The 57,011-nt window shown below is 71.5% G+C and carries 47 protein-coding genes, 2 tRNA genes and 1 pseudogene (2 of these 50 running past the window's edge); 34 read left to right on the forward strand and 16 right to left on the reverse strand.

Annotated features, from left to right (window positions below):
• Window positions 1-624, reverse strand: the 5' portion of a protein-coding gene (locus tag AB0F88_RS18455; protein WP_362685587.1) for a hypothetical protein. It extends 843 nt beyond the left edge of the window; 624 of the gene's 1,467 nt are visible here — the first part of the coding sequence; it begins with the start codon at window positions 622-624; its stop codon lies off the left edge, out of view.
• A gap of 5 nt (window positions 625-629) precedes the next feature.
• Window positions 630-2,780, reverse strand: a complete 2,151-nt coding sequence (locus tag AB0F88_RS18460) for a protein kinase (RefSeq protein WP_362684822.1) — start codon at window positions 2,778-2,780, stop codon at window positions 630-632.
• Window positions 2,781-3,005: 225 nt separating this feature from the next.
• On the opposite strand from AB0F88_RS18460, the gene rsmA reads away from it, so the two are divergent.
• The 3 genes from rsmA (at window position 3,006) to AB0F88_RS18475 (ending at window position 6,740) form a co-directional block, all read left to right on the forward strand.
• Complete coding sequence (gene rsmA / locus AB0F88_RS18465; RefSeq protein WP_362684825.1) at window positions 3,006-3,890, forward strand: 16S rRNA (adenine(1518)-N(6)/adenine(1519)-N(6))-dimethyltransferase RsmA; 885 nt, start codon at window positions 3,006-3,008, stop codon at window positions 3,888-3,890.
• A gap of 90 nt (window positions 3,891-3,980) precedes the next feature.
• The gene (locus AB0F88_RS18470) at window positions 3,981-4,883 is read left to right on the forward strand and encodes a 4-(cytidine 5'-diphospho)-2-C-methyl-D-erythritol kinase (protein ID WP_362684828.1); all 903 of its coding nucleotides are present in this window, start codon (window positions 3,981-3,983) and stop codon (window positions 4,881-4,883) included.
• A 45-nt stretch (window positions 4,884-4,928) separates the two neighbouring features.
• Window positions 4,929-6,740 carry an ABC-F family ATP-binding cassette domain-containing protein gene (locus AB0F88_RS18475; protein ID WP_362684831.1) on the forward strand — a complete coding sequence of 604 codons (1,812 nt, stop codon included), beginning with the start codon at window positions 4,929-4,931 and terminating at the stop codon, window positions 6,738-6,740.
• 63 nt (window positions 6,741-6,803) lie between these two features.
• Here AB0F88_RS18475 and AB0F88_RS18480 read toward each other — a convergent pair whose 3' ends face one another.
• Window positions 6,804-7,400, reverse strand: a complete 597-nt coding sequence (locus AB0F88_RS18480) for a MarR family winged helix-turn-helix transcriptional regulator (protein ID WP_362684834.1) — start codon at window positions 7,398-7,400, stop codon at window positions 6,804-6,806.
• 56 nt (window positions 7,401-7,456) lie between these two features.
• On the opposite strand from AB0F88_RS18480, the gene AB0F88_RS18485 reads away from it, so the two are divergent.
• From AB0F88_RS18485 to AB0F88_RS18495, 3 genes are all read left to right on the forward strand, one after another.
• Entirely contained in the window at window positions 7,457-8,221 is a 765-nt protein-coding gene (locus AB0F88_RS18485; protein ID WP_362684837.1) for a trans-aconitate 2-methyltransferase, read from the forward strand.
• Window positions 8,222-8,380: 159 nt separating this feature from the next.
• Window positions 8,381-9,667 (forward strand): MFS transporter, encoded by a 1,287-nt coding sequence (locus AB0F88_RS18490; protein ID WP_362684840.1) that lies wholly within the window; start codon window positions 8,381-8,383, stop codon window positions 9,665-9,667.
• 113 nt (window positions 9,668-9,780) lie between these two features.
• Window positions 9,781-11,259 carry a CYTH and CHAD domain-containing protein gene (locus AB0F88_RS18495; RefSeq protein ID WP_362684843.1) on the forward strand — a complete coding sequence of 493 codons (1,479 nt, stop codon included), beginning with the start codon at window positions 9,781-9,783 and terminating at the stop codon, window positions 11,257-11,259.
• A 6-nt stretch (window positions 11,260-11,265) separates the two neighbouring features.
• On the opposite strand, the gene AB0F88_RS18500 is transcribed toward AB0F88_RS18495, so the two are convergent.
• The 4 genes and pseudogenes from AB0F88_RS18500 to AB0F88_RS18515 all read right to left on the reverse strand — a co-directional run bounded on the left by AB0F88_RS18500 (window position 11,266) and on the right by AB0F88_RS18515 (window position 16,436).
• A complete protein-coding gene (locus AB0F88_RS18500) occupies window positions 11,266-12,144 on the reverse strand; it encodes an NUDIX hydrolase (RefSeq protein ID WP_362684846.1) in 879 nt (292 codons plus the stop codon).
• A complete protein-coding gene (locus tag AB0F88_RS18505; RefSeq protein ID WP_362684849.1) occupies window positions 12,137-14,200 on the reverse strand; it encodes an RNA degradosome polyphosphate kinase in 2,064 nt (687 codons plus the stop codon). The genes AB0F88_RS18500 and AB0F88_RS18505 overlap by 8 nt, the downstream gene beginning before the upstream one ends.
• A gap of 665 nt (window positions 14,201-14,865) precedes the next feature.
• A pseudogene (locus AB0F88_RS18510) lies at window positions 14,866-15,453 on the reverse strand (TetR/AcrR family transcriptional regulator); the annotation flags it as partial.
• A gap of 41 nt (window positions 15,454-15,494) precedes the next feature.
• Window positions 15,495-16,436: a fatty acid desaturase gene (locus AB0F88_RS18515; RefSeq protein ID WP_362684852.1), complete on the reverse strand. Its 942-nt coding sequence runs from the start codon at window positions 16,434-16,436 to the stop codon at window positions 15,495-15,497.
• Window positions 16,437-16,772: 336 nt separating this feature from the next.
• On the opposite strand from AB0F88_RS18515, the gene AB0F88_RS18520 reads away from it, so the two are divergent.
• The 5 genes from AB0F88_RS18520 (at window position 16,773) to pth (ending at window position 20,974) form a co-directional block, all read left to right on the forward strand.
• Window positions 16,773-16,847 (forward strand) — tRNA-Gln (locus tag AB0F88_RS18520).
• 163 nt (window positions 16,848-17,010) lie between these two features.
• On the forward strand, window positions 17,011-18,462 hold the full coding sequence (glmU, locus tag AB0F88_RS18525) for a bifunctional UDP-N-acetylglucosamine diphosphorylase/glucosamine-1-phosphate N-acetyltransferase GlmU (protein ID WP_362684855.1): 1,452 nt from the start codon (window positions 17,011-17,013) through the stop codon (window positions 18,460-18,462).
• Between the two features lie 76 nt (window positions 18,463-18,538).
• Complete coding sequence (locus AB0F88_RS18530; RefSeq protein WP_362684858.1) at window positions 18,539-19,516, forward strand: ribose-phosphate diphosphokinase; 978 nt, start codon at window positions 18,539-18,541, stop codon at window positions 19,514-19,516.
• 186 nt (window positions 19,517-19,702) lie between these two features.
• Complete coding sequence (locus AB0F88_RS18535) at window positions 19,703-20,305, forward strand: 50S ribosomal protein L25/general stress protein Ctc (protein ID WP_362684861.1); 603 nt, start codon at window positions 19,703-19,705, stop codon at window positions 20,303-20,305.
• Between the two features lie 63 nt (window positions 20,306-20,368).
• On the forward strand, window positions 20,369-20,974 hold the full coding sequence (gene pth, locus AB0F88_RS18540) for an aminoacyl-tRNA hydrolase (protein WP_329086086.1): 606 nt from the start codon (window positions 20,369-20,371) through the stop codon (window positions 20,972-20,974).
• Between the two features lie 104 nt (window positions 20,975-21,078).
• Here the strand turns inward: pth and AB0F88_RS18545 are convergent, their stop codons facing one another.
• On the reverse strand, window positions 21,079-21,579 hold the full coding sequence (locus AB0F88_RS18545; protein ID WP_362685590.1) for an exonuclease: 501 nt from the start codon (window positions 21,577-21,579) through the stop codon (window positions 21,079-21,081).
• A 225-nt stretch (window positions 21,580-21,804) separates the two neighbouring features.
• Here AB0F88_RS18545 and AB0F88_RS18550 point away from each other — a divergent pair, with 225 nt between their 5' ends.
• The 7 genes from AB0F88_RS18550 (at window position 21,805) to AB0F88_RS18580 (ending at window position 29,994) form a co-directional block, all read left to right on the forward strand.
• A complete protein-coding gene (locus AB0F88_RS18550; protein WP_362685593.1) occupies window positions 21,805-23,190 on the forward strand; it encodes a sugar transferase in 1,386 nt (461 codons plus the stop codon).
• Window positions 23,190-23,957: a 3'(2'),5'-bisphosphate nucleotidase CysQ gene (locus AB0F88_RS18555; protein ID WP_362684864.1), complete on the forward strand. Its 768-nt coding sequence runs from the start codon at window positions 23,190-23,192 to the stop codon at window positions 23,955-23,957. Before AB0F88_RS18550 ends, AB0F88_RS18555 begins: the two co-directional genes overlap by 1 nt.
• Window positions 23,958-23,976: 19 nt before the next feature.
• On the forward strand, window positions 23,977-24,891 hold the full coding sequence (cysD, locus tag AB0F88_RS18560; protein WP_362684867.1) for a sulfate adenylyltransferase subunit CysD: 915 nt from the start codon (window positions 23,977-23,979) through the stop codon (window positions 24,889-24,891).
• A 121-nt stretch (window positions 24,892-25,012) separates the two neighbouring features.
• A complete protein-coding gene (gene cysN / locus AB0F88_RS18565; protein WP_362684870.1) occupies window positions 25,013-26,275 on the forward strand; it encodes a sulfate adenylyltransferase subunit CysN in 1,263 nt (420 codons plus the stop codon).
• Window positions 26,276-26,807: 532 nt separating this feature from the next.
• The gene (locus AB0F88_RS18570) at window positions 26,808-27,740 is read left to right on the forward strand and encodes a sulfotransferase (RefSeq protein ID WP_362684873.1); all 933 of its coding nucleotides are present in this window, start codon (window positions 26,808-26,810) and stop codon (window positions 27,738-27,740) included.
• Window positions 27,737-28,678 (forward strand): glycosyltransferase, encoded by a 942-nt coding sequence (locus tag AB0F88_RS18575; RefSeq protein ID WP_362684877.1) that lies wholly within the window; start codon window positions 27,737-27,739, stop codon window positions 28,676-28,678. Before AB0F88_RS18570 ends, AB0F88_RS18575 begins: the two co-directional genes overlap by 4 nt.
• Entirely contained in the window at window positions 28,678-29,994 is a 1,317-nt protein-coding gene (locus tag AB0F88_RS18580; protein ID WP_362684880.1) for a WecB/TagA/CpsF family glycosyltransferase, read from the forward strand. Before AB0F88_RS18575 ends, AB0F88_RS18580 begins: the two co-directional genes overlap by 1 nt.
• Window positions 29,995-30,091: 97 nt before the next feature.
• Here the strand turns inward: AB0F88_RS18580 and AB0F88_RS18585 are convergent, their stop codons facing one another.
• The 6 genes from AB0F88_RS18585 to AB0F88_RS18610 all read right to left on the reverse strand — a co-directional run bounded on the left by AB0F88_RS18585 (window position 30,092) and on the right by AB0F88_RS18610 (window position 37,279).
• On the reverse strand, window positions 30,092-31,033 hold the full coding sequence (locus AB0F88_RS18585) for a sulfotransferase (protein ID WP_362684883.1): 942 nt from the start codon (window positions 31,031-31,033) through the stop codon (window positions 30,092-30,094).
• 79 nt (window positions 31,034-31,112) lie between these two features.
• Window positions 31,113-32,420 (reverse strand): polysaccharide biosynthesis C-terminal domain-containing protein, encoded by a 1,308-nt coding sequence (locus AB0F88_RS18590; protein ID WP_362684886.1) that lies wholly within the window; start codon window positions 32,418-32,420, stop codon window positions 31,113-31,115.
• Complete coding sequence (locus AB0F88_RS18595; RefSeq protein ID WP_362684889.1) at window positions 32,408-33,265, reverse strand: sulfotransferase; 858 nt, start codon at window positions 33,263-33,265, stop codon at window positions 32,408-32,410. The genes AB0F88_RS18590 and AB0F88_RS18595 overlap by 13 nt, the downstream gene beginning before the upstream one ends.
• On the reverse strand, window positions 33,262-34,446 hold the full coding sequence (locus tag AB0F88_RS18600; RefSeq protein WP_362684892.1) for a hypothetical protein: 1,185 nt from the start codon (window positions 34,444-34,446) through the stop codon (window positions 33,262-33,264). The genes AB0F88_RS18595 and AB0F88_RS18600 overlap by 4 nt, the downstream gene beginning before the upstream one ends.
• Window positions 34,443-35,735, reverse strand: coding sequence for a hypothetical protein (locus tag AB0F88_RS18605; RefSeq protein ID WP_362684895.1), 1,293 nt, complete (start codon window positions 35,733-35,735; stop codon window positions 34,443-34,445). Before AB0F88_RS18605 ends, AB0F88_RS18600 begins: the two co-directional genes overlap by 4 nt.
• Complete coding sequence (locus AB0F88_RS18610; protein WP_362684898.1) at window positions 35,732-37,279, reverse strand: Wzz/FepE/Etk N-terminal domain-containing protein; 1,548 nt, start codon at window positions 37,277-37,279, stop codon at window positions 35,732-35,734. Before AB0F88_RS18610 ends, AB0F88_RS18605 begins: the two co-directional genes overlap by 4 nt.
• Before the next feature lie 282 nt (window positions 37,280-37,561).
• Here AB0F88_RS18610 and AB0F88_RS18615 point away from each other — a divergent pair, with 282 nt between their 5' ends.
• Window positions 37,562-38,707, forward strand: coding sequence for a hypothetical protein (locus AB0F88_RS18615; protein WP_362684901.1), 1,146 nt, complete (start codon window positions 37,562-37,564; stop codon window positions 38,705-38,707).
• 216 nt (window positions 38,708-38,923) lie between these two features.
• Here AB0F88_RS18615 and cysC read toward each other — a convergent pair whose 3' ends face one another.
• Window positions 38,924-40,153 (reverse strand): adenylyl-sulfate kinase, encoded by a 1,230-nt coding sequence (gene cysC, locus AB0F88_RS18620; RefSeq protein WP_362684904.1) that lies wholly within the window; start codon window positions 40,151-40,153, stop codon window positions 38,924-38,926.
• A gap of 118 nt (window positions 40,154-40,271) precedes the next feature.
• Entirely contained in the window at window positions 40,272-41,000 is a 729-nt protein-coding gene (locus AB0F88_RS18625; RefSeq protein ID WP_362684907.1) for a methyltransferase domain-containing protein, read from the reverse strand.
• 153 nt (window positions 41,001-41,153) lie between these two features.
• Between AB0F88_RS18625 and mfd the strand changes: the two genes are divergently transcribed.
• The 15 genes from mfd to AB0F88_RS18700 form a co-directional block, all read left to right on the forward strand.
• On the forward strand, window positions 41,154-44,696 hold the full coding sequence (mfd, locus tag AB0F88_RS18630) for a transcription-repair coupling factor (protein WP_362684910.1): 3,543 nt from the start codon (window positions 41,154-41,156) through the stop codon (window positions 44,694-44,696).
• A 27-nt stretch (window positions 44,697-44,723) separates the two neighbouring features.
• Entirely contained in the window at window positions 44,724-45,368 is a 645-nt protein-coding gene (locus AB0F88_RS18635) for a SurA N-terminal domain-containing protein (protein WP_362684913.1), read from the forward strand.
• Window positions 45,369-45,377: 9 nt separating this feature from the next.
• Window positions 45,378-46,322, forward strand: coding sequence for a MazG family protein (locus tag AB0F88_RS18640; RefSeq protein ID WP_362684916.1), 945 nt, complete (start codon window positions 45,378-45,380; stop codon window positions 46,320-46,322).
• Window positions 46,323-46,614: 292 nt separating this feature from the next.
• Window positions 46,615-47,892 carry a phosphopyruvate hydratase gene (gene eno, locus AB0F88_RS18645; RefSeq protein ID WP_350971782.1) on the forward strand — a complete coding sequence of 426 codons (1,278 nt, stop codon included), beginning with the start codon at window positions 46,615-46,617 and terminating at the stop codon, window positions 47,890-47,892.
• A gap of 228 nt (window positions 47,893-48,120) precedes the next feature.
• Complete coding sequence (locus tag AB0F88_RS18650; RefSeq protein WP_362684919.1) at window positions 48,121-48,531, forward strand: septum formation initiator family protein; 411 nt, start codon at window positions 48,121-48,123, stop codon at window positions 48,529-48,531.
• A gap of 40 nt (window positions 48,532-48,571) precedes the next feature.
• The gene (locus tag AB0F88_RS18655) at window positions 48,572-49,120 is read left to right on the forward strand and encodes a DUF501 domain-containing protein (protein WP_362684922.1); all 549 of its coding nucleotides are present in this window, start codon (window positions 48,572-48,574) and stop codon (window positions 49,118-49,120) included.
• Window positions 49,117-50,076, forward strand: a complete 960-nt coding sequence (locus tag AB0F88_RS18660; protein WP_362684925.1) for a Ppx/GppA phosphatase family protein — start codon at window positions 49,117-49,119, stop codon at window positions 50,074-50,076. The genes AB0F88_RS18655 and AB0F88_RS18660 overlap by 4 nt, the downstream gene beginning before the upstream one ends.
• A gap of 213 nt (window positions 50,077-50,289) precedes the next feature.
• Entirely contained in the window at window positions 50,290-51,390 is a 1,101-nt protein-coding gene (locus AB0F88_RS18665; protein WP_362684928.1) for a hypothetical protein, read from the forward strand.
• 201 nt (window positions 51,391-51,591) lie between these two features.
• Window positions 51,592-52,392, forward strand: coding sequence for a uracil-DNA glycosylase (locus AB0F88_RS18670; RefSeq protein WP_362684931.1), 801 nt, complete (start codon window positions 51,592-51,594; stop codon window positions 52,390-52,392).
• Between the two features lie 147 nt (window positions 52,393-52,539).
• Window positions 52,540-53,880 carry an NAD(P)/FAD-dependent oxidoreductase gene (locus tag AB0F88_RS18675; protein ID WP_362684934.1) on the forward strand — a complete coding sequence of 447 codons (1,341 nt, stop codon included), beginning with the start codon at window positions 52,540-52,542 and terminating at the stop codon, window positions 53,878-53,880.
• Window positions 53,881-54,082: 202 nt separating this feature from the next.
• Window positions 54,083-54,155, forward strand: a tRNA-Leu gene (locus AB0F88_RS18680).
• Window positions 54,156-54,501: 346 nt separating this feature from the next.
• The gene (locus AB0F88_RS18685; protein WP_362684937.1) at window positions 54,502-55,350 is read left to right on the forward strand and encodes a helix-turn-helix transcriptional regulator; all 849 of its coding nucleotides are present in this window, start codon (window positions 54,502-54,504) and stop codon (window positions 55,348-55,350) included.
• 76 nt (window positions 55,351-55,426) lie between these two features.
• The gene (locus AB0F88_RS18690) at window positions 55,427-55,810 is read left to right on the forward strand and encodes a helix-turn-helix domain-containing protein (RefSeq protein ID WP_362684940.1); all 384 of its coding nucleotides are present in this window, start codon (window positions 55,427-55,429) and stop codon (window positions 55,808-55,810) included.
• Window positions 55,811-55,957: 147 nt separating this feature from the next.
• A complete protein-coding gene (locus tag AB0F88_RS18695) occupies window positions 55,958-56,743 on the forward strand; it encodes a Bax inhibitor-1/YccA family protein (protein WP_362684943.1) in 786 nt (261 codons plus the stop codon).
• Between the two features lie 187 nt (window positions 56,744-56,930).
• On the forward strand, window positions 56,931-57,011 hold the beginning of the coding sequence (locus AB0F88_RS18700) for a DUF4287 domain-containing protein (protein ID WP_329093696.1). The gene runs 147 nt beyond the window's last position; only the first 81 of its 228 coding nucleotides appear in the window; its start codon is at window positions 56,931-56,933; its stop codon lies off the right edge, out of view.

The raw sequence follows: 57,011 nt of genomic DNA on the forward strand, positions 1-57,011 counted from the left end.
GAACAGGTGGACCGCGCCGGAGTCGGCCGTGCTCCCGGCGTTCTCGTGCGGGGCTCCGACCGCCACCAGCGTCCCGCCGGAGGCCAGGGACCAGCCGAAGTGGGCGTCGGCCTCCGGCTCGGCGGAGACCAGGCGGACCGTCCTGCCCCGGGGGCCGCCGTACACCACGTAGACCGCGCCGGCGTCCGTACGGCCCGCCACGTCCGCGTACGGGGCGCCGACGAGCAGGTCCGCGCAGCCGTCGCCGTCGACCTTGGCCAGCCGCACCGACCATCCGAAGGCGTCCCCCGCCTTCGTCTCGGGGACGGTCACGGCCTTCCCGCTCTCTCCCCGGCCGAACAGCACGTGGACGGCTCCCGCACCGGTCAGCCCGCCTGGGTTGGCGAAGGGGTCGCCGACCGCGGAGTCCTCCAGGCCGTCGCCGTCGAAGTCGCTCACACCTGCCCCGGTGCAGTCGGCGGGCGAGGCGGGCGAGGCGGGCGAGGTCGGCGAAGCGGCCGAAGCGGCCGAAGCGGCCGAAGCGGTGCCTGATCCGGCCGCGAGGGGCCTGGCGGGCGCGGTGAGCGCCTCGGCGGCCCCGGTGGCGGGGAGCGCGATCGCGGCCGTCGCCGCGAGGGAGAGCATCAGCCTCAAGACAGTCTCACCTCGATGGTCCTGCCTTCCTTGATCATCACGCCGGTCAGCTTGGCGGGCTTGCGGGCCGGGGGAAGATCGAAGACCAGGAGTGCCTCCGCCTTCGTCCCGGGGGGCAGGGCGGGGGGCAGGGCCGTCGACACCCGCTCGGGGGAGTGCGTCGCGCCGCGATCGTCGACCAGGGTGATCGCAGTGCTGTCGCCGAGCTGGACCGGCTCCCCGCCGGGATTGATCAGCGTCAACGGGACCGTGCAGAACCGGCCCTTCGCCGGGGTGGCGTTCCCGTAGGAGGTGAGGCCGCAGGCCGGGGTGCGCGGGACGATCAGCCGCGGATCCCCGATGAAGGAGCCGGTCGTGATCGTGCGGCCCACGTCGCCGGCGCCGGTACCGGCGAGGTCTCCGGTCTCTCCGGTGGTGCCCGTCCGCGCCTGACCCTGGCCGTTCGGGTTTCCCCCGGGGATGTTCAACAGGACGACGACCGTGACGGCCAGTGCCACGAGCACGGCCAGTCCGGCGAACACCCAGCGCCGCCGGGGCGCCGAGCCCTTCGCGGCCGGCGTGTCCGGCCCTGACGGGACCTGGAAGCCCGACGGGGGCGACGGGGGCAGGGTGGGCACCTGACCCGGTGCCTGATCCCGCGCCCAGCCCTGCGCCTGATCCCGCGCCTGTCCCTGGCCCTGGCCCTGGACCGGTCCCCTGGCCGGTCCCTGGCCCGCTTCCCGGACTGGTGCGCCGCCCGCCGCCCGGCCGGACGCCGGGGCCTGGAAGGGGGCCGTGAACGGGCGCGACGGTGACGTCGTGGGCTCGGCCCGCATGGGGTACGGGAGCGGGTTCGGCGGCGAGGTCCGCTCCGGCGGCGCCGTCAGGGAATCCTGCGACCCCGGCGACCCCGGCGACCCCGGCGACCCCGGTGACCCCGGCGGTCCTGACGGCTCCGGCGGCGTGGCCGGAGAGGCCGGCGTCGTACGGGGCGCAGGGGTCGTCCGGGACCCGGAGGGCGCCGGTGTCGTGGACGGGCCGGGCGCCGCGGCCTCCGGGAGCGCGGACGTGAAGGCCGCCCCGGGGGCGGACGGAGCTGGGGCCGTGAACGAGGCCGGTACGGAGGACGGGTCCGCCGGCCCCCGGACGACCGATCCGGGGATGGGCGTCGGTGCCGTGGCCGGGTCGCTGAACCCCGCCTCCAGGTTCAGCGCGCTGAGGGTCTGGGTGGAGTCGGGCTCCACGTTGGCGGGCGGCTCCCACGACTCGTTCAGCAGGTCGGTGGCGATCAGCGTGGGCGGGTCGGCCCGGACGGGAGCGGGGACGGGGGCGGCCGGTGCCGCGATCCCGCCGCCGACCAGGGCGATCAGCAGGTCCTGGGCGCTGGGCCGCTGGTAGGGGTCCATCTCGGTCGCGCGGCGCACCAGGTCGTTCAACGGGGCGGGAAGCGCGCCCAGGTCGGGCGGGGTGGTGAGCAGCCGGGTGGCCATGGTCATCATGTCGCCCCGCCCGTAGGGGTGGCGGCCGTTGCCCGCGTACGCGACCAGGCAACCCCAGGCGAAGACGTCGGCGGCCGGGGTGATCTCCAGGCCGCGTACCTGCTCGGGGGCCCACCAGCCGGGGCTGCCGAGCACCTCGCCCGAGCGGGTGAAGCTGTGCGTGGAGTCGAGGGCCCTGGCGATGCCGAAGTCGATCACGCGGGGCCCCGACATGGACAGGATCACGTTGGCGGGCTTGAGGTCCCGGTGCACCAGCCCGGCGACGTGGATCGCGGCCAGCGCCGCCGCCACCCCCAGGGCCACGCCGTGCAGGGTGCCCTGCTCCAGGGCGCCGTGCTCGGTGATCTGGCGGGACAGCGGCGTGCCCGCGATGTACTCGGTGACCATGTACGGCCGCCCGTCGCCGTCGTTGCCGTTGTCCAGCACCTGCGCGGTGCAGAACGAGGCCACCCGCCGGGCGTTCTCGACCTCCGTGTGGAACCTCGCCGCGAAGCCCTCCTCGACCGCGAACTCCGCCTTCACCACCTTGAGCGCGACCGGTCTCCCCGTCGGCGCCAGCGCCAGGTAGACGGTTCCCATCCCGCCCTCGCCGAGACGTCCGAGCAGGCGGTAACTCCCGATCTGCTCGGGGTCGGCGGGTCGCAGCCCCTCGACACCGGGCTGGTTCACGTCCTCTTCACCGGGAAGATTCCCTTTCTCACCGTTGGGCCCCCGTACGGCAACGTTATCCACAACGGAACCCCTCGCGCTTCATCGAGCGTCTTTGCATCGTCTTCGGTGCGGGAAACTGGTCGGATGGCATGGGAGAGCAACCTTGGGTGATCGAGACAAACGAGTCGAAGGCCACGGCGGACCGGTGAATGCCGGGTTCAGGCCGCCGTGCGGAGAACCAGCATGAACCTACTTGGTCCTGCAGAAATACGTATTTTGGCGAACAAGCTCAACATTCGTCCCACAAAAAAGCTCGGCCAGAACTTCGTGATCGACGCGGGCACGGTCCGCAAGATCGTGCGGGTGGCCGGGCTCGAGCCCGACGACGTCGTCATCGAGGTCGGTCCCGGGCTGGGGTCGCTCACGCTCGCGCTGCTTCCCGAGGTCCGCGGCGTGATCGCCGTGGAGATCGACCCCGTCCTCGCGGCCCAGCTCCCCCTGACCGTCGCCGAGCACGCCCCCGAGCTCGCCGGCCGTCTCACCGTGGTGCTCGCCGACGCCATGCGCGTGCTGCCCGCGGAGCTGCCGGAGGAGAGGCCGACCGCGCTGGTCGCCAACCTCCCCTACAACGTGTCCGTGCCGGTGGTGCTGCACCTGCTGGAGACGCAGCCGTCGCTGGGCAAGGTCCTGATCATGGTGCAGGCCGAGGTCGCCGACCGGCTGGCCGCGGCCCCGGGCTCCAAGGTGTACGGCATCCCCTCGGTCAAGGCCGCCTGGTACGCCGACGTCCGCCGGGCGGGTCCCGTCGGCCGTACGGTCTTCTGGCCGGTTCCCAACGTCGACTCCGGCCTGGTCGCGATGGTCCGGCGGGAACCGCCCACGACCGTGGCCACCCGCGAGGAGGTCTTCGCGGTGGTGGACGCCGCCTTCGCCCAGCGCCGCAAGACCCTCCGCGCCGCCCTCGCCTCCTGGGCGGGTACGGCCCCCGCGGCCGAGCGGGCGCTGCGGGCCGCGGGCATCGACCCCTCCGAGCGCGGCGAGCAGCTCACCGTCGAGGACTTCGCGCGAATCGCCGAGCACCGTACGACGGAAAGCGCGGCGGATGGCGCGGCGGAAAGCGGTGTGTAGCGTGATTCGCCGGTCGGTTTGTGTGCGCGGCGGAAGGATCCCGTTACGATCTGACGTCGTGACCAGTGAGCGAGCCCTGATGGGGGACGCATGAACTCCGTGACCGTCCGCGTGCCCGCGAAGGTCAACCTGCAGCTCGCCGTCGGGCCGCTGCGGGATGACGGCTACCACGACCTCGTCAACGTCTTCCACGCCGTCTCGATCTTCGACGAGGTCACGGCCACCGCGGAGACCGGGATGAGCGTCCGGGTGGAGGGCGAGTCCGCCGACCAGGTGCCGGAGGACCGCGACAACCTCGCGATCAGGGCCGCCCTCGCGCTGGCCGGGCACGCCGGCCGCTCGTACGGCGTGAACCTGCTCATCCGCAAGTCGATCCCGGTGGCGGGCGGCATGGCGGGCGGCAGCGCCGACGCCGCCGCGGCCCTGGTCGCCTGCAACGAGCTGTGGGGCCTCGGCCTGCCGATCGAGGACCTGATGGAGATCGCCGCCGACCTCGGCAGCGACGTCCCGTTCGCGCTGCTCGGCGGTACGGCCGTCGGCACCGGCAGGGGCGAGCGGCTCACCCCGCTGGACATCGCGGGCACCTTCCACTGGGTGTTCGCGCTCGCCGACGGCGGGCTGTCCACGGCCACGGTCTACGCCGAGTGCGACCGCCTCCGCCAGGCGACCGGCGAGCGGGTCTCCTGGCCCCAGGCCGCCGAGCCGCTGCTGGCCGCGCTGCGCGAGGGGGACGCGGAGACCCTGGGCGCCGAGCTCCGCAACGACCTGCAGCCCGCCGCGGTGATGTTGCGCGGCTCCCTGGCCCGCACGCTGGACACCGGCCGCGAGCACGGGGCCCTCGGCTCGCTGGTCTCCGGCTCCGGGCCCACCTGCGCCTTCCTCGCCCGCTCCGAGGCCCACGCGGGTGAGCTGGCCACCTCCCTGAAGGACGCCGGGGTGGCGCGCGACGTCATCACCGCGCACGGCCCCGTCCCCGGCCCGGTGATCGTGTAGTCGCGGGGGAGCGCGCCGGCCGGGAGCGGATACGCTTGTGTGGCGATGAATCTGGTCAATCTTGAGTCGGTCTCCCACTCCTACGGTCCCAAGCCCCTGCTCCGCGACGTCTCCCTCGGCATCGAGGTGGGCGACCGCATCGGCGTGGTCGGCCGCAACGGCGGCGGCAAGACCACCCTCATCTCGGTGCTCGCCGGCGACCTCAAGCCGAACACCGGACGGGTCACCCACAACCGGGGGCTCCAGGTGGGCTCGCTGTCACAGGGCGACGACCTCGATCCGGCGCGCTCGGTGAGCGAGATCGTCCTCGGCGACAGGTCCGAGCACGAGTGGGCGGGCGACGCGGGCATCCGCGAGATCCTCGCCAGCCTGCTCGGCGACATCGACCTGACGGCGCTCGCCGGGAGCCTGTCGGGCGGTGAGCGGCGCCGTACGGCCCTGGCCAAGCTGCTCATCGACGAGCACGACCTGATCATCCTGGACGAGCCGACCAACCACCTCGACATCGAGGCCATCGACTGGCTCGCCAGGCACCTGGCGGGCCGCAGGACCGCGCTGGTGGTCGTGACCCACGACCGGTGGTTCCTGGACGCGGTCTCCACCAGGACGTGGGAGGTCGTGGACGGTGCGGTCGAGCGCTACGAGGGCGGGTACGCCGCGTACGTGCTGGCCAAGGCCGAGCGCGCCCGGGTCGCGGCCTCCACCGAGGCCCGCCGCCAGAACCTGATGCGCAAGGAGATCGCCTGGCTCCGCCGGGGCCCGCCCGCGCGCACGTCCAAGCCCAAGTTCCGCATCGACGCCGCCCAGGCGCTGATCGCCGACGAGCCGCCCGCCAGGGAGAGCGTCGAGCTGGTCAAGTTCGCCGCCGCCCGGCTGGGCCGCACGGTCTACGACCTCGAGGACGTCACCCTGCACGCCGGGGGCCCCGGCCAGGGCCCGATGGTCCTCGACCACTCGACCTGGCAGTTCGGCCCCGGTGACCGGGTCGGCCTGATCGGCGTGAACGGGTCGGGCAAGTCCTCGCTGCTCCGCCTGCTCGCCGGTACGGTGCACCCCGACTCGGGCAGGCTCGTCCGCGGCAAGACGGTCCGCCTGGCGCACCTGTCGCAGGAGCTGGGCGAGCTCGACCCGGAGCGCCGGGTGCTGGAGACCGTCGAGGAGGTCCGCAAGTTCATCCAGGTCGGCAAGAAGGAGTGGACGGCCTCCCAGCTGCTGGAACGCCTCGGCTTCAAGGGCGAGGCGCAGTGGAAGGTCGTCGGCGACCTGTCCGGTGGCGAGCGGCGCCGCCTGCAGCTGCTCCGCCTCCTCATGGACGACCCCAACGTGCTGCTGCTCGACGAGCCGACCAACGACCTCGACATCGAGACGCTCAACGAGCTGGAGGACCTGCTCGACGGCTGGCCCGGCACGCTGATCCTGGTCAGCCACGACCGCTACTTCCTGGAGCGGGTCACCGACAGGACCGTCGCCCTGCTCGGCGACCGCAAGCTGTCGATGCTCCCCGGCGGGGTGGACGAATACCTGGCCCGGCGCGCCTCGGGGGCGGCCCTGTCCGCGAGGGCGGCGTCCGGCGCGGTGTCCGGCACGGCCTCGGCGACCTCGTCCACCGGTGCGAAGGAGACGGCTCCCGGCCTGTCCGCGAAGGACGAGCGCGACCTCCGCAAGGAGCTCTCCCGGATGGAGCGCCAGCTCGACAAGCTGAGTGGCCGGGAGGCGAAGCTGCACGCGTCCATGGCCGACGCCGCCGCCGACTACGAGCGGCTGGCCTCGCTCGACGCGCAGCTGAAGGAGATCCTCGCGGAGAAGGAGTCGATCGAGGGCGAGTGGCTGGAGCTCGCCGACCGCCTGGGGGAATAGGCCGAATTCGTCTCAATATTGGGGAAGGCCCACGTTTGGATCTTCCTCGGGGGGTACGAAGGGTCAGCGCACTCCGGTGTCGGTGGCGTCGAAAGGGACGAGTAGCGTGCGCAGCAGGCCCGAAAGGGCCTGCTGTTCGCGTTTTCCCAGGCCGGACAGGAGCTCGCGCTCGCGGCGCAGCAGGTCGGCGAAGGCGCCGTCCACGCGCGTCCGCCCGGCGTCGGTCAGCGAGACCAGGACGCCGCGCCGGTCCTCGGGGTCGGGGCGCCGCCTGACCAGCCCGGCCGCGGCCAGCCGGTCGATCCGGTTGGTCATCGTCCCGGAGGTCACCAGCGTCGCGCGGAGCAGGGCTCCCGGGCTCATCTCGTACGGCTCCCCGGCCCGGCGCAGGGCGGTGAGCACGTCGAACTCCCAGGTCTCCAGGCCGTGCTCGGCGAAGGAGGCCCGGCGGGCGCGGTCGAGGTGGCGGGCGAGCCGGGAGACCCGGCTGAGCACCTGGAGCGGCTCCACGTCGAGGTCGGGGCGTTCCTGACGCCAGGCGGCGACCAGCAGGTCGACCTCGTCCCTGCTGGGATCCCTGTCGAGCGCGCCGGCCGTGACGGTCTCGTCCTTCGCGGCGGACGGACGCCCGGACTCGTGGTCCGCGTGGTGCAGGGTCATGCCGCGAGTCTATCTGTCTTGACATCGAGATATCTTGCCGGATATCAATTGTCTTGATGTCAAGAGATATGTGGGACCCGGTGATCTACGGCCGCTACGCCGGCGAGCGCTCGCGGCCGTTCTTCGATCTTGTTTCCAGGATAGCCGCGGAGCGCCCCGGCCACGTGGTCGACGCGGGCTGCGGCACCGGTGAGCTGACCGCCGAGCTCGCCAGGCGGTGGCCCGGCGCCCGCGTCCACGGGTTCGACTCCTCGCCCGCCATGATCGAGAAGGCCCCCGCGGGCGGCTCGCTGACCTTCTCCGTCGACGACGTCACGCGGTGGCGCCCCGGGCACCCGGTCGACGTGATCGTGTCCAACGCCGTCCTGCAGTGGGTGCCCGAGCACCGCGAGCTGCTGCCGCGCTGGGTGGAGGCCCTCGCCCCCGGCGGCTGGCTCGCCTTCCAGGTCCCCGGCAACTTCGACGCCCCCAGCCACGCCCTGGTCCGCGAGCTGTGCCGGACGACGTGGCGCGACCGGCTGGGCGACCTGGTCCGTCCCTCCCCGGTCGACGACCCGGCCGCCTACCTCGGCCTGCTCACCGGCCTGGGCTGCCGGGTCGACGCGTGGGAGACCACCTACCTGCACGTCCTGCCCGGCGACGACGCCGTGCTCACCTGGATCACCGGCACCGCCCTGCGCCCCGTGCTCGACCGCCTGGATCCGGCCGAGGCCGCCGCCTTCCTCGCCGACTGCGCCGCGCCGCTCCGCGAGGCCTACCCGCGCGGGCCGCACGGCACGGTCTTCCCCTTCCGCAGGGTCTTCGTGGTCGCCCGGAGGTGAGGGCCGTCCGGACCGCAGGTGTTCTCGTCCGGCCACAACCGGAAAGTTTCTTGATCCGGTTGTGGCCGGCGTGATTCGGTGGACGTGGGCCGGTCCGCGGGGTGCCGGGGCGGGGCCGTGAGGACGCGGTCGTGACCGGCCGCGGGACGTGACGCGGCGATGTGCCGGACGGGTGTCAGGGGGCCGGTGGAGGAAACAGGGGGTTCCGGGCCGGAAGCGCCACGCCCTTTGTGGCGGGATCGTTCCTTCGGCGTCTTCTGGGGCGCGCAGACCCTTTCGGTGGCCGGTGACTCGTTCGCTCTCATCGCCGTTCCCCTGCTCATCCTGAACGTGACGGGATCCGTCGCGCAGATGGGCCTGCTGACCGGCGTCTCGGGCGCCGCCTCGGTCCTCGCCGGAGTGTTCGCCGGGGTCCTCGTCGACCGGTTTGACCGGCGTACCCTGCTCATCGTCTGCGACCTCGCCAGGCTCGTCCTGTACGCGCTGATCCCGCTGGCCTGGACGACCGGACCGCGGATCTGGCTGCTCTACGCGGTGCTGCCGCTGGCCGAGGCCGTCGGCATGGTCTTCCAGGTCACCTACGTGACCGCGGTGCGCAACCTCGTCGGCGAAGGGCGCGTCACCGACGCCAACGGCAAGCTCTACGCGACCGCCGCCGCGGCGGGGATCCTCGGCCCGATGCTGGCCGGGGTGGTGGCCGGAAAATTCGGCCTGACCGCCGCGATCGGCATCAACGCCGTGAGCTTCGCGGTGTCCGCGATCGGGGTCTGCCTGATCCGCGTCCCCCGGGACACCGGCGGCCCCGCGGCACCCGCCGTACGGGAGCGGCCGTGGCGCGAGATCCTGGCCGGGGCGGTGTTCCTGTGGCGTCATCCGGTGCTGCGCGTGCTGACCGTCCTGCTGTCGTTCTTCGTCTTCCTGACGCTCGGGCTGACCGACCTCGTGATCTACCGGCTCAAGCACGATCTGGGTCAGCCGGACTCCGCCGTCGGGGTGGTCCTCGGCATCGCCGCGGTCGGTACGGTGATCGGCTCCCTCCTGGTCGCGCGCCTGCGCGCGCGTGTGGGCTTCGGTCCCGCGTGGATCGGCGCGCACGCCGTGGCCGGACTCGCGATCGTCGGTGCCGGATTCGCGGGTTCCGTCTGGGGGATGGCCGTCATCGTGGCCCTCTACCTCGGCTGCGTGAGCGTCGCGGGGATCTGCTCCATGTCCCTGCGCCAGCAGGTGACCCCGGACCATCTGCTCGGGCGGGTCACCTCGGCGTTCTGGACCATCCACTTCTCCATGGGCCCCATCGGTGCCGCCGCCCTCACCTGGGGCGCGGCCCGCTTCGGCGCCACCCCGGTCTTCGTCCTCGCGGGCGTCTGCTGCCTGCTGATCGCGGTGGCCGCCCTCTTCACCCCCGCACGCCTGCGGCACCCGGAGAACGTGGTCCCCGCCCCGTGACCTGATCGGCCGGGATTCGCGGACGTATGACCCGGGATTCCCGGACGGATAACGGGGCATCAATAAATACTGCGAACACATGGTGGAAATCTGGGCAAATCTGGGGATGACCTGTGGGAATAGAGATCGAGGACAAGTTCGACGTGCCGGTGGACTACCAGCTGCCGGACCTCACGGGCCTTCCGGGCTCGACGGAGGTCGTGGGCCCGAAGACCCACCAGCTGGTCGCCCTTTACTTCGACACGCCCGATCTGAGACTCGCCGCGCGGGGGATCACCCTGCGCAGGCGCAGGGGCGGCACCGATCCGGGCTGGCACCTCAAACTTCCCAAGGCCAAGGGCGTCCGGCAGGAGATCACCCACCCGCTGACCCGGAGCGCCAAGGTCGTCCCCGCCGGGCTGTCGGACCTGGTGCTCGCCTACACCCGGGGCGCCCCGCTCGCGCCCATCGCCGAGCTGGACACCCGCCGCGCCGTCACCACCCTGGTCAACGGCGCGGGGGTGAGGCTGGTCGAGATCGCCGACGACCGGGTCAAGGGCACCGTGTTCGGCGAGGAACCTCACGTCGAGCGCTGGCGCGAGGTCGAGGCGGAGCTGATCGAGGGCGACGAGAAGCTGCTGAAGAAGGTCGGCAGGCGGCTGGGCAAGGCCGGGGCCACCCCCGCCGACGCGGCCAGCAAGCTCGCGCGCCTGCTCGGCGGCGCCGGAGCGGTCTCGGAGCATCCGCGCGCCGAGACCGCTCCGGGGTCGGCGGGCGAGGTCGTCGTCGGCTACCTCGCCTCCCAGGCCGGCGCGCTGCTCGCGCAGGACCCCCGGGTCAGGAAGGCGGAGGAGGACGCCGTCCACCAGATGCGCGTCGCCGCCCGGCGGCTCCGCAGCGCGCTGAAGTCGTTCAGGACGGTCGTCAAGGGGACCGAGAACCTCCAGGAGGAGCTCAAGTGGCTCGGCACGGTCCTCGGCGAGGCGCGTGACCTGGAGGTCGTCCGGGAGCGGTTCGCCCGCAGGCTCGACAGCCTGGACGACGGGCTGATCGTGGGCCCGGTCAGGGCGCGCCTCAGCTCCGACCTGCTGGACGACGAGCACGAGGCCCTCGACAGGATCAGGGACACCCTCGGCGGGGAGCGCTACTTCGCCCTGCTCGACGCCCTCGACGACCTGACCGGCACCCCGGTGCTCACCAAGGCCGCGCAGAAGCCCGCCGACACCCTGGACACCGTCGCCGCCAAGAGCTGGCGCCGGGTCACCAGGGCCTACGACACCGCCCAGGCCATCGAGAACGAGTCCGAGCGCGAGGTCGCCATGCACGACGTGCGCAAGGCGGCCAAGCGGGCCCGCTACACCGCCGAGGTGCTCGGCATGAAGAAGCTGGCCACGCGGGCGGAGGACGTGCAGGAGGTGCTGGGCACCCACATGGACGGCGTCGTCGCGCAGGAGCGGCTCGCGGCCGAGGCCGCGAACGCCCGCCTGGCCGGGGAGGACACGTTCACCTACGGCGTGCTGACCGGCGTGGAACGGGCCGGGGCCGCGCGCGCGTGGGAGGAGTTCCCCCGGGTCTGGGCGGAGACCACGGACGCCGTCGCGAAGCTCCTCTGACGGGTGTCAGACCTCGTGGTCGTCCACGGCCACGACCTCGCCGCCCGCGTGGTGCAGCACCATGAACGCGCCCTTGGACAGCCGCGTGCCGCCCGCCCGCTCGTCGAGCCCGGCGATCAGCTCGGGCAGGACCTTGCCGTGGCTGCAGAGCGCCACGGGCCGGTTCGAGACCATCGCCTCCGTGGCCAGGCGCAGGGAGGCCCCGGCGTCGTAACCGCTCTCCGAGAGGACGGATTCGAGCCGGATCGGCAGGCCGGCCCGCTTCGCGTACGGCTCCAGGGTCTGCACGCACCGCCTGCTGGGGGAGCTGACCAGCTCCGCGAGGCGGAAGGCGCCCAGCACGCCCGCCAGCACCTCGGACTGCCCGCGCCCGCGCCTGTCGAGCGGCCGGTCGTCGTCGTCGCCCTCCCAGTCCTGCCGGTTGCCCGCCAGGCCGTGCCGTACCAGGACGAGAGGAGTGGTCGCCGGCGACGCCTCGCCGAGCACGTCGAGCAGCCCGGCGTCCCACTCGTAGGTCAGGCGCCGCGCGGCCTCGTCCACCGGCAGCCAGACCACGCCGTCGACCTCGTGCGTGTCGGTACGGGGGCCCTCGGCGACCATCCTGGCCAGCCAGTAGTCGACGCGCTTGGGCCGCCCGCCCTTCAGGTAGTGGCTCGACGGCAGCGAGCGGCCGAACTCCGCGGTGATCCCCGCCTCCTCGGCCAGCTCGCGCACCGCGCCCGCGACGGGGTGCTCGCCGCGTTTCAGCTTCCCCTTGGGGAACGACCAGTCGTCGTACTTGGGCCGGTGGACGAGGGCGACCTCCGGGGCGTCCGGGGAGCCGCGCCAGACGACGGCCCCGGCCGCGTGGATCGTGCCGTCCCTGCGGGTGTCGCGCTCAGTCATCGATCGTTCTCCACCGGCGGGTGCCGATCAGGTAGGTCTGCAGGTCGTCGCCGGGATGGCGGGTCCAGGTCCCGTCGGAGTTGAGCCACCAGGTCGCGGTGTCGTCCGACATGGCCCGGTCCAGCAGGTCGCTGAGGTAGTTGCGCTGCTGCTGGCTGGAGACCTTGACCAGCGCCTCCACCCGGCGTTCGATGTTGCGGCGCATCATGTCGCCGCTGCCGATCCAGATCTCCGGGCGCCGGCCGTGGCCGAACTCGTAGATCCGCGAGTGTTCGAGGAACCGGCCCAGCACGCTCCTGACCCTGATGTTCTCCGACATCTCGGGGATGCCGGGACGGAGCGTGCAGACTCCCCGCACCCACAGGTCCACCGGTACGCCGGCCCGCGACGCCCGGTAGAGGGCGTCGATGATGGGCTCGTCGACCAGGGAGTTCGTCTTCATCCTGATCCTGGCCGGGCGGCCGGCCTCCTGGTGGGAGATCTCCCGCTCGATCCTGGCCAGCAGCCCGCCGCGCAGGGAGTGCGGGGCGACCAGCAGCCGCCGGTAGGCCGAGTGGTTGGAGTAGCCGGTCAGGTGGATGAACAGGTCCGTGACGTCCTCGCCGACCAGCCGGTCGGCGGTGAGCAGGCCGAGGTCCTCGTACAGCCTGGCGGTCTTGGGGTTGTAGTTCCCCGTGCCGATGTGGCAGTAGCTGCGCAGCTCGCCGGAGGGCTCCTGGCGCACGACCAGGGCCAGCTTGCAGTGGGTCTTCAGCCCCACGACGCCGTAGACCACGTGGCATCCGGCCCGCTCCAGCTTGCGCGCCCAGGTGATGTTGGCGTGCTCGTCGAACCTGGCCTTGATCTCCACCACCACGACGACCTGCTTGCCGGCCTCGGCGGCGTCGATCAGCGCGTCCACGATGGGCGAGTCGCCGCTGGTGCGGTAGAGCGTCTGCTTGATGGCCAGTACGGCGGGGTCGGCCGCGGCCTGCTCGATGAACCGCTGCACGCTCGTGGAGAACGAGTCGTACGGGTGGTGCAGCAGCACGTCCCGCTCGCGCAGCACCGCGAAGATGTCGTCCTCGACGTGCACGACCTCCGCGGGCACGAACGGGCGGAAGCTCAGCTCGCCCCGGTCCAGGTCGGCGATCGCGTGCAGCCCGGTCAGGTCCAGCGGCCCCGGCAGCCGGTAGATCTCGTGTTCGGCCACTCCCAGCTCGTCCACCAGCAGGTCGAGCACCTCGGGGGTGATGGTCTCCTCGACCTCCAGCCGGACCGGGGGGCCGAAGCGGCGCTTGAGCAGCTCGCGCTCCAGCGCCTGCATGAGGTTCTCGGTGACGTCCTCGTCGACGTCGAGGTCCTCGTTGCGGGTCACCCGGAAGACGTGGTGCTCGACGACCTCCATGCCCTTGAACAGCTGCCCGAGGTGGGCGGCGATCACGTCCTCCAGCGGGACGAAGCGGTTCACGGACGCCGTGACGAAGCGGGGGAGCTGGCTGGGCACCTTGACCCTGGCGAAGACCGTGTTGCCGGTCGTGGGGTTGCGGACGGTGACGGCCAGGTTCAGGGACAGGCCAGAGATGTACGGGAAGGGGTGGGCGGGGTCGACGGCCAGCGGCGTCAGCACCGGCCTGATCCGCTCCCTGAAGAGCTTGCGCATCTCGCCGCGCTCGTCGCGGCCCAGGTCGTCCCAGCGCACGATCTCGATGCCCTCGGCGCCCAGCTGCGGGCAGATCCGCTCGTAGAAGCAGGCCGACTGCCGCTGCGCGAGGTCGTTGGCGATGGCCGCGATCCTGGCCAGCTCCTCGCGGGGCTTCAGCCCGCTTTTCGTGCGGAGCAGCAGTCCGGTGGCCATCCGCCGTTTCAGCCCGGCCACCCGGACGCGGAAGAACTCGTCGAGGTTGCTGGCGAAGATGGCCAGGAACCGCACCCGCTCCAGCAGAGGCAGGGAGGAATCCTCCGCCATCTCCAGAACTCGCTGGTTGAACTGGAGCCAGCTCTCCTCTCGGTTGAGGAAGCGCTCCTGGGGTAGTGGAAGCCCGTCGGGGGTGGGACGAACGAGTTCAGCGGACATATGACCAGAATGCCCGCTTTGGTTGAACGGAACGTTAATTTAGTCTCAACGAGCGCTGTTGCTTACTCACTTGGCTCAAGTTTTCCCTGCGCGTCATCAACGGGTTTCGCGTGCTTGAGGGCGTCGCGCTCGGCGGCCTTGGCCTCCTTCAGGCGCGCCTTCTCCTGCTCCCTCAGCAACCGCTGCTGCTCCCGATACTCCCGCTCGCGCGCCTTGTCCAGCTCCCGCTGCTCGCGGAGCTGTATCTTCTCCAGCTCCCTGGCCAGCTTCTCGGCCTCGCGCTGCTCGCGCTGCCGCAGCTTCTCCCGCTCCTTGAGCTCGCGCTCGCGTAGCTTCTCCTGGTTCCTCAGCTCCCGCTCGCGGGCCTTCTCCAGCTCCCGGATCTCCTTCTCCGTCGGGGGCGGCGATAACTCGGGGCGCGGGGGCGAGTGTGATCCCGCCGGAGGCGGTTGCGGCTCCGTCTCCGCGGCGTACGGCTCCGTCCCCGCGGCGCGTGACTCCGTCTCCACGGTGTGCGGCTCCGCTCCCGCGGTGCGTGACCGCGGGCCGGAGGGGTGGGGCTGCGGGCCGGAGGGGTGGGGGTCGGCCGGGCGCTGCGGCGGATGGGCCAGCCGTTGCTCCAGACCACGCGAGGCGGCGGTCAGCCGGGGGTCGGGGTTCAGGCCGGTCAGGCCGTTCCAGGCCAGGTTGACCAGGTGGGCGGCGACCTCCTCGCGCGGCGGCCTGCGCACGTCCAGCCACCACTGGCCGGTCAGCGCCACCATGCCGACCAGCATCTGGGCGTACATGGGGGCCAGTTTGGGGTCGTAGCCACGCTCGACGAACTCGTCGACCATGACGTCCTCGACCTGGCTGGCGATGTCGTTGATCAGGCTGGCGAACGTGCCGGTCCCCGAGGCGGCGTGCGAGTCGCGGACGAGGATGCGGAAACCCTCGCTGTTCTCCTCCACGTAGGCCAGCAGGGCCAGGGCCGCCCGCTCCAGTTTGATCAGCGAGTGCGAGGCGGAGAGCGCCTCGGTCACCAGGCCCAGCAACTTCTGCATTTCCCGGTCGATGACGACCGCGTAGACGCCCTCCTTGCCACCGAAGTGCTCGTAGACCACCGGTTTGGAGACGTTGGCGGTCGCCGCGATCTCCTCCACCGAGGTGCCGTCGAACCCTTTCTCCGCGAAAAGGGTCCTGCTGATCTGGATCAGCTGTTCCCGGCGTTCCTTACCTGACATGCGCCGTCGGGGTTCGCTCACGGTTCTCATAATGACGTTTCCCCGCTCCCGGACGGCACCCGAACCCCGGGTCAGGCGGCGATGCGCTTGGCGGCCAGGCGCTCGGGCGTCGGCCAGCGGACGTCGTACGCCCAGCCGGCCTTCTCGAACCAGCGGATGACACCCGCGCTGAGGTCGATCTGCCCCTTCAGCGCGCCGTGCCGGGCGCAGGTGGGGTCGGAGTGGTGCAGGTTGTGCCAGGACTCGCCGAAGGAGGGGATGGCCAGCCACCACACGTTGCGCGACTTGTCGCGCGACTCGAAGGCCTCCTCGCCGAAGACGTGGCAGATGGAGTTGATCGACCAGGTCACGTGGTGCAGCAGGCCGATCCGGACCAGCGTGCCCCAGAAGAAGCCGGTCGCCATGCCCCACCACGACCAGGTCAGCAGGCCGCCCAGCACGGCGGGAGCGACCATCGTGGTGATCGCCAGCACCGGGAAGAGCTTGTGCAGCTTGATGATGTCCGGGTCCTTGACCAGGTCGGGCGCGTACTTCTCCCGGTTGGCCCGGTCGGCCTCGAACAGCCAGCCCATGTGCGCCCAGAGCAGGCCCTTGGACACCGCCACGAAGCCCGTGCCGAAGCGCCACGGCGAGTGCGGGTCGCCCTCCTTGTCGGAGAACTTGTGGTGCTTGCGGTGGGTGGCGACCCAGTCGAGCACCGACATCTCCATGGAGAGGCTGCCCGCGATGCCCAGCGCGATCTTCAGCGGGCGCTTGGCCTTGAACGAACCGTGGGTGAAGTGGCGGTGCAGGCCGACGGTGACGCCGAGCCCGGTGACCACGTAGAAGACACCGGCGATGACGATGTCGGACCAGCCGAGTCCCCAGCCCCAGGCGAACGGGACGGCCGCCACCAGGGCGATCAGCGGGGCGCCGACCACCACCCCGAAGGTGATGATCTCGGGCAGGGTCTTCCGCTCGGGGTCGACGTCAGGCTTGGGGCCCTGAGCAGGGCGTTCTTCGATGAGGGTCATGCGCTACCTCGCGGTGGCTCGGAAAAGGCCAAGGACTCATGTGCGGCTACGCCACCGTAACCTACGCCATCGTAAGTTAGGAACACCTAAGAACCCAATGTCTGGAACATGACTCTTTGGGATTGACGCCGTAGCGGGTCCACCACTTGTTCTACCCTCGGCCGACCTGCTAAACGGGGCCCTCGCGCGCGCATGGTCGCGCGGGCGTGTGTCGCGGGTGTACGGGCTCCGGGGCGGGACGCCGAGACGGGTCCGCAAACGAGGCGCGTTCGGCGGCGCGGGCTCTGTATCGTAGGGGTGCCGGGCGCGCGGGAACCGTCCCGATCGCCTGGTCGGTCCGGCATTGGGTAATTGGCAGCCCGCAAGGTTTTGGTCCTTGTTGTCCAGGTTCGAGTCCTGGTGCCGGAGCCATCCCTTGTGTCTGTTTTATTCACTCGGCTGGTCGGCTGAGTGGGTTCCCGAGGGGGAAGGTATCCTCACGTTGTCGAGCAGGTGACGATGCCGCGCCCTGGGGGTGGCCATCCGTCATCGCGCTTCGCCATGTCTCAGCCGCGACGCCGAGGGAGCCTCGTCCGTGAGTGTGCCGCGCCCGGCAGCCGTCATCGTCCTCGCCGCAGGCGAGGGAACCCGGATGAAGTCGAGAACACCGAAGATCCTCCATGAGCTGTGCGGCCGGACCCTGGTCGACCACATGCTCGTCGCCGCCCGGGGTCTCGAACCCGAGCGGCTCATCGTCGTCATCGGCCACGAACGGGAGCGCGTCCAGGCGCACCTGGCCAAGACCGATCCCGACGCGCAGACCGTCGTCCAGGCCGAGCAGAAGGGCACCGGCCACGCCGTCAGGACCGCCCTGGAGACGTCCGGCACCATCGACGGCACCGTCCTGGTGACCTACGGCGACACGCCGCTGCTGCGCACCGAGACCCTCGCCGCCCTGCTCGAACGGCACGGCCAGGACGGCAACGCCGTCACCGTGCTCACGGCAGAGGTCCCCGATCCGCACGGCTACGGCCGGATCGTCCGCGACGACTCGGGCGCGGTCCTGGAGATCGTCGAGGAGAAGGACGCCGACCCCGCGCAGCGGGCGATCAAGGAGATGAACTCCGGCGTCTACGCCTTCGACGGCCTCCTGCTCGCCGACGCGGTCAAGCGGGTGTCCGCCTCCAACGCCCAGGGCGAGGAGTACCTCACCGACGTCCTCGCGATCCTGCGGGAGGACGGCCACCGGGTCGGCGCGCACGTCGCGGCCGACTACGTGGAGGTGGAGGGCGTCAACGACCGCGTGCAGCTGGCCTTCGCCCGCAAGGTGCTCAACGCGCGCCTGCTGGAGGCCCACATGCGGGCCGGGGTGACCGTGATCGACCCGGCCACCACGTGGGTCGACGTCGACGTCATCCTCGAAGCGGACGTGGTGATCCACCCCGGAACCCAGCTGCTCGGCTGCACGACGGTCGCCGAGGGCGCCGAGGTCGGCCCCGCCAGCACCCTGACCGACACGATCGTCGCCCAGGGGGCGCTGGTGCGCAACGCGGTCTGCGCCGACGCCGTGATCGGCCCCGAGGCCCTGGTCGGGCCGTACGCCTACCTGCGCCCCGGCACGGTCCTGGCGCGCAAGGCCAAGGCGGGGACGTACGTTGAGATGAAGAACGCGCAGGTCGGAGAGGGCGCCAAGGTGCCCCACCTGAGCTACGTGGGCGACGCCACGATCGGCGCGGGCGCCAACATCGGCGCTTCGGCGATCTTCGTCAACTACGACGGGGTCGACAAGCACCACACGACGGTGGGCGAGGGCGCCTTCGTCGGGTGCGACACCATGCTCGTCGCGCCGGTCACCATCGGCGACGGCGCGTACACGGCCGCGGGCTCGGTCATCGACGGAGATGTCCCCCCAGGGGCCATCGGGGTGGCCCGCGGACGGCAGCGCAACATCGAAGGGTGGGTCGCGCGCAGGCGCGCGGGCACCAGATCGGCCGAGGCGGCGCTACGGGCCGCCGAGGCCGGGAAACAGCAGGGGAGCCAGACGTGAGTGAGCGAAGCGAGCGGCCCGGCGGGCACGGCAGCGTCGCGCGGGCATCGGTGTGCCGTCAGGCGAGGGGGACGGCATGAGCGGCATCAAGAAGACCGGCGAGAAGAACCTGATGTTCTTCTCCGGGCGCGCGCACCCGGAGCTGGCGGACGAGGTGGCGAGCCACCTCGGGGTCGACGCGGCACCGACCACGCTGCGCGACTTCGCCAACGGGGAGATCTACGCCCGCTACCAGGAGTCGGTCCGCGGCTGTGACGCGTTCGTCATGCAGAGCCACACCTGGCCGATCAACCAGTGGATCATGGAACAGCTGATCATGGTGGACGCCCTCAAGCGCGCCTCCGCCAAGCGGATCACCGTGATCATGCCGTTCTACGGCTACGCCCGCCAGGACAAGAAGAGCAAGGGCCGCGAGCCCATCACCGCCCGCCTGATGGCCGACATGTTCAAGACGGCCGGGGCCGACCGGCTGATGTCGATCGACCTGCACACCTCCCAGATCCAGGGCTTCTTCGACGGCCCGGTGGACCACCTGTTCGCCATGCCCGTCCTGGTCAACTACCTCAAGGACAAGCTCGACCTGGCCACGACCACGGTCGTCTCGCCCGACACCGGCCGGGTGCGGCTCTCGGAGCGCTGGGCCGACACGCTGGGCACCCCGCTGGCCTTCATCCACAAGCGCCGCGACCTCGACGTGGCCAACCAGGTGAAGGTGAGCGAGGTCGTCGGCCGGGTCAGGGGCCGGACCTGCGTGCTGATCGACGACATGATCGACACCGCGGGGACGATCTGCAAGGCGGCCGACGCGCTGTACGAGCAGGGCGCCACCAACGTGGTCGTGGCTGCCACCCACGCGGTGTTCTCCGACCCCGCGGTCGACCGGCTGAAGAACTCCAGGATCTCCGAGGTCATCGTCACCAACACGGTGCCGCTCCCCGAGGACAAGCGGTTCGACAAGCTCACCGTGCTGTCGATCGCCCCCCTGATCGCCCGTGCGATCAACGAGGTCTTCAGCGACGGCTCGGTGACCAGCCTCTTCGAGGGCGACAGCTGACATCCCGTCCCGCCCTCCGGTAACCCGTCGCCGACGCGTTCCCGGGGGGCGGCCGGGGCCGCGGCGCGTCGACGTCACCGTTGACACGGTAGGGTTGTGGGATTGCGTGCGTTCGTAACGCCTTCCGCTAGGGCGGGTGAGGGGGAGCGCACCTTTCCGATTCCCAAGATCCCTAGGAGATCAGCCATGTCCGAAGTGGTCATCACCACCGAACTCCGTGACAAGTTCGGCAAGGGCGCCGCCCGCAAGATCCGTCGTGAGAACAAGGTGCCCGTCGTCCTCTACGGGCACGGCACCGACCCCCAGCACCTGTCCCTGCCGGGTCACGACCTGCTGCTCGCCCTGCGTACGCCGAACGTGCTGATCCGTCTCGAGGGCGCGGTGGCCGAGCTGGCCCTGCCCAAGGGCGTCCAGCGTGACCCGATCAAGGGCTTCCTGGAGCACGTCGACCTCATCCTCGTCCGTCGCGGCGAGAAGGTCACCGTCGACATCCCCGTCACCGTGGTGGGCGAGGTCGCCGACGGCATCCTCGACCAGCAGCTCGTCTCCATCTCCGTCGAGACCGAGGCCACCCACATCCCCGAGGGCGTCGAGGTCGACGTCGAGGGTCTGGAGGTCGGCACCCAGGTCACCGCCGCCGACCTGAAGCTGCCCAAGGGCACGACCCTCGCCGCCGACCCCGACGCGCTGGTCCTGATCGTCGCCGGGATGACGGCCGCTGAGCCGGAGGGCGAGACCGCCGAGGCCGCTCCGGCCGCCGAGGGCGAGAGCTCCGAGAGCGCCGAGTAGTTTTCTCTGCTAGATCTGTCAGGGCGGCCCGGGACCGGGCCGCCCTGACGCGCGTGTGAAGGGATGCCGATCGTGGACCGCTGGTTGGTCGTGGGCCTGGGAAACCCCGGGCCGGAGTACGCCGGGAACCGGCACAACGCGGGGTTCATGGTCCTGGACGAGCTCGCCGCGCGAGCCGGGGGACGGTTCAAGGCGCACCGGTCGCGGGCGGAGGTGCTGGAGGGCCGCCTGGCGGGTGTCCCCGCCGTGCTGGCCAAGCCGCTGTCCTTCATGAACCTCTCCGGCGGGCCGGTCAAGGCCCTGGCCGACTTCTACAAGGTCGACCCGGCCCGCGTGGTCGTGGTCCACGACGAGCTGGACATCCCGTACGGCGCGCTGAGGGCGAAGCTGGGCGGCGGCGACAACGGCCACAACGGGCTGAAGTCGATCACCAAGTCGCTGGCGACCAAGGACTACCTGCGGGTGCGGTTCGGCATCGGCCGCCCGCCCGGCCGGATGGACGCCGCGGCCTACGTCCTGCGCGACTTCGCCACCGCCGAGCGCAAGGACCTCGCGTTCCTGGTCGACCGCGCCTCGGACGTGGTGGAGTCGCTGATCAGGGTCGGCCTGGAGCCGACCCAGAACGCCTTCCACACCGGCGACCTGAACGTCTCCGGCCCGCCCAGATAGCCGGTCCGGCCCGGATGGCCGGTCCCGCCGTGACCCGTCCGCACGGGTTCGCACGGGTGGTCCGGCCCCCGCTCGGACGCCGGCCCGCTCGGGCATCGGCCCGCTCAGTGGCGCGGCGGGTCGAACGCCATCAGGTTCTGCAGCAGCTCGGCCTGCTCGATCGCGTCGTCCAGCGCGTTGTGGGTGTGCGGCCGCCGGGACCGCAGGTGCTCGGGCATCTGCCGCTTGGTCGCCCAGCCGATCGGCACGCCCGCCTTGGCCGCGTACAGCGTCTTGAGGTCGATACAGCGCGAGTGCCCGAACGGCGAGACGCCGGTGAAGCGCATGAAATACCAGTAAATCCACATCCAGTCGTAGGAGAGCGGGTAGGCCGCCAGCACCGGCGAGCTGTTCCCGCACACCTCGCGGACCCATGCGGCGGCCTCCCGCATCGCCTCGGCCGGGTCGCGGCCCTCGCGGAGCAGCGTCTCCCGGTCCAGCCCGCTCACCGCGAGCGCCTCGGGAACGTGGTCGTCGCTGATCGGCCGCAGCTCCACATAGTGCGTGTGCGTCTGCGGATCCACCGGTTCGAAGACCTTTCCGGTCATCCGCCCGGCAACGGTCATCCCCAAGCTGACCATTGAATATGCCCCCGGAATGGGACCATCGGCCTCGACATCCACAGAGATGTACGTTTCGGTCTTCAACCTTCGGGCCTCTCCCGCCGCCGCTAGCATTCGGTAACTGTCTGTCCGTGAACGGTTACGCAGGGGGAGCGCGTGCGCGACGTGACCGCGGTCCAGGCCGCACAGGAAACCGGGCCCGGAGCCGTTGCGGCCGCGCGCCGGCGCATGCCGGGCTGGGTGCGGGAGCATCGCGCGACGGCCGTCGCCGCCGACACCGCCTGCGCCGCCCTGGCCGGAGCCCTGGCGCTGTTCGTTCGATTCGGCGAGGTTACCGCCTACGTCTTCCCGTACGTCATGCTGAGCGCGGCCCTGCCCGCCGTCTGGGTCTGCGTGGTCGCGCTGAACCGTGCCTACGAGCCCCGGCTGATCGGCCTGGGCTCGGAGGAGTTCCAGCGGATCCTGCAGTGCGGCTTCATGCTCACCGCCGCCCTCGCCGTCTGCGCCTACCTCACCAAGATCGAGGTGGCCCGGGGTTACGTGGTGCTGGCGATCCCGCTGACGACGCTGCTCACCCTCCTCGCGCGCTACGCCCTGCGCCGTTCCCTGCACCGCAGGCGGGCGCGGGGCGGGTGCATGCGGCGGGTGGTGGCCGTGGGCCACCGGGCGGCGATCGCCGAGCTGGTCCGCAGGTTCCGCCGGGAGCGCTACCACGGCATGGAGGTCGTCGCGGCGTGTGCCCCGCACGACGGGACGGGCGACGTGGAGGGCGTGCCGGTGCTGGGCGACTTCACCGACGTCGCGCTCGCGGTCGGGCAGGTCTCGGCCGACACCGTGGCCGTGCTCGCCTGCCCGGAGATGGACGGGGTGGCGCTGCGGCGGCTGGCCTGGCAGCTGGAGAAGACCCACACGGACCTGATCGTGGCTCCCGCGCTGATGGAGGTGGCCGGGCCGCGGATCACCATCCGCCCGGCGGCGGGACTGCCGCTGCTGCACGTGGACCACCCCGAGATCTCCGGCCTGCGCCAGGTGCTCAAGAACCTGTTCGACCGGGCGGGTGCCGGGCTGCTGCTGGCGGCCCTGCTGCCGCTGCTGGCGGGGGTGGCGGTGGCCGTACGGGCCTCGGGGCCGGGACCCGCGTTCTTCCGGCAGACGAGGGTGGGCCGCGACGGCGCCGAGTTCACGATCTACAAGTTCCGGACGATGCGCGTCGACGCCGAGCACCGGAAGATCGCCCTGTCCAGCGACGGGCACGGCCTGCTCTTCAAGATCCGCCACGATCCGAGGGTGACCCCGCTGGGCGCCTGGCTGCGCCGCCACTCACTGGACGAGCTGCCCCAGCTGATCAACGTGGTCCTGGGACACATGTCCCTGGTCGGCCCTCGGCCGCCGCTGCCCGAGGAGGTCGCCAGGTACGGTGACGACGTCCGCCGCCGATTACTGGTCAAGCCCGGGATGACCGGCCTCTGGCAGGTAAGTGGTCGTTCCGACCTTTCCTGGGAGGAATCCGTACGGTTGGACCTGCGTTACGTGGAGAGCTGGTCCCTCATGCTGGACCTGCAGATCCTGTGGAAGACTTGGTCGGCTGTCGCGCGAGGAGCTGGAGCATACTGATGACCGTTCGCGACGATCACGTACTCGCCGCGGAGCTGGCGACGACGGCAGGCGAGAAGCTGGCCGCCCTGCGCGCGGAGCGGGGCTTCGGCGACCCGTCCGAGCTTCGCAAGGAGGGCGACGCCGCCTCCCACGTGTTCCTGATGGAGGCGCTTTCCCGGCTGCGCCCGGGTGACAGCGTGCTGTCCGAGGAGGCGACCAGCGAGGAGCGTCTCGACCCGCGCAGGCTGCGTGCCGACCGGGTCTGGATCGTCGACCCGCTGGACGGCACCCGCGAGTTCGCCGAGGAGGGCCGCGCCGACTGGGCGGTCCACGTGGCGCTCTGGGAGCGCGGCACGCTGACGGCCGGAGCCGTCGCGCTGCCCGCCCAGGGCCGTACGCTCTCCACCCTCGAACCCCCCGTGCCGCCCGCTCCCGAGGCGGGCGCCAGGCCGCGGATCGCGGTCAGCAGGACCCGCCCGCCGGAGTTCGTGCAGAACCTGGCCCGGCTCGCCGGCGCCGACCTGGTGCCGATCGGTTCGGCGGGCGCCAAGATCTCCGCCGTGCTCACCGGCCAGGTCGAGGCCTACGTGCACGCCGGAGGCCAGTACGAGTGGGACTCCGCCGCGCCCGTCGCGGTGGCCCTCGCCTCCGGGGTCCACGCGAGCCGCATCGACGGCTCGCCGCTGGTCTACAACCAGCCTGACCCCTCGCTGCCGGATATTCTTGTATCCCTACCGGGACTGGCGCCAACGTTGCTCGCTGGAATCCGGGATCTGCACCGCTAATCCCCGCTAGGAGAGTCTGATGCTTCAGCGCGACTACACCACGTCGCAGCTCGACGTCCTCGAGGCAGAGGCTGTTCACATCATGCGCGAGGTCGCGGCGGAGTTCGAGCGTCCCTGTCTGCTCTTCTCGGGGGGCAAGGACTCCATCGTCATGCTTCGCATCGCGGAGAAGGCGTTCTGGCCGGCGCCGATTCCCTTCCCGCTGATGCACGTCGACACCGGGCACAACTTCACCGAGGTCATCGAGTTCCGCGACCGCCGCGCCGCCGAGCTGGGCGCCCGCCTGGTCGTCGCCAGCGTCCAGGAATCCATCGACGCCGGCCGCGTCGTCGAGGAGACCGGCCGCAGGGCCTCGCGCAACCGGCTGCAGACCACGACGCTGCTGGACGCGATCGAGGAGAACGAGTACGACGCGGTGTTCGGCGGCGCCCGCCGCGACGAGGAGAAGGCCCGCGCCAAGGAGCGCGTGTTCTCCTTCCGCGACGACTTCGGCCAGTGGGACCCCAAGAACCAGCGCCCCGAGCTGTGGAACCTCTACAACGCCAGGATCCGCAAGGGCGAGCACATCCGGGTGTTCCCGCTGTCCAACTGGACCGAGCTCGACATCTGGGACTACATCCGGCGCGAGGGGATCGAGATTCCCTCGATCTACTTCGCCCACACCCGCAAGGTGTTCGAGCGCGACGGCATGCTGCTGGCCGACAGCGAGTTCATCACCCGCGACGACGACGAGTCGCTGCTGGACATGACGGTCCGCTACCGGACGGTCGGCGACGTGACCTGCACCGGTGCCGTCCAGTCGAGTGCCACGACGGTCGAGGCGATCATCGAGGAGATCGCGGTGACCCGGATCACCGAGCGCGGCGCCACCCGCGCCGACGACCGCGCCTCGGAGGCCTCCATGGAGGACCGCAAGCGGGAGGGGTACTTCTAGTGAGCGTCCGTCTCCCCGGCTCCCCGTGCCACCCGGCCCACCCGGCCCACCCGGTCTCCCGCGAGCCCCTTCCCGCGCGGTCCCGCCGCGCACGCCGTACGACCTCTGGAGAGCAGCGCTAATGGACATTCTTCGCTTCGCCACGGCGGGAAGTGTCGACGACGGAAAGTCGACCCTCATCGGGCGGCTGCTCTTCGACTCCAAGGCGATCTTCGAGGACCAGCTGGAGGCCGTCGAGCGCACCTCCCGTGACCGCGGCACCGAGTACACCGACCTGTCGCTCCTCACCGACGGCCTGCGGGCCGAGCGGGAGCAGGGCATCACGATCGACGTGGCCTACCGCTACTTCGCCACTCCCAAGCGCAAGTTCATCATCGCCGACACCCCCGGGCACATCCAGTACACCCGCAACATGGTCACCGGCGCCTCCACCGCGGACCTGGCGATCGTCCTGATCGACGCCCGCAAGGGCGTGCTGGAGCAGTCGCGGCGGCACGCGTTCCTCACCACCCTGCTGCGGGTGCCGCACCTGGTGCTGGCCGTCAACAAGATGGACCTGGTCGACTACTCCCAGGAGCGGTTCGAGGAGATCCGCGAGGAGTTCACCGCGTTCGCCTCCAAGCTGAACGCGCCGGACCTGACGTTCATCCCGATCTCGGCGCTGCACGGCGACAACGTGGTGGCCCGCTCGGAGAACACACCCTGGTACAACGGGTCCTCCCTGCTCCACCACCTGGAGCACGTGCACATCGCCTCCGACCGCAACCTGGTCGACGTGCGCTTCCCCGTGCAGTACGTCATCCGCCCGCAGCGGGCCACCGACCCCTCGCTGCACGACTACCGCGGCTACGCGGGCCAGGTCGCCGGAGGGGTGCTCAAGCCGGGCGACGAGGTCATGCACCTGCCCTCGGGCCTGGCCACGCGCATCGCGTCGATCGACACCTTCGACGGGCCGGTCGACGAGGCGTTCCCGCCGATGTCGGTCACCCTCCGGCTGGAGGACGACATCGACATCTCGCGCGGCGACATGATCTGCCGCCCGAACAACCAGCCGCAGGTCTCCCAGGAGCTGGAGGCGATGATCTGCTGGATGGCCGACACCGTCAAGCTGTCCCCGCGCACCAAGCTGACCATCAAGCACACCACCCGCACGGCCCGTGCCCTGGTCAAGGACCTGCACTACCGGCTGGACGTCAACACCCTGCACCGGGACGAGACGGCCCCGTCGCTCGGCCTCAACGAGATCGGGCGGGTATCGCTCCGCGTCACCCAGCCCTTGTTCGTGGACGACTACGCCCGCAACCGCCTCACCGGCGGGTTCATCCTCGTGGACGAGTCCACCAACAACACGGTCGGCGCCGGGATGATCGTCGACGCCCGGTAGGCACACCCCGCCCGCGGGCCGGCGTGACCCCCTCCTCGTGCGCGACGGGGGGCCACGCCGGGCCGCGGGCGGTTCGCCGTTCCCTGAGCTGTCCTCTGCGGAGCCGTTCCCGGGGCTGTCCACGGAGCCGTTCCCTGAGCTGTCCACAGAGCTGTCCACGGAGCCGTTCCCTGAGCTGTCCACAGAGCTGTCCACGGAGCCGTTCCCGGAGCTGTCCACGGCGCCGGTGGGTCGTCCTTTCCGAGCCTTCCGATAAGCCCGCCCGGCGATGCGGAGCCCTTCCCGAGGTGCCGGTCGTCGTTCGTGGAGCCGCGCATCCCCTCGCGCCCGCGGCCCGGCCACGGGCCTGCCCGGCGCCGGGTCGCGAGGTTGCGGCCCTTTCCCGTTCAGGAGATGGGCGGCGTTACACCCGCTGGGTAGATCCTTTGTCCGTTCTCTGACTCCTCCGTTACGCTCCGCGCTAGCCTCGGCACGTTCCGTATCCGTCGGGTAAGGATTCGTGCCTGTGTCTGATAGTCCGTCACCTGCTCGGGTGGTATTCCTGGGCGGCCTCGGCCGTAGCGGGACCACGCTGCTCGAGCGCCTGCTGGGGGAGGTTCCCGGCATCGCGCCGCTCGGCGAGGTCGTCCACCTCTGGGCCAGGAGCGCGCTCGCGGACGAGTCCTGCGGATGCGGCGAGCCCTTCGGGTCGTGCCCCTTCTGGGAGAAGGTCGGCGAGCGCGCGTTCGGCGGCTGGTCCGAGGGCCTGGCGCACCGGATGATCGCGCTCAGGTCCCGCGTCGACCGCACCCGGCGCATCCCGACCCTGGCCAGGCTGCTGGCCGAGGAGCAGGCTGGCACCGGCAGGTGGCCGACGCCCGGCACCGCCGAGCTGGACGAGTACGCCGCGGTCCACCGTGACCTGTACAACGCGGCGGGCGAGGTCGCCGACTGCCCGGTCGTGATCGACTCCAGCAAGCACGCCTCGCTGGCCTTCTGCCTCGCGGCGGCCGGGGTCGACGTCCAGGTCGTCCACGTGGTCCGCGACCCCCGCGCGGTCGCGCACTCCTGGCGCAGGAGGGTCGCGCGTCCCGAGGACGGGCGCCCGATGACCCACTGGTCGCCCTCCCGCACCTCGCTGCACTGGCTGAGCGAGAATCTCAGCCTCGAACTCCTCGCCCGCAGGGGCGTACCGGTCACCCGGATCCGCTACGAGGACCTGCTCGACGCCCCCGCCGACACGCTCAGGCGCGTGGTGGCCAGGATCGGCCTCCCGTGCCGCCTCGACTTCCTCTCGGGCCGCTGGGCGGAGCTCTCGACGGCGCACACGGCCTCGGGCAACCCCGTGCGCTTCACGGTCGGCCGCACGGAGCTGACCAGGGACGACAGCTGGCGTGCCGTCGCGTCGTCCCGGCAGTCGCGCCTGGTCACCGCGCTGACCTGGCCCCTCATGATCAAGTATGGCTATCACGGGAGACTTGTGTGAACACATCGGTGGGTGTCGTCATCCCCACCCGGGGACACCGGCCTGACCAGCTGCGCGCGGCCACGCTCGCCGTGCTCGGCCAGGACCACCCCGGCCCCGTCGAGGTCGTCGTCGTCGTGGACGGGGGTGATCCGGCCTCGGTCGCCGACCAGGTGGCCGACCTCCTGGCCAGCCGGGCACTGGCGCCCGGCCGGCGCGAGGCGCCCCCGCGCGGCGTGCGGGTGATGGCCAACCGGCTCACCCCGGGCCTGCCCGGTGCCCGCAACACCGGCATCGCGGCGCTCGGCACCGACATGGTCGCCTTCTGCGACGACGACGACCAGTGGCTGCCCGGCAAGATCGAGGCCCAGGTCGCCGCCCTGGAGGCGGAGCCGGACGCGCGCTTCTGCAGCTGCGCCATCGAGGTCGAGTACGGCTCGCGCCGCATCCCCCGGCTGGCCGGGACCAGCCGCGTCACCTACCGCCACCTGGTGCGCTCGCGGATGGTGATGGTGCACTCCTCGACCTTCCTGTTCCGGCGCGGCGGGCTCTGGGTGGACGAGAGCGCCCCCAAGGGCCAGAACGAGGACTGGGACCTGGCGCTGCGCGCCGCCGCCCAACACCCCATCGTGCACGTCGACCGGCCCCTGGTCCGGGTGCGCTGGGGTGGCTCCTCGTACGCGGCCCGTTGGGCCGACCGGATCGCCGGGCTGCAGTGGATGCTCGCCCGGCACCCTGATCTGGCCGTGGATCCGCGCGGCGCGGCGCGGGTCTACGGTCAGCTCGCCTTCCACCACGCGGCCCTCGGCCAGCGGCGGGAGGCGGGCCGCTGGGCCTGGCGGGCGTTCACCGCCCGCCACGGCGAGCCCCGCGCGCCCATCGCGCTCGCGGTGGCGGCGGGCCTGGTCCCCGCGAGGATCATGCTCAGTGTCCTGAACCACCGAGGGCACGGCATCTGATGGCGCCCATCACCGAGCAGCCGCGGATGACCCTCCGCCACGGTGCCTGGATGGTGTCGTCCACGACGGACCAGGCCGTCGAGCGCCCGCCGGTGCCCGCGCGCCACGGCCCGCCGGTCGCCTCGCTCCTGGCGGGACAGGCCGTCGAGCGCCCGACGGTGTTCCCCCGCCACGGTCCGATGCTCGCTCACGGCCTGGTGCTCGTTCCGTCCGCGGCGGGGCAGGCCGTCGAGCGCCCGCGCGCGACCGTCCGCTACGGTCTGCCGGTCCTTCCTCCCGCGCCGGGCCGGGCCGTCGAGCCTCCGCCGGTGGTCACGCGCCACGACTCGCCGGTCATGTCGTCCGTGGTGAGGCGGGCCGCGGTCCCGGTCACCCGTGACGCCGTGACGCCTATCCCACCCCTCACCGACCACCGGTCCGCGACCACCGGTGGCGATCCGGTGCCCGGCCTGCCCGCCGTCGCAGGGCGGGCCGGAACGCCGATCGCCAGGCGGGGGGCGACCCCGGGCGTCCCTCGCCGGAGGCCCCGGCCCGACAAGGCCACCCGCAGGCGTCTGCGCAGGCGCGTGCACGTGGCGGGGGTCGCGATCGACCCGATGACCGAGAGCGAGGTCGTCGACCACGTGGTCGACGCCCTGAAACGCGGTGAGGGCGGCCACCTCGTCACCCCGAACGTCGACATCAGCCGGACCGTCGCCCGAGACCCCCGGGCCCGCCGGTTCGTCGAACGCGCAGATCTGGCGGTGGCCGACGGCATGCCGCTGGTGTGGGCGGCGCGACTGCTCGGCACCCCTGTCCCCGGCAGGGTCACCGGCGCAGACCTGATCTGGTCCCTGTCGGAGGCCGCCGCCTTCTACCGCCATCCCGTGTACCTGCTGGGCGGTCCCCGGGGCACGGCCGCACAGGCGGCCCGCGAGCTGGTGAACCGCCATCCGAAGCTGATGATCGCCGGGGTCGACGCCCCGCCGTACGGATTCGAGGACGATCCCGAGAGTTACGCCCGGGTGCGCGACGCCGTGATCGCCGCAGCACCCCGGCTGGTCTTCGTCGGGCTCGGCTTCCCCCGGCAGGAGCGGCTCATCGCCTCGCTCCGCCGGGACCTGCCGGGCACCTGGTTCGTCGGCTGCGGTTCGGCGATCGCCTTCGCCGCGGGCACCGTCCGGCGGGCGCCGGCGTGGATGCGCCGTGGCGGCCTGGAGTGGATCTTCCGGCTGACGCGGGAGCCTGGCAGGCTCGCCCGCCGCTACCTGGTCGACGACCTGCCGTACGCGCTCCGGCTCCTCACGGTCTCCCTCGTACGAGGGCTCTTCTCCTGAGATCATGAGTCTCCTGAGATCGTGAGCCGTGAGGTTTTGAAGCGCCGGTGCCGGGGCCTTCGCCGGGCTTCCCGATCGCCATCGCCCTGATCGGCCGTCAGCGTTTCGCGGAGGCCAGCTCCCTGACCCGGAGGGCCTCCTCGGGGCTCAGCCGGGCACCGGCCTCGGCGAGGGCGCGGCGCGAGTCCATCGGCCGGTAGGCCGTGCGGGACAAGCCGCTCCAGGCGAAGCCGCCGGGGCCCGTGCCCGAGGTGGCCGCGCCCGACGCGGCCGCGCCCGCCCTGGCCGTGCACGCGCGGCGGACGCGCTCCTCGGCGCGGGCCGACCAGGTCAGGCCCGCCCACTCGTACAGGCGGCGAAAGCCCGTCAGGGGGTCACGGGCCAGGTCCTCGTAGCGGGCAAGCATGATCCCCGGGTGCCGGTCGGCCAGGTCGGCGGCGGTGATCCCGGCCGCCCGCCACAGGGCCACGGCCTTGGCGACGCGGTCCTGGGAGCCGATCAGCGGGCGCAACGCCTCCAGGTGCCGCTGGTCGCGCACCAGCAACGGCTGTTCGAGCAGCTCGTGGAAGTAGACCGTCCAGCCGAGCCGCTGCCAGCTGCCGACGAACGCCACCGGGTCGCGCAACAGGACGATCACCCGGCAGCCCAGCCGGTCGGCGAACCATCCGGCGGAGAACAGCGCGAACGGGTCGTCCAGCAGCGCCCGGCGCCCGCCCAGTCGCCCCAGCGTGAACGCGGTGCCGTACCGGACCATCCGCGCCAGGTCGTACGGTGACCGGTTGCGGCGCAGTTCCGCCAGGAATCCGTAGCGCAGCGCGACCGTACGGGCGAAGGCGGGCAGCCAGGCCCGCTCGTTGTCCGGGCAGATGTACTGGAAGCGGTGGCCGACCACGGCGTCGAGGACGCCGGGGGAGCGGCCCGGCGGGTGTTCGGGGTTGAGCGGCTCGTTGACGTAGACCAGCTCCCCGCTCGCCGCGAGCATCCTGCCCGTCCAGCTCGTCCCGGTCCTGGGCAGGCCGGTGACCAGCACCGGCGTCACGGCCCCCACCTCCCGTCCAGGTCCTGGGAACGGCCGGGCCGCCTGCGGGCACGGCGTCCGGGGCGGCCGGGCGGCGCGGTCACTGTGTCCGCCGGGGGTTCAGGGCGGTCCGGCTGTGCGTGCCGAAGGGGCGCAGGCCGTACAGGCGGTGGATGCGCCACAGCGGCAGCAGGTTCTTGACCACCGTGCCCCCCGCCCAGCCGAGGGCGGCCCCGAGCGAGCCCGTCGAGGGGATCAGCAGCAGGTCCAGCGTGACCGCCGTCGCGACCGCGGCGACCAGGTTGGCCAGGCTGGACCCGGTGTGCCCGGCTGAGGTCAGCACGACGTCGGCCATCCCGCACGCCGTGGCGAGCATCATCGTGGCGGCCAGCACGAACGCCACCGGCGCGCCACCGGTGTAGCCGTCCCCGAAGACGGCGCCGAGCAGCCAGGGCGCGAGCGCGGCGTACCCCAGCCAGACCGGCCAGGTCAGCAGGACCAGCCAGAGGGTGGCCGACTGGTACAGCTCGCGGGCACGCGGCAGGTCGCCCCCGGCCAGGGCGCGCACCAGCCTCGGCTGCGTGGCCTGCGCCAGTCCCTGGCCGGCCAGCTGACCCACGATCTTGAAACGGGTGGCGGCGGTGTAGACGGCAGCCTCGGCCGGCCCGGCCAGCAGCGCCACGATCACGACGTCCAGCCGCTGGAACACCGCCTGGATCCCGGCCGCCAGCGACCGGGGCCAGGTGTGGCGCCACAGGTCGCGCGCGATACCCGGCGGGCAGGGGGTCCGGGGCGACCGCCGGCGCAGCCAGATCGAGGCCAGCAGCAGCACCGGCAGGTACGGCAGCGCCCACGCCGCGGCGAGCAGCGGCACGGAGTCGCGGCCCGCGAGCACCACCGCCCCGACCAGGAGCAGCTGGGCCACCGGCTGCAGCACCCCGTCCAGCAGCACGGTCGGCCGCATCGAGCCGAACCCGCGGGTCGCGCCCACCGCGACGCCCGAGCACGCCACCGCGGGCAGGGCCACCGCCAGCACCCGCAGCACCGGGTCGGAGGTGGTGAGGATGACCGTCGCGCCGGCCGCCAGCGAGAGCGAGGCGACCGGGACGAGCGCGGCGCGGACGTAGCCGGAGGCGCAGCGATGACCGGAGGACCTGGACCTGGCGATGAAGTAGACGAGCCCGTTCCCGGCGTCCAGCCGCAGGACCGCGGCGACCATCAGGCACAGGGCGGTTCCGGAGAAGAAGAGACCGGCCGTCTCCTGCCCCACCCCCCTGGTGACCAGCACGACCGTCAGGAACTGCGCGGCGGCCCCCGCCCCCGCTCCCGCCAGCCCCGCCGCCCCGCCCCGCGCGGCCCCCCTCAAGCCCGCCAGGCCCGCCAGGCGGGTGGGGGTCAGCGGCGCCACGACGGCTCCGCGCCCAGCCACGGGGTCAGCAGGGTGTCCTGCTCCGCGAAGTGGGCCCTCAGCTCGCGGCGGAGTTTGCGGGACATGGGACCGGGCCTGGTCCGGGTGTTGTGCCGCTCGAACACCGGGTCGCCGAGGTGCGGCAGCCCGAGGAACGCCAGCACGCGGTCGTAGACGAGGTCGGGTTCGGCGAAGAACCGGCCGCTGTCGAGGACGAGCAGCCGGTCGCGGCCGACCAGCGGTTCCAGCCGGGCGAGCTGCTCGGCATAACGGCCCCTGGCGAGGTAGGCGTGGTGGCGGTGGGCCAGGTTCGTCGAGTGCGGCGAGGCGATCAGGGCCTCCTCCGCCCCGGCCAGCCGTTCCTCCTCCAGCCGTACGGCCCTGGCGAAGGACCGCTCCGTCTCGAAGCCCCTGGCCAGCTCGTGGGCGTGCGCGGAGAAGGCCCGTTCGACGGGGTCGCGGACCAGCACGATCAGTTTCGCGCCCGGCAGGTCGCGGGCGATCCTGGGACCGGCCAGCGGGTGGAACAGGTAGTAGGGCGACGACTCGAACGCCTGGGGCCGGCAGCCGTACCTGCGGGCCGGCCAGGAGGCCGACGCCCGCAGCGGAAAGTGCGCCCGGTACCAGGACAGGCCCCGGTCGTACGCCGTGTCGAAGTAGTGCACGCCCTTGCGCAGGACGGGTTTCAGGACGAGCGGGTGCTGGGACAGGACGCGGTACAGGGAGGTGGTGCCGCAGCGCTGCGCCCCGATGATGAGGAAGGAGGGCAGCACTCGGCTTCCCGAGGTGAGGCGCCCTATGGCCCCCGACGCCGCGTGGATCGAACGCTTCAACGCGGGCTTCACAGCAGGGTCTCCTGGGAGTCGGCGAGGGGGGTGAGCCAGAGCTCCGGCGGTCCCAGGGGCGCGTGGCCGTCGGCCGCGTGGCGGTCGGCGAGGGCGATCAGGTAGCGGAGCGCGGTCAGCCGGGACTCTGCGGCCGACAGCCCGAACGGCGCCAGGATCCGCAGGGCCCGCGCCACGCAGGCCCTGGCCGCTGTGGCGGGGTCGTCGCGGCGCAGCGCCCGCTGGAAGAAGTGGTGGACGGCGTCGAAGCCCAGCGGAACCCCGGTGCCGAACCGCTCCCAGTCCCAGACCAGCAGCCGCCCGTCGGGCCCGCGCGAGATGTTCCACGGCGTCAGGTCACCGTGCCAGGAGAACAACCGCTCTTCGGACGGCTCTTCGGGACCTCGGTTCGTGAGGGCGTCTCCGGGAGGCGAACCGGCTGGAGCCGGGTTTCCGGAGGCCTGCCTGGGGCCGGCGGCGTTTCCGAGGGCCCGGTCGGCACGGGCGCCTCCGGGAAGCGGGTCTCCCGGAGCCGGGTTTTCCCGGCCCGGGAGAGGGAGACCTTGTTCGGGGAGACTTCGGCCAGGGAGATCCCGTTCCGGGAGACCTCGGCCCGGGTTTCCTTCGGCAGGGCCGCCGAGGGGAGCGCGCTCCGGGACATGGCCCCCGGGAATGCGGGCGATCTCGGCGATCGCGTCGGTGAGGACGTCGCCGGGTATCCGCCCCCGCCGTACCGGAAGCGGCGTCAGCGCCAGCACGGACAGGCCGCGCCAGGATCCGTGGTGCAGCACGGCGGGCGGGACGACGGTCTTCAGCGGCACCCCGGCGAGCAGGCCGAGCGTCCGCGCCTCGTGGGCGACGAGCTCCCGGGTCAGGTCGGTGTCGCCGATCTTCACGAAGGCGATCGGCCCGTCGGCGGTGCGCGCCTCCAGGATCGGCTTGCGGTTGGCCCGCCGGGCCGGCCGCACGCGCAGCGTGACGCGGACGGGAGTGCCGAACACCTCGCTCAGGTGGCTCTCGATGCCGTCCCGCCCCGACGGCACGGTGACCCTCCCGCCGGGGTGCCACCACGCGCGGGGGACCAGCCTGCGGGGGAGCAGGCGGTGCGGGAGCAGGGTGTACGGGATCGGGTCGCCGGGGCCGGGGAACAGCAGGTCGAGAGTCTGGTCCAGGTAGCGCAGACGGGCGCGGGCGTCGTTCATGCGGCCGTGCTCGCCATCGAGTTCCTCCAGAGCAGCGCGAACGAGACGAGGTACAGGCTGAGCGGGGTGACCAGCCCGTCGTAGACGAACATGTAGAGGAGGGTGAGGATCATCACGAGGACCCCGGCCAGGCCGATCGGGCTCCGGTCACGCCAGTGTCGGCGGACGGCCCCCGCGAAGAACGCCACGTAGAGCGCGGCCCCCGTGAAACCCTGCGTGATCATCAGGTGCCAGAGCTGGCCGTCCCCGCCCAGCGGCGGGTGGCCGCAGGTGGGGCACCACCCGCTCTTGCCGGTGGTGATCGTCCGGTGGTTGCCCGTGGCGTTGCGGGTGTTGCCGTACCCGACGAGCGGCGCGGTGCCCGCGGCGGCGAGGGTCGCCGAGACGGTGAAGGCGCGGATGTCGTTGCTGTGCGGGCTGTCGAGCCGCTGGGCCACCATCGCCTGCAGCGGGCTGAGGGCGAACACCAGCGCCCCGGCGGTCAGGGCCGCGCAGGTCGCGACGCGGACCCGTGTGCCCAGGCGGAGCAGGACGTACGCGGCGGCGACCCCGAGCCCGATCCACAGGCCGCGGTTGAGCGAGTAGACGACGGGGATCGCGGCCAGCGCGACCAGCGGCACCACCGCCAGGCGCCTGCGCGGCCCGCCGTACACCCACCAGCCGACCACGAACCAGACGAGCAGCACCGAGAGGTTGCCACCCCAGGCGTTGGCCCACTCGAACGGCGCCTCGGGGCGCGGCGAGGCGTGGCCGAGGACCCTCTGCATCTGGGCGGCGGTGGGGTGGATCAGGTTGTGGACGAAGGGGTTGCCGCTGATCCAGCCGGGGAGGAGCATCTCGACCGGCGAGGTGAACTCGGCGCGCGGGGCGAGCACGCCCAGCAGGCCGCCCGCGACGGTCGTGAGGAACAGCGCGCCGAGCATCCGCACCAGGGTGAGCTGCGGGAGCTCCTCCTCCGTCAGGTTTCCCAGATAGAGCACCATGATCAACAGTGAGACGTAGAGGCACAGGCGCATCAGGTAGCCGATCAACCGTCCGGCGCCGAACTCGCCGTAGGTGCCGGGCGGCATCTCGCCGAGCATGAGCGCGCTGATCAGGTAACCCGCCAGGAGCAGCAGCCAGAGGCCGAAGCCGCGCGGCGCCCTGACCGGCCGTCTCCGCCACAGGACCAGCGCCATCGCCGGGGCCACCACGATCACCGACAGGCCCCCGAAGCCGAGCGCCCACCAGACCGGGTATCCCACCAGGAGCGCGGCGATCGGCCAGGCGGCCGGACGCGGTCCTCTCACGACCTGCGCCCCCTCCGCCCGCCTGCGGCCTGCCGGACGGGTGGAACGTTCCCGTACGCCCGGGACGCGAGCAGCGCCTCCGACGCCTCGGCTGATCCGTGCGCCCCGTGCGCCCCGCTCGCCCCGTGTGCTCCGTCGCCGCTCGCGCCGCTCGCGCCGCTCGTCCCGGTCACCCCGGTCCCGCTGATCCCGTGCGCTCCCGGGCGGGCGGGTGCCTCCGGCTTCTCGCCGGGCGGCTCGGGGATGGCCACGCCGCCCGGCACGCCGCCCGGCACGCCGTTCGCCACGCCGTTCGCCACGCCGCCCGGCACGCCGCTCGCCAGGCCGGCGAGAGGTCGCCCCGCCCTCCTCGGGAGGCTCTCGCGCTCTCGCGTCCCGCCGGACCGCGGCGGGGGCGAGGCGTGCGGGATGTGCGGAGCCTGTGAGACGTGCGGAGCCTGTGAGACGTGCGGGAGCTGCGAGCCGAGCGGGGCCTGCGGGAGGTGGGGAGCCCGCGGTGCCTGCGAGACGCCCGGAACCCGCGCGGGGGGAGACGCGGGGAACGGCGGGGCCTCGTCGCCGATGACGAACGCGCCGACCACGGGAACCCCGCGTTCGTTCAGGGCCCGTACGGCGTCCTTCACCTCGCGCGAGGAGGTGCCGGGTACGGCGACCACGAGCACCGCGCCCGCCAGGTCGGGCGTCTCCCCGCTGTTGACGGCGTCGAGGCCGGTCAGGCGCCTGACGTCGGCGGCGGTTCGCAGGGCGGTGTCGAGGCGCTCGCGGAGCCAGGCGACCCCGACCCCGCACAGCAGTCCCGCCATGAGGCCGCTGCCCAGGTAGAGGGGCGGTCGGGGAGCGGTGGGCCCGGCCGGTGCCACCGCCTGGCTGATCACGGAGCCGGGGGTGACGGCGACGGTCTTGAGGGCGTCGTACCTGGCGGTGAGGCTGTGAGCCTGGCGGGCGAGGACGTTCTGCCGCTGGAGGGCCAGGGCCCGCTCGGTGGTCCCCCTGCCGAGGCCGGGAAGCTCGGTGGCGACCTTGGTGAGACCCGCGTTGGTCTGCCGCAGCTTGAGCAGCACGGCCTTGAGCTGAGCCGAGAGCATCTGGGTGGAGGACTCGCGGCGCTGGGCCAGGTAGGCGAGGGCGTAGGCGTTCGCGCCCGAGGCCGCGGCCTTCGGATCGGCGGCGCTGCAGGAGATCTCCAGAACCGAGGTGTTTGGCGGCACCGAGACCTCCGCGGCACAGGGAAGGCCGCCGAACAGCCGGCGGGCCTTCGCCGCGACCACCGCGGAGCGGGCCACCTGGGCCTCGGTGTCGAGGTTGAGCGGTTCGCGCTGGCGGGCGGTGACCTGGTTGGTCTGCTCCTGCGAGCCGGTCGCGGTCACCAGGACCTGCCCGGAGGCGGTGTAGGAGGCCGGGGTGAGCCACAGCAGGGCGAGGCCACAACCGGTTCCGGCGAGGAACAGGGAGAGGACGATCGGCCACCGGCGGCGGAGAAGCGACGCGTAGTCCGCCAGATCCTCGCCTCCGCGGCGGACGGGAGCGTCCGGTGACGGGCTCATATGTCGCTGGTGCCTCTCCGGCGAACAGACGCTGGGAACCCTAGGAACTATAGGTCGGGTTTCCATTTCCCCGAACCGATACACAAGATTTTCTTCGCGTTGCTCCTGCTAATCACAGGGAGATAACAGCCGTTTATCCGATATTTCCTGTCGTCCGCCCGGGGGCTACGGCACGGACCGGCAAAGTCAGGGACGAGGCACGTCCGGGCGATGGGAAGGTGTTCCCCCGTGATGGTCGAGGACCGTCCATGAATGCGTACGCGCGACATCTGTGAGGAACCGGTGCATCAGACAAATGCCGCTATAGAGGTAATTCCGCGAGTAGTAAGAATCGCCGGTTCCGGCCTCGTCCTGGCGCTGGGGCTGGGTACCCTCGCGCTGGGGATCGCGGGGCTGAGCGGGGGCGGCCGGGCCTCGAACGCCGCGGGCGCGGGGAAGGCCCCGGACGCGCCGGGAGCCGCAGGCGCGCCGGACCCGTCCGCCGGGCCGTCCCGGGCGGCCTGCGAGGTTAGCGGCAAGCTCGTCCCCTCCTGCGGCGCCTGGTGGGGCATCGCGCCGGAGATCTTCACGGGGAGGCCTCCCGGACGGGCCCTGGAGAGGGCGGAGAGGCGCATGGGCCGGCCGGCCGACATCATGCACGTCTACCACCGGGGCGACGAGCTCTTCCCGACGCCCGCGGAGCGCGCGATCGCCCGCGACCCGGACGGCCGCAGGCTCCTGCTGGTCAACTGGAAGCCGTCCCTCGACCACACCTGGGAGCAGATCGCCCACGGGGCGCTGGACGCGCGGATCGACCGGCTGGCCGCCCACATCGTGAGGACCTTCCCCGAGAAGTTCTTCCTCACCGTCCACCACGAGCCGGAGGACGACGTGCGGGAGGCCCGCGGCAAGGGGATGACTGCGGCCGACTACGCCGCGATGTTCCGGCACGTGGTGACGCGCCTGCGGCACGGGGGCGTGACCAACGCGGTCACGGTGATGACCTACATGGGCGCGCCCAACTGGGCGTCCGAACCCTGGTTCGAGAAGCTCCACCCCGGTGACGACGTGGTCGACTGGGTGGCGATGGACCCCTACGTCGACCACCGGGTCCACAGCTTCGACGGGCTGGTCAACAAGACCCGTCCGGAGTTCCCCCGGTGGCACGGGTTCTACCGGTGGATGCGGGAACGCTTCCCCGACAAGCCCGTCATGCTCGCCGAATGGGGCGTCTTCGAGCGTCACGACAGGCCCGGGTTCAAGGAGTCGTTCTTCGCCTCGGTGCGCCGGGAGATCGGCGACTATCCGCAGATCAAGGCCATGATCTACTTCGACTCGCCGCGCGCCCCCCGGGGCGACACCCGGTTCGACACCACGCCCGGCGGCCGGAGGGCCTTCGGTGAGCTCGCCCGCGACGCGCGCCTCAACGCCGCCGTCCCCGCCGGCTGACCCCCGCCGCACCCCGCCGGTCCCTCGCCGCACCGCCGGCCACGGCCGCCGGGCCCTGCCGCGGGCGCGGATCCGGGCCCCTCGCACGGCGGCGAGGGACCGGCGAGCGGCAGGGGACCGGCAGGGGACCGGCGGGGACCGGCAGGGCGTCGACGCCGTGCGGGACGGCCCGGACCACCGGGCCCGGACCGCCGGATCCTGGCCGTCGGGCTCAGGTCACCGGATCCAGCCGCCCTGGATCAGCGGGTCGAGCACCTGGTGCACCGCCCGGTCCACGCTGATGCCGGTGGTGTCGATCTCCAGGTCGGCGTCGTCCGGCTCCTCGTACGGGTCGGAGATGCCGGTGAACCCGGGGATGAGCCCCGCGCGGGCCTTGGCGTAGAGCCCCTTGCGGTCGCGGCGCTCGCACTCCTCCAGGGGGGTGGACACGTGGACCAGCAGGAAGTCGGCGCCGACGGCCTCGACCATCTCCCGCACCTCCTCGCGGGTGGCCGCGTAGGGCGCGATGGGCGCGCAGATCGCCAGCCCGCCGTGTCTGGCGGCCTCGGCGGCGACGAAGCCGATGCGGCGGATGTTGAGGTCGCGGTCCTCCTTGGAGAAGGTCAGCCCCGCCGACAGCAGGTGGCGGACCACGTCGCCGTCGAGGTAGGTCACCGTGCGGCTGCCGCGTTCCAGCAGCGCGTCGCGCAGCCCCCGGGCGACGGTCGACTTGCCGGAGCCGGACAGGCCGGTGAAGAAGACCACCAGCCCGCGGCGGTGCGGGGGGCCGGGGAGCGTCACGGGCTCGGGGCCCGCCAGGTGCTCGGTCGCGCCGTAGGCCTCGGCCACCCGCTCGCGCAGCTCCAGGTCGATGGCGGGCTCCCTGGGCGCCAGCGGCACCACCGCCACGAGCGTGTCCTCGGGCAGCCCGTCGCGCGCCTTGAGCGCGGCGCGGACCACCGCGGGCCCGCCCTCGCCGTACGCCAGGGGGAGCAGCAGGATCGACGCCTCCAGCTCCTGCGCGGTCGCGATGATCTCGCCGAGGTCGCCCAGCGGCCCGCGCATGGTGACGGCCAGGACCGACTCCCGCCCGCCCAGCTCCTCGCGGACCCGCGCCGGGGTACGGCGCAGCCGGGCGAACGGCCCGTGCTCGGGGGCGTCCAGGGGCTCGACGGGGCCGGCGACGAAGCCGTTCTCGCGCCCGGTGACGGTCAGCACGGCGAGCGCCGCGCCCTCGGGGTCGCGCAGGGTGATCCGGTCGCCGGGGGAGGCCGGGTGGTCGTCCGGCAGGGTGAGGGTGACCGGCGCGGGCCACGGGGTGCCGTCGGCGAGCGTGCCGCGCTCGTCCACGGCGTGCGCGTCCGCCGAGCTCAGGAAGCCCGCCAGCGGTCTGAAGGCGCCGGAGAGCAGCAGCTCGAGGTCGGCCAGCTCGCGGGCGTCGGGGGTCCACTCGAAAGGCGCCGTCATCTGCTCCACCATCGTGATCGTCGGACTTTCCTGCCTCGCCCGCTCACGATGGGCCCCTGTCCGGCGAGCCTGGGATCCACCGGTCCGGTGAATCCCGGGCGCCCCGGCCCGGTGGATCTCAGATCAACCGGGCGAAATGGCTCTGGGGCTTGCGGATCACCATGGTTATCTCGTCGTGAGACGCGGGCCGGCTTCCCCTGGAGAGGGCCTCCACCACCGAGCAGGCGGCGCGGGCAAGCTTACCGAGAGGCCCGCGGAGCGCGGACCCGCTGCTGGCGGAGATGTCCTCGGTCACCATCAGCCCGCGCACCAGGCAGAAGGAGTGCATCCCCTCGCGCGAGGCGATCTGCTCGTAGACGGCGGGCAGCGGGCCCACGGTCCCGGCGGGGGCGAACCTGCGCCACACCGCCCGCCGCAGCCTCGCCGGCGCCAGCCGGTCGCACGCCCCGTACGCCGAGGCCCGGTCGCGCATCCTGACCAGCAGCAGCCCGCCGGGGCGCAGACCGGTCAGCAACCGGTCGAGCACCAGCTCGGAGTGCTCGATCCGCTCCAGCAGGAACGACACGTAGACGATGTCGAACGCCCGCGGGGGCACCGGCACCGAGCGCAGGTCGCCCAGCGCCCAGGAGTCCAGGTCCTTGCGGGCGGACGTGCTCCTGCGCAACACGGGCAGGTCCTCGTCGATCCCGATGACCCTGGACTCCGTCTGCGCCAGGTCGAGCGGTTCCGGCCATCCGCACCCGGCGATCAGGATGTCGAGCCGCCGGCCGAGCTGGCTGCTCCACTGCTCCCTGATCCGCTGACTCAACAAGTCGTCGCGAGCGACGACCGACCTCACCTCTGACATGTAACCGAGAGTAGTCAACTCAGCACGATTCGTCGCGCATTTACCACTCTTTGCGAGAGCGGGTGCCCGGGCAAGTAGCCTTGAGCAGGTACCCCCCGTGTCTTCCCGGCCCGGGGTTGTCGTGTTGCCGTCGTGGGGCTGTGGGCGAATCTGATGAGTCTTTCCGGACTTCTGGACCTTGTCGCCGGGGAGCCTGAGCTGGCTTCCCTTCTTCAGGACGTGCGCGGGGGCGACTCGTCCGACGTGTCGCTGGTCGCGCCGCCGGCGCTGCGCCCCTTCGCGGTGGCCGCGCTGGCCAGGGAGGGGGCCAAGGGGGCGGCCAGGACCGTTCTCGCGGTGACCGCCACCGGGCGCGAGGCCGAGGATCTCGCCTCGGCCCTCACCAGCCTCCTGGACGAGAGCACCGTCGCGGTCTTCCCCGCCTGGGAGACGCTCCCGCACGAGCGCCTGTCGCCGCGCAGCGACACCGTGGGGCAGCGGCTGGCGGTGCTGCGCAGGCTGGCGCACCCGGTCGAGGGCGACCACTCGGCGGGGCCGCTGCACGTGGTCGTCGCGCCGGTCAGGGCGCTGCTCCAGCCGATCGTCCAGGGTCTGGGCGACCTGCGGCCGGTGCGGCTGCGCGCCGGGGACGACGCCGATCTCGACACCGTCGTCCACAGCCTCGTGGAGAACGGCTACCACCGGGTCGACATGGTGGAGAAGCGCGGCGAGGTCGCGGTCAGGGGCGGCCTGCTGGACGTCTTCCCGCCCACGGAGGAGCACCCGCTGCGGCTGGAGTTCTGGGGCGACACCGTCGAGGAGATCCGCTGGTTCAAGGTCGCCGACCAGCGTTCGCTGGAGGTGTCCGAGGACGGGCTGTTCGCCGCCCCCTGCCGGGAGCTGCTGCTGACCGCCGACGTCAGGGAGCGGGCGAGGGAGCTCGCCGAGGCGCACCCCTCGCTGGCCGAGATCCTGGAGCAACTGGCCGAGGGTGTGCCGATGGAGGGCATGGAGGCGTTCGCGCCGGTGCTCGCCGGGGAGATGGACCTGCTCATCGACCACCTGCCGGGACAGGCGGCGATCTTCGTGTGCGACCCGGAGCGCATCCGGGGGCGCGCCGACGAGCTGGTGCGGACCAGCCAGGAGTTCCTGGAGGCGTCCTGGATCAACGCGGCGTCCGGCGGCGAGGCGCCGATCGACCTGGGCGCGGCGGCGTTCCGCGACCTGGAGGAGGTCCGTGACCACGCGCGGGGACTCGGCCAGCCCTGGTGGTCGCTCGCACCGTTCGGCGCCGGCACCGACGACGCCGAGCCGGGCGGCGGGCAGGCGCTGGGAGCGCGCGAGGTGGAGTCCTACCGGGGCGACACCCAGCGGGCGCTGGCGGACATCAAGGGCTGGCTCGACTCCGACCGGGTCGTCGTCCTGCTGAGCGAGGGCCACGGCCCCGCCGAGCGCATGGTCGAGCTGCTCAAGGGCGTCGACCTGCCCGCGCGCCTGGAGCCGGGCCTCGACGCCGTGCCCGACAGGAAGGTCGTCCACGTCACCACGGGCCTGGTCGAGCACGGGTTCGTGACCCCGACGCTGGCCGTGCTGACCCACCTCGACCTGGTCGGCCAGAAGGCGTCGACCAAGGACATGCGGCGGCTGCCCTCCCGGCGCCGCAACATGGTCGACCCGCTCCAGCTCAAGGTCGGCGACCACGTCGTGCACGAGCAGCACGGCGTGGGCCGCTACGTCGAGATGGTGCAGCGGACCGTGCAGGGCGCCACCCGCGAGTACCTGGTGATCGAGTACGCCAAGGGCGACCGGCTCTACGTGCCGACCGACCAGCTCGACGAGGTCACCCGCTACGTCGGCGGCGAGTCGCCCACCCTCAACCGGATGGGCGGCGCCGACTGGGCCAAGGCCAAGACCAAGGCCAAGAAGGCGGTCAAGGAGATCGCCGGGGAGCTGATCCGCCTGTACTCCGCCCGGATGGCCTCGCCGGGACACGCCTTCGCGCCCGACAGCCCCTGGCAGCGGGAGATGGAGGACGCCTTCCCGTACGCCGAGACGGGCGACCAGCTGGAGGCCATCGACGAGGTCAAGCGCGACATGGAGCGCCCGATCCCGATGGACCGGCTGATCTGCGGCGACGTGGGCTACGGCAAGACGGAGATCGCGGTGCGGGCGGCGTTCAAGGCGGTGCAGGACGGCAAGCAGGTGGCCGTCCTGGTGCCGACCACGCTGCTGGTGCAGCAGCACATGTCGACCTTCGCCGAGCGGTTCTCCGGGTTCCCGCTGAACGTGCGGCCGCTGTCGCGGTTCCAGAGCGACGGCGAGGTCAAGGCGACCATGGAGGGCCTGCGCGAGGGCTCGGTCGACATCGTGATCGGCACGCACCGGCTGTTCTCGCCCGAGGTCAGGTTCAAGCAGCTCGGCCTGATCATCATCGACGAGGAGCAGCGGTTCGGCGTCGAGCACAAGGAGGCCATGAAGCACCTGCGCACCCAGGTCGACGTGCTGGCCATGTCGGCCACCCCGATCCCCCGCACGCTGGAGATGGGCCTCACCGGCATCAGGGAGATGTCCACGATCCTCACCCCGCCGGAGGAGCGGCACCCGATCCTCACCTTCGTCGGCCCGTACGACGAGAAGCAGATCGGCGCCGCGATCCGGCGCGAGCTGATGCGCGACGGCCAGGTCTTCTTCGTCCACAACCGGGTGGCCAGCATCAACAAGGTCTCCGCGATGCTGCGCGAGCTCGTGCCCGAGGCGAGGATCGCCGTCGCGCACGGCCAGATGCAGGAGCACCAGCTGGAGAAGATCATGGTGGGCTTCTGGGAGCGGGACTTCGACGTGCTCGTCTGCACCACGATCGTCGAGTCCGGCCTGGACGTGCCCAACGCCAACACCCTGATCGTCGACCGGGCCGACAACTACGGCCTGTCGCAGCTCCACCAGCTGCGCGGCCGGGTCGGCCGGGGCCGCGAGCGCGGCTACGCCTACTTCCTGTACCCGCCGGAGAAGCCGCTCACCGAGACCGCCCACGAGCGCCTGGCCACCATCTCCCAGCACACCGAGATGGGCGCGGGCATGTACGTCGCGATGAAGGACCTGGAGATCCGCGGCGCGGGCAACATCCTGGGCGCCGAGCAGTCGGGCTTCATCGCGGGCGTCGGCTTCGACCTGTACGTCCGGATGATGGCCGAGGCCGTGCAGGAGCAGAAGGCGAAGCTGGCGGGCACCTACCAGGAGGACGAGCGGCCCGACGTCAAGGTCGAGCTGCCGATCAACGCCCACATCCCGCACGACTACGTCACCTCCGAGCGATTGCGGCTGGAGGCGTACAAGCGGATCGCCGGGATCGGCTCCGACTCCGACATCGGCGCGGTGCGCGACGAGCTCGTCGACCGGTACGGCCGGCCGCCCCAGCAGGTGGAGAACCTGCTGGAGGTCGCCCGCTTCCGCATCCGCGCCCGCCGCGCCGGGCTCACCGACGTCACCCTGCAGGGGCAGAACATCAAGTTCGCGCCGGTGGACCTGAAGGACTCCCAGCAGGTCAGGCTGCAAAGGCTCTACCCGAAGGCGCTGCTGAAGCAGGCGGCCGGTACGTTGCTGGTGCCGGTGCCCAAGACCAGGCCCCTCGGCGGCCAGCCGCTGCGCGATCTGGACCTGCTCAAGTGGTGCGGTGATCTCGTCGAGGCGATGTTCCTCGAAACGGTGCGGGTAGAGTAAGCGGCGTTTGTCGTGAAGGGAACGCATGTGAAGTCGACTCGAATTCGCGTCATCCTGGCGGTCGCCGCCGCCGGTGTCGCGCTGACCGCCTGCTCTCCGAACCAGGCCGGCGCCGCCGCCGTCGTGGGCGGGGAGCGCATCAGCTCCGGTGAGCTGGACAGGAACGTGCGCGAGTACGAGGCGGCACTGGCCAAGGCCAAGGTCACCCCCGCGGACCTCAAGTTCCAGGACAGCGTCCCGCAGCTCGTGCTCTTCCAGCTGGCCAACGCCAAGCAGTTCGCGAAGGTCGCGGAGAGCAAGGGCATGACGGTCACCGAGGGCGAGATCGACCAGCTGGTCGCCGGCCAGGGCGGCATGCAGAAGCTGGAGCAGCAGCTGCTCCAGAACGCGGTGGCCCCCTCGCAGATGCGTCCCTTCATCCGGGCGCAGCTCCTGTTCAGCAAGCTCATCGCCAAGTACGGCGGCGGCACGGACGAGGCCGCCCTGCAGCGCGGCCAGCAGCAGGCGATCAAGGACCTGCAGGCCGTGCCGATCACCTGGAACCCCCGGTACGGCACGCCGAACCAGCAGCGGAGCGAGCAGCAGCCGAGCGTCTTCGTCGACGCCGGCCGTTTCGGCGCCCCCGCCGCCCCCGGCCCCGCCGACGCGCCGCCCGCGCCGCCGCAGCAGTAGCCTCCGGGCATGCCGCTGATCGTCGTCACCACCTCGCCCCGGGTCGCCCCGGGGCTGCTCAGCCGCCGCGCGTGGCGGGTCCTCGAGGAGGGCCCGGTGCGCACCGGGTCCGCCGACCACCCGCACCTGCCCTACCTGGCAGAAGCCGGGGTCGACGTCGAGGTGGTCGTCCCCGACCCGGCCGCGCTGGTCCGCGAGGCCGGGGCGGCGACCGTCGTGTGGCTGGAGGCCGACGAGGCGCTGATGCGCTCCATCGGCTACGCCGCCGTGGCGCTCGACGACCCGCCGGTGATCGAGGTCGTGCCGGGCTCGTACGACCTGCCGGGCGCCCGGCTGCTCGACCTGGTCTCGGTGATGGACCGCCTCCGGGTCGAGTGCCCGTGGGACGCCCGCCAGACCCACGAGTCCCTCGCCCCGTACCTCATCGAGGAGGCCTACGAGGTGCTGGAGACCATCGAGGAGGGCGACCACGCCGCGCTGCGCGAGGAGCTGGGCGACCTGCTGTTGCAGGTGGCCTTCCACGCGCGGGTCGCGAGCGACCGGCCCGACGGGTTCGACGTCGACGACGTGGCCGAGGGGATCGTCGCCAAGCTCGTCCGCCGCCACCCGCACGTCTTCGCCGACACCCGGGTGGAGGGCGCGGGCGAGGTCAGCGCCAACTGGGAGACCATCAAGGCCGCCGAGCGGGCGGCCAAGAACGGCGGCGACCCGGGCTCGGCCGTCGACGGCGTCCCGATGGGCCAGCCCGCTCTCTCCCTCGCCGCGCAGCTCCTGCGCCGCGCCGAGCGCGCCGGAGCCTCCGCGGCCCTCCCCGAGGGGGTTCCCGCCGACGGCCTGGGGGCCAGGCTCTTCGAGCTCGTACGGCAGGCGGGGGAGGCCGGGCTCGACCCGGAGGCCGAGCTGCGCGCGGTGGCCCGCGCCTACCGCGACCAGGTCCGCGCCCAGCCGCTCTGAGGCCGCTCCAGGGCCGCTCCAGGGCCACTCCGGGGCCGCTCCGGGGCCGCCCCTGAGGCTCCTCCGGGGCCGCTCCGGGGCGGGTCCTGCCGGGCCCCGGCGGACGCCGAGGCGAGGCCGGGCGCTCCGCCGATCCTGAGCGGTGCGCGGCCGGGTCGTCTCCCCGCCCCGGCCGGGCGAACCCTGCCGGACTCTTTACGATCACCGTTCGGAAACGTCCCGGCCGCCGTACCGGTAAGTAGGTCTCGGTAGGCTTCTGAGGCAAACTGTCCTGCGACTTTAGGAGCGCTTCGTGGCTTCCATCGAGGGCGTCACCGCCCGAGAGATCCTTGACTCCCGGGGCAACCCGACGGTCGAGGTCGACATCCTCCTGGACGACGGCAGCCAGGGGCGTGCCGCGGTTCCCAGCGGCGCGTCCACCGGCCAGTTCGAGGCCGTCGAGCTGCGCGACGGCGACGAGCGCTACGGCGGCAAGGGCGTCGAGAAGGCCGTTCTCGGCGTGACCGACGAGATCGCCGACGAGATCCTCGGGTTCGACGCCGCCGAGCAGCGCAGCATCGACCAGGTCATGATCGACCTGGACGGCACCCCCAACAAGGCCCGCCTGGGCGCCAACGCGATCCTGGGCGTCTCGCTCGCCGTGGCCAAGGCCGCCGCGGAGAGCGCCGAGCTGCCGCTCTTCCGCTACCTCGGCGGGCCGAACGCGCACGTGCTGCCGGTGCCGATGATGAACATCCTGAACGGCGGCGCGCACGCCGACAGCAACGTCGACATCCAGGAGTTCATGATCGCCCCGATCGGGGCGGAGACGTTCCGCGAGGCCGTGCGGATGGGCACCGAGGTCTACCACGCCCTCAAGTCCGTGCTGAAGGAGAAGGGCTACGCCACCGGCCTCGGCGACGAGGGCGGCTTCGCGCCCAGCCTGCCCTCCAACCGCGACGCGCTCGACCTGATCCTGGTCGCCATCGAGAAGGCCGGGTACGTCGCGGGCGAGGACATCGGGCTCGCCCTCGACGTGGCCGCCTCCGAGTTCCACTCCGACGGCGTCTACACCATCGACGGCAAGGGCCTGTCCGCCGCCGAGCTGATCGCCTTCTACGAGGACCTGGTCGCGAACTACCCGCTGGTCTCCATCGAGGACCCGCTGGACGAGAGCGACTGGGAGGGCTGGAACGCCATCACCCGCGCCCTGGGCGACAAGGTCCAGCTGGTCGGCGACGACCTGTTCGTGACGAACCCGGAGCGCCTGGGCCGCGGCATCGCCGAGGGCACCGCCAACGCGCTGCTGGTCAAGGTCAACCAGATCGGCACCCTGACCGAGACCCTCGACGCCGTGGACCTGGCCCACCGCAGCGGGTACCGCTGCATGATGAGCCACCGTTCCGGCGAGACCGAGGACACCACGATCGCCGACCTCGCCGTGGCCACCAACTGCGGCCAGATCAAGACCGGCGCCCCGGCCCGCTCCGACCGGGTGGCCAAGTACAACCAGTTGCTCCGCATCGAGGAGCTTCTGGACGACGCGGCCCGTTACGCGGGTCGCGCCGCCTTCCCGCGCTTCCGGCGGTAGTTTCGTCTGGCGGCTCGCGCCCGCCCGGGCGCGAGCCGCACCACCGGCCGCACCGTGCACGAGTGCCGGTCTCCCCGCCCCGACCCCGGCGAGGGGGCCCGCGCGCGGGGACCGGAACGAAAGATCGATACCGGATCGACGCGGGGGGATCGGTCCCCGCCGGTGTCGCGTCCACCGCGCGGGGCACGGTGGACGACGCCACGAGAGCGTGGAGACGGAGGAGGGCGCATGGCGACACGGCCGCAGCTGACGGGACGGGCCGCGGTGCTCGCGATCGTGGTGTGCGCGATCGCGATGAGCCTCGCCTACCCCATCAGGGAGTACGTCGCCCAGCGCCGCCAGATCGCCCAGCTGGAGCAGGAGAAGGCCAGGGAGATCGCCGCGATCAAGGCCCTGGACGACCGCGCCAAGCAGCTCCTCGACCCCGGTTTCATCAAGCGGCAGGGCAGGGAGCGCCTTTTCTACTGCGACCCCGGGCAGAAGTGCTACGTCGTCATGGGAGGCTCTCCCTCGCCGGGTAAGGGCACGGCCGGCGAGCGCAAGGCCGTCGCCAGGCCGCCGTGGTACGAGACGCTGTGGGACTCGGTCAAGGCCGCCGACAGCGGCAGGGGGCAGAAGGCGGCCAAGGCCGCCGGGTGACGCCGATACCCTGGGTGTCGTCTTTCAGGGGGTGTCACGAATGGTTGATGATCGCGACGTGGCGGCGGTGGAGCGACAGCTCGGCCGGGCGCCGCGAGGACTGCGCGAGGTGGCGCACCGCTGCCCGTGCGGGCTTCCCGACGTCGTCGAGACCGCCCCGAGACTGCCCGACGGATCGCCCTTCCCGACCCTTTTCTACCTCACCTGCCCCCGGGCCGCCTCGGCCATCGGCACGCTGGAGACCTCGGGGCTGATGCGGGACATGCAGGCCAGGCTCGCCGACGATCCGGAGCTGGCCGAGTCGTACCGGGCCGCCCACGACGACTACGTGGCGCGCCGCGACAGGGCCGCCGCCGAGGCCGGCCTGGAGCCGCTGCCCCGCGACATGCAGAGCACCGGGGGCATGCCCACCCGGGTGAAGTGCCTGCACGCCCTGGTCGGGCACGAGCTGGCGGTTCCGGGGAGCAACCCCTTCGGCCGCGAGGCCCTCGACGCGCTCGGCGACTGGTGGTCCGCCGGGCCGTGCGTCGCCCAGGACGTAGCACCGTGTGCCCGAGCCGCGGCACCGACCACGAAGGAGACCGAGTGATCCGCGTCGCCGCGATCGACTGTGGCACCAACTCCGTCCGCCTGCTCGTCGCCGACATCGGCAGGGACAGGCTGATCGACCTGGAGCGCCGGATGGAGATCGTCCGGCTGGGCCAGGGGGTCGACGAGACCGGCAGGCTGGCGCCCGAGGCCCTGGAGCGCACGTTCGCGGCCATGCGCGGCTACGCCGGGCTCATCGACCGGCACGGGGCCTCCGCGGTCCGCGTGGTCGCCACCAGCGCGACGAGAGACGCCGCCAACCGGCAGGACTTCGTCGACGGCGTGCGCGACATCTTCGGGGTCGAGCCCGAGGTGATCACCGGCGCGGAGGAGGCGGAGCTGTCGTTCGCCGGGGCCACCCGCGACCTGGTGCGGTTCTCGTACGAGACGGGCCTGCCCGCCCCCGACGGCACCCGCCCGCCGTACCTCGTGGTCGACATCGGCGGCGGCTCGACCGAGTTCGTGCTCGGTTCGACGCACGTGGAGGCCGCGCTGTCGGTCGACATCGGGTGTGTGCGGCTGACCGAGCGCCACCTGCGCGGCGCGGGCGACCCTCCGTCGGCGGAGGCGATCGAGGCGATGACCGCCGACATCGACGACGCGCTCGACCGGGTCGCGGCCGAGGTGCCCGTGGAGCGGGCGCTGACGATGGTCGGGCTCGCCGGATCCGTCACCACCGTCGCCGGAATAGCGCTCGACCTGCCGGAATACGATCCGGAGAAAATTCACCACTCGCGAATTTCCGCAGGTCAAGTGCATGACATCGCCGAGCGTTTGCTTGGAATGACCGTTGAACGCCGGGCGGCGATTCCCCTCATGCATCCCGGAAGGGTCGACGTGATCGGGGCGGGCGCGCTCATCCTGGACCGGATAGTGACCCGGTACGGCTTCGGCGACGTAGTCGCCAGTGAGCACGACATCCTCGACGGTATCGCGTGGTCGCTCGCCGATTCATAACAAGACCTAGACAATTCACCTGTTTAGGGAGTATTGAGGAAAGCTTCCCGTTTATGGTTAGGTAAAGAAGCTTTAGTGAGGCTTTGCCGTGGGGCCCGGCACAGCTGTTGCCGGGGCGGCAACCGTCTCTCGAGCGATCTTGCTTCCCAACGAACGGAGCATCCCCTCATGAAGTCCGGACTAGCAGGCAAGCTAGCCGCAGCAGGAGCCAGCGTGGCCATGCTGGCAACCATGGCAGTAGGCATGCTGGCCACGCCCGCAGCGGCGGCCAGTGGATCGAGCCAGGCGGGGAAGGTGGCCTCGGTCGCCGCCAAGCCGCGGCCCGCCGTCTCTGCCGGCACCCCCAAGGCCTCCCCCGCGAAGTACGCGGGTGAGTGCCCCGTCAACGTGACCTTCTCCTCGAAGATCAAGGTGAAGGCCGTCAAGAGCAAGACCACGGTCGCCTACCGGTGGCTGCGTGGAGACGGCTCCAAGGGCAAGGTGAAGTCCTTCACCTTCCGCGGCAAGGGCGTCAAGAGCTTCATCGTCAAGGAGAAGGCCACCTTCAAGGGCAACGTCAAGGGCTGGCAGGCCATCCAGGTCCTTGCCCCGCGCGGCGTGAAGTCCTCGAAGGGCTACTTCTCGGTCGCCTGTGGCTCTGACGAGGACAAGCACGAGATCGTCACCCCCCGCGTCGGCGCCCACGTGTGGGTCGACGAGGGCAACTGCAAGGCCGTCCTGGTCGGTCGCATCCACGCCTCCGGCGTCCGCTGGGTGCACTACCGCTGGGTCGTCAACGGCCACGTCGTCGACCGTGACTCCGTCCGCGTCGACGGCTCGCGCAAGGTCTTCCACGTGATCAGGCCCCGTGACGACTTCAGGGGCTGGGCCTCGCTGCAGATCGTCGGCCCGGTGGAGGCCTCCTCCAACCGCGCCTACTTCAAGATCTGGTGCAAGGACACGTCGCCGAAGGTCTGGGCCTCCGTCGACGCCCCGGCCGCCTACGAGGGCACCTGCCCGACGGCCCGTACGTTCAGCGGCACGATCAGTGCGAGCGGTCGCACCACCGTGAGGTACCGCTGGATCCGTGACGGTGTGGCGGGCGACTGGAAGTACGCCCACTTCACCGGTCACGGCTCGCAGAGTCAGGGCGTGACCGACACCTGGAGCGCCTCGGCGTCCGGTGAGTCCAAGCGCGCGATCGACATCGCCGGTGGCCCGACCACCGGCACCGTGGTGGCCAAGGTCGTCTGCAAGGTCGCTCCGACCCCCACGCCGACCCCCACCCCCACCCCCACTCCCACCCCGACCACCACCGCTACCACCAGCGCCTGATGGCACGGTAGGTCGAGGTAGCGCGCCCGGCGGCTGACGCCGGGCCGCGTCCCGAGTGAGACGAGAGGCGGCGCCCGCACCCAGCGGGCGCCGCCTCTCGCGTTTCCGCGCCTGCCTTCCGGAGTCCGCGTCCCGGAGTCCGCGCGGAGCGAGCGGCCGGGTACGGACCTCGCGGTCTCCCGCGTCGGGCACCATCGAAGGATGACCCACGTTCCTCCCGGATCCGGCTGGCCCGGCGATCCCGCCCGTCCCGACACCCCGGTCGCGCACGACCCCGCCGAGGTGCGGAAACTCGCGGGGGAGAGCCGTACCCTCGCGGAGCTCACGGCCGCGCAGTCGGTCTGCCGGGCCTGCCCGCGCCTGGTGGAGTGGCGTGAGGAGGTGGCGACGGTCAAGAGGCGGGCGTTCGCCGAGGAGACCTACTGGGGCCGGCCCATCGCCGGGTGGGGCGACGAGAGGCCCGAGATCCTCATCGTCGGGCTGGCACCGGCGGCGCACGGCGGCAACAGGACCGGGAGGATCTTCACCGGCGACCGCAGCGGCGACTGGCTGTTCGCCTCGCTGTACCGGACGGGCCTGGCCGTACAGGAGACCAGCCTTCGCGCCGGGGACGGCCAGCGGCTCATCGGCGCCCGGATGGTGGCGGCGGTCCGGTGCGCTCCCCCCGCCAACAAACCCGAGCCCGCCGAGCGGTCCGCCTGCTTCCCCTGGCTGTCCCGCGAGGTCGCCCTGGTCTCGGCGCACGTACGGGTGGTCGTCGCGCTGGGAGGCTTCGCCTGGCAGGCGATCTGGCCCGCGCTGAAGGACGCCGGGTACGCCCTGCCGCGGCCGAGACCGCCCTTCGGGCACGGCGCCGAGGTGGAGATCACCTCTCCCCTGGGAAGTTCCGCGCATCTTCTCGGCTGCTATCACCCCAGCCAGCAGAACACCTTCACCGGCCGGGTGACCGCGCTGATGCTCGACGACCTCTTCACCAGGGCGAACGCGCTTCGCGACTTGTGAACTCGATCACAAAGAGAAGATCGGCGGGAATTCTGCCGAGAAGAGTGGGTGTTTCTAGCCGGTAGCGGAAATTCTGGCCAGATTGCCCATAGGGCGGCTGGCGTGATCGGAGGCCCGAGCGTATGCTTGTGAAAGGTTTCACAAGCTATGAAACTTAAGGATGGCGTCGAAGTGAACCGCAACTCCAAGCACATCGTGGTCGTCGGTGGAGGCTACGTCGGCCTCTACACCGTGCTGCGCCTGCAGCACACCCTCCGCAGGGAACTCCGCGAAGGAAGCGTGCGCATCACTGTCCTGACCCCCGAATCCCACATGACCTACCAGCCGTTCCTCCCCGAGGCCGCAGCGGGCAACCTCTCGCCCCGGCACGTGGTCGTCCCGCTCCGCCGCGTGCTCTCGAAGGCGACGATCCTCAACGGCAAGGTCTCCAAGGTCAACCACGCGGCCAAGTCCGTCACCTTCGCCCCCAACGTCGGCACGCCGCACGAGATCGGCTACGACATCGTGGTCATGGCCGCCGGATCGATCTCCCGTACGCTCCCCATCCCCGGCCTGGCCGACGCCGCGATCGGTTTCAAGACGGTCGGGGAGGCGATCGCGCTGCGCAACCGGGTGCTCGAGCTCCTCGACCGGGCCGAGAGCGACGAGGACGAGACCCTGCGCAGGCGTGCCCTGACCTTCGTCGTGATCGGCGGGGGTTTCGCGGGCGTCGAGGCGCTCGCCGAGCTGGAGGACATGGCGGTCGACGCCACCCGCTACTACCGGAACATCTCCCGCGAGGACATGCGCTGGATCCTCGTCGAGGCCACCGACCGCATCCTCCCCGAGGTCGGCCCCGAGATGGGCGCGTGGACCGCCGAGCAGCTGCGCGAGCGCGGCATCGAGGTCAAGATGAACACCCGCCTCGAGTCCTGCGAGGGCGGCCTGGTCAAGCTCTCCGACGGCGAGGAGTTCGAGGCCGCCACCATCGTGTGGACCGCGGGGGTCAAGCCCAGCCCGGTCGTCAACGCCGGGGACCTGCCGCTCGACGAGCGCGGCCGGATCAAGACGACCTCCCGCCTGACCGTGGCCGGCGTCGTGGACGCCTACTCGGCCGGAGACGTGGCGGGGGTGCCCGACCTGACCGACCCCGGCCAGTACTGCGCGCCCAACGCGCAGCACGCCGTGCGGCAGGCCAAGGTCCTCGCGGACAACATCACCCGGAGCCTGAGGGGGCAGGAGCTCGCCGACTACCGGCACAGGTACGTCGGATCCGTCGCCGGTCTGGGCCTGCACAAGGGCGTCGCCAACGTCTACGGGATCAAGCTCCGCGGGCTCGCCGCGTGGTTCATGCACCGCACCTACCACCTGTCGCGGGTGCCCACCGTCAACCGCAAGGTCCGCGTGACGGCCGACTGGACCCTGGCGCTCTTCTTCAAGCGCGAGACCGTCTCCCTGGGGGAGATCGAGGAGCCGCGCACGGAGTTCCGCGCCGCGGCGACGAACTGAACACCCTCCCGGAGGGCTGATCCGGCTCCCGAACCCGGAGGTGGGCGACGAGGCCCACCTCCGGGTTCGCCGTTCCCCGCGGTGTGCTATTCCTTGACCGGGCCCCTCCGAAGCCGAGCTGATCCACGGGTTTCCAATGAAAGTGATGCGACGGTTGCCTTGAGCAGTTACGCATGAGTGGTCCGTTACGTATGATTACGGCGCCCCCGTAGCCCAATGGCAGAGGCAAACCCCTTAAAAGGGTTCGAGTGAGGGTTCGAGTCCCTCCGGGGGCACTCATGACGATCTGCCGAACAAGGCCCATGACCAGTGAAAACTCGGTCGTGGGCCTTTCCTCGTTATCCGGCCGTCCGCGACCGGCGCCGAACGGCCACGGCCGTCCATCCCAAATGCGCCCGCAAAACTTTTGCGGTTACCTAAATGTGATCAGCTTTCCCGGGCGCGTTCGGGATTCGCCACCGGGCGCGGCGCCCCTGCCTCTCGGTGCCCTTCGCGTGGAGGGACGCGAACCGGCCGAGGGCGCGGCGCCGCCGCGGCCCGCCCGCTCGGTGACCTCGGCGGCGAGAGCGGGACATCTCACCGCGTTTCACCTTCTAATGGGTCTGACCGTAACTTGGAAATATGGACGGTAAGAATCTCCTCGGGGAATTTCTCCGTGCTCGGCGCGAGGTCACGACCGTTGACCAGGTGGGGCTGCCGCGGACCCGTCGCCGTACACCCGGACTGCGCCGGGACGAGGTCGCGATGCTGGCCGACGTGAGCACCGACTACTACATCCGGCTGGAACAGGGGCGGGAGCGCAACCCGTCGGACCAGGTGCTCGCAGCCCTGGCACGGGTCTTCCAGCTCGGCCCCGAGGCGACCGAACACCTTCACGATCTCGCGCACCGCCGGAGACCCGACCACGGGCCGGTCGTTTCCGCCGATCTGTTGCGTCCGGCCGTGCGGCGGTTCATAGAGGGTTGCGATCACGCGGTCGCGTTGGCGCTGAACCGCCGGCTCGACGTCCTCGCCATGAATCCACTGGCCACGGCTCTTTTTCAGGGGTTGAACGAATGCGACAACGCGCTGCGGCTGACCTTCCTCAATCCCGCCGCACGCGATTTCTACCTGAACTGGGAGCAGCAGGCCCGTGGCCTGGTGGCCCACTTCCGCTCCATCGGGGGAAGGTGTCTCGCGGACCCGTTCATGCTGGAACTGGTCGAGGAGCTCTCGCTCGGAAGCGAGGACTTCCGGTTGATGTGGGCCCGCCACGATGTCCGGGCCAGGACGCACAGGTCCGTTTCGTATCGTCACGGCGAAGTCGGCGAGATGACCCTTCACAACGAGATGTTCCGCATCGGCGGTCCCGCGGGCCAGCAGCTCGTCGTCGGCCAGCCCACGCCGCACGCCCCGTCCGAACGCGCTTTCGACGCGCTGAGAAGGCTCGCCGGGGTCGCGGGGACCCGCCCGTCCGGCGACGAACGGTGAGCGGGGCGGAGGCGGTCACCGTTCGATGTGCCACACGGTCTGGGATTCGACGGGTCCCAGGTATAAAATAGTAACCATGAGGGACGAGGCGAACCTGGAGCCCGTGCTCCGGGCCAACGGGATCGCCCGTCAGGTGATCGGTAACATCGGGGACAAGTGGTCCCTGCTGGTGATCGCGGCACTGGGGCACGGAGCCCAGCGGTTCTCCCGGCTCAAGACGCGGATCGAGGGGATCAACCAGCGCATGCTGACCCGGACGCTGCGGGCACTGGAGCGCGACGGCATCGTCGAGCGCAACGTCTACCCGACCTCACCGCCCACGGTGGAATACGTGCTCACCCGGATGGGGCGGGACCTGTCGGTGGCCGTGACCGGCATCTGCGAGTGGGCGCGCCGCAACCTCGACGAGGTCGAGGCGTCGCAGCGGCTTTTCGACGAGCGATCGGCGAAACAGATGTGAAGCCCGGGAACCGGGCGCGCTACCCGTTCGTTGACAACATCGGCGGTAGCCGTACGGCCACTTGGACAACATAGATATCGGCACGATACGGCCGTGTGACAACCGATCTAATACGCTGATCGCGTAGGTCGCAGCGTGGAGGCAGCGATGGAGAGCAAGAACCCCGTATTCAGTCGGCAGGCCAAGGGCCAGCAGCAAGGCTGGGGCGCGCCGACCCCCACCCCTGAGCAGCTTCAGGGCATGTACAACACGCCGTCGTACGCGCCGCCCGCACAGCGGACGATGACGATCGACGACGTGGTCGTGCGTGGTTTCATCACGCTTGGCACGCTCGTCGTCTCGGCGGCGGTCGCCTGGGTGCTCAACCTCGGCATGGTCGCGGCGATCGCCGGTGTCATCGTCGGCCTGATCCTCGCCTTGGTCATCTCGTTCAAGTCCAGCACCAACCCCGTGCTGATCCTCGGCTACTCGGTCGCCTACGGCGTCGCCGTCGGTGTGATCAGCCACGTCTACAACGATCTGTACAGCGGCATCGTCTTCCAGGCGGTGGTCGGTACGGCTCTGGCGTTCGCCGCCATGCTCACCGTCTACTCGCTGCGCATCATCCGCGTGACGCCGAAGTTCACCAAGTTCGTCGTGGCCGCGGGGCTGGGCCTGATGGGCCTCATGCTCATCAACCTGGTCGCCGGTTTCTTCATCGAGGACGGCATCGGCATCCGGTCGGGCGGCCCGCTGGCCTACGTGTTCAGCATCGCCACGATCCTCATCGGCTGCTTCTTCCTGCTCCTCGACTTCGACGAGGTCGAGCGCGGGGTGAAGAACGGTGCCCCGGAGAAGTACTCCTGGCTGATGGCCTTCGGCCTGACCGTCACCCTGGTCTGGATCTACCTGGAGATCCTGCGCCTGCTGAGCTACTTCTCGAGTAGCGACTGACGAAAAGCGCCGGGAGGCCCCGCCGGACACGTTCCGGCGGGGCCTCCCGTTTTTCTGGGCGGACATGTGAGTGAACGGAAGGCAACGGGGGATAGACGAACCGCGACGGAAGAGAGCATCTCAGGGCTTGCTATCTGGGCTTTCGTGATGCACTGTCGAGCAAAGGAGCCTATCCGTGGAGGTGCCCATGTCGTTGAACCACTCACTGGAGACGCAGAGCAAGCTGATCGCAAGGGTCCCGGACATCACGGGACGCGCACTCCCAGAG

The organism is Streptosporangium sp. NPDC023963 (assembly GCF_040639135.1).
Classification (GTDB): Bacteria; Actinomycetota; Actinomycetes; order Streptosporangiales; family Streptosporangiaceae; genus Streptosporangium.

Excerpts from the sequence above, each read along its gene's own strand:
- AB0F88_RS18580 (WP_362684880.1), top strand. The coding sequence starts at position 28,678 with ATGGCGCCCATCACCGAGCAGCCGCGGATGACCCTCCGCCACGGTGCC.
- AB0F88_RS18670 (WP_362684931.1), top strand. The coding sequence starts at position 51,592 with ATGACCCACGTTCCTCCCGGATCCGGCTGGCCCGGCGATCCCGCCCGT.
- cysD (WP_362684867.1), top strand. The coding sequence starts at position 23,977 with ATGCTTCAGCGCGACTACACCACGTCGCAGCTCGACGTCCTCGAGGCA.
- pth (WP_329086086.1), top strand. The coding sequence starts at position 20,369 with ATGCCGATCGTGGACCGCTGGTTGGTCGTGGGCCTGGGAAACCCCGGG.
- AB0F88_RS18690 (WP_362684940.1), top strand. The coding sequence starts at position 55,427 with ATGAGGGACGAGGCGAACCTGGAGCCCGTGCTCCGGGCCAACGGGATC.
- AB0F88_RS18515 (WP_362684852.1), bottom strand. The coding sequence starts at position 16,436 with ATGACCCTCATCGAAGAACGCCCTGCTCAGGGCCCCAAGCCTGACGTC.
- AB0F88_RS18480 (WP_362684834.1), bottom strand. The coding sequence starts at position 7,400 with ATGACCCTGCACCACGCGGACCACGAGTCCGGGCGTCCGTCCGCCGCG.
- AB0F88_RS18555 (WP_362684864.1), top strand. The coding sequence starts at position 23,190 with ATGACCGTTCGCGACGATCACGTACTCGCCGCGGAGCTGGCGACGACG.
- AB0F88_RS18610 (WP_362684898.1), bottom strand. The coding sequence starts at position 37,279 with ATGAGCCCGTCACCGGACGCTCCCGTCCGCCGCGGAGGCGAGGATCTG.
- AB0F88_RS18530 (WP_362684858.1), top strand. The coding sequence starts at position 18,539 with ATGAGCGGCATCAAGAAGACCGGCGAGAAGAACCTGATGTTCTTCTCC.
- AB0F88_RS18655 (WP_362684922.1), top strand. The coding sequence starts at position 48,572 with ATGGTTGATGATCGCGACGTGGCGGCGGTGGAGCGACAGCTCGGCCGG.
- AB0F88_RS18490 (WP_362684840.1), top strand. The coding sequence starts at position 8,381 with ATGTGCCGGACGGGTGTCAGGGGGCCGGTGGAGGAAACAGGGGGTTCC.
- AB0F88_RS18695 (WP_362684943.1), top strand. The coding sequence starts at position 55,958 with ATGGAGAGCAAGAACCCCGTATTCAGTCGGCAGGCCAAGGGCCAGCAG.
- AB0F88_RS18470 (WP_362684828.1), top strand. The coding sequence starts at position 3,981 with ATGAACTCCGTGACCGTCCGCGTGCCCGCGAAGGTCAACCTGCAGCTC.
- AB0F88_RS18600 (WP_362684892.1), bottom strand. The coding sequence starts at position 34,446 with ATGAACGACGCCCGCGCCCGTCTGCGCTACCTGGACCAGACTCTCGAC.
- mfd (WP_362684910.1), top strand. The coding sequence starts at position 41,154 with ATGAGTCTTTCCGGACTTCTGGACCTTGTCGCCGGGGAGCCTGAGCTG.
- AB0F88_RS18685 (WP_362684937.1), top strand. The coding sequence starts at position 54,502 with ATGGACGGTAAGAATCTCCTCGGGGAATTTCTCCGTGCTCGGCGCGAG.
- cysN (WP_362684870.1), top strand. The coding sequence starts at position 25,013 with ATGGACATTCTTCGCTTCGCCACGGCGGGAAGTGTCGACGACGGAAAG.
- AB0F88_RS18625 (WP_362684907.1), bottom strand. The coding sequence starts at position 41,000 with ATGTCAGAGGTGAGGTCGGTCGTCGCTCGCGACGACTTGTTGAGTCAG.
- AB0F88_RS18535 (WP_362684861.1), top strand. The coding sequence starts at position 19,703 with ATGTCCGAAGTGGTCATCACCACCGAACTCCGTGACAAGTTCGGCAAG.
- AB0F88_RS18500 (WP_362684846.1), bottom strand. The coding sequence starts at position 12,144 with ATGACTGAGCGCGACACCCGCAGGGACGGCACGATCCACGCGGCCGGG.
- AB0F88_RS18485 (WP_362684837.1), top strand. The coding sequence starts at position 7,457 with ATGTCAAGAGATATGTGGGACCCGGTGATCTACGGCCGCTACGCCGGC.
- AB0F88_RS18475 (WP_362684831.1), top strand. The coding sequence starts at position 4,929 with ATGAATCTGGTCAATCTTGAGTCGGTCTCCCACTCCTACGGTCCCAAG.
- cysC (WP_362684904.1), bottom strand. The coding sequence starts at position 40,153 with ATGACGGCGCCTTTCGAGTGGACCCCCGACGCCCGCGAGCTGGCCGAC.
- AB0F88_RS18650 (WP_362684919.1), top strand. The coding sequence starts at position 48,121 with ATGGCGACACGGCCGCAGCTGACGGGACGGGCCGCGGTGCTCGCGATC.
- AB0F88_RS18640 (WP_362684916.1), top strand. The coding sequence starts at position 45,378 with ATGCCGCTGATCGTCGTCACCACCTCGCCCCGGGTCGCCCCGGGGCTG.
- AB0F88_RS18675 (WP_362684934.1), top strand. The coding sequence starts at position 52,540 with ATGAAACTTAAGGATGGCGTCGAAGTGAACCGCAACTCCAAGCACATC.
- AB0F88_RS18545 (WP_362685590.1), bottom strand. The coding sequence starts at position 21,579 with ATGACCGTTGCCGGGCGGATGACCGGAAAGGTCTTCGAACCGGTGGAT.
- AB0F88_RS18505 (WP_362684849.1), bottom strand. The coding sequence starts at position 14,200 with ATGTCCGCTGAACTCGTTCGTCCCACCCCCGACGGGCTTCCACTACCC.
- AB0F88_RS18550 (WP_362685593.1), top strand. The coding sequence starts at position 21,805 with ATGCCGGGCTGGGTGCGGGAGCATCGCGCGACGGCCGTCGCCGCCGAC.
- rsmA (WP_362684825.1), top strand. The coding sequence starts at position 3,006 with ATGAACCTACTTGGTCCTGCAGAAATACGTATTTTGGCGAACAAGCTC.